General features: G+C 68.2%; 53 protein-coding genes and 2 tRNA genes (2 of these 55 cut by a window edge). 23 read left to right on the top strand and 32 right to left on the bottom strand.

Annotated features, from left to right (window positions below; all coding sequences use genetic code 11):
• Positions 1 to 193 carry the final stretch of a Bax inhibitor-1 family protein gene (locus WG902_RS17910; RefSeq protein ID WP_340061501.1) on the top strand. Its footprint begins 506 nt before the window's first position, so only the last 193 of its 699 coding nucleotides appear in the window; its start codon lies beyond the left edge, outside the window; it ends in the stop codon at positions 191 to 193.
• A gap of 75 nt (positions 194 to 268) precedes the next feature.
• Here WG902_RS17910 and rlmD read toward each other — a convergent pair whose 3' ends face one another.
• Genes rlmD through surE form a run of 6 tightly spaced genes read right to left on the bottom strand, consistent with a single transcriptional unit; the run spans position 269 to position 6007 of the window.
• Positions 269 to 1714: a 23S rRNA (uracil(1939)-C(5))-methyltransferase RlmD gene (rlmD, locus tag WG902_RS17905; RefSeq protein ID WP_340061500.1), complete on the bottom strand. Its 1446-nt coding sequence runs from the start codon at positions 1712 to 1714 to the stop codon at positions 269 to 271.
• A 28-nt stretch (positions 1715 to 1742) separates the two neighbouring features.
• Positions 1743 to 2540, bottom strand: a complete 798-nt coding sequence (locus WG902_RS17900) for a 3'-5' exonuclease (RefSeq protein ID WP_340061499.1) — start codon at positions 2538 to 2540, stop codon at positions 1743 to 1745.
• Positions 2541 to 2553: 13 nt separating this feature from the next.
• Positions 2554 to 3561 (bottom strand): sigma-70 family RNA polymerase sigma factor, encoded by a 1008-nt coding sequence (locus WG902_RS17895; protein ID WP_340061498.1) that lies wholly within the window; start codon positions 3559 to 3561, stop codon positions 2554 to 2556.
• Between the two features lie 3 nt (positions 3562 to 3564).
• A complete protein-coding gene (locus WG902_RS17890) occupies positions 3565 to 4467 on the bottom strand; it encodes a peptidoglycan DD-metalloendopeptidase family protein (protein ID WP_340061624.1) in 903 nt (300 codons plus the stop codon).
• Positions 4468 to 4478: 11 nt separating this feature from the next.
• Complete coding sequence (locus WG902_RS17885) at positions 4479 to 5237, bottom strand: protein-L-isoaspartate(D-aspartate) O-methyltransferase (protein WP_340061497.1); 759 nt, start codon at positions 5235 to 5237, stop codon at positions 4479 to 4481.
• Positions 5234 to 6007 (bottom strand): 5'/3'-nucleotidase SurE, encoded by a 774-nt coding sequence (gene surE / locus WG902_RS17880; RefSeq protein WP_340061496.1) that lies wholly within the window; start codon positions 6005 to 6007, stop codon positions 5234 to 5236. The genes WG902_RS17885 and surE overlap by 4 nt, the downstream gene beginning before the upstream one ends.
• 88 nt (positions 6008 to 6095) lie before the next feature.
• On the opposite strand from surE, the gene WG902_RS17875 reads away from it, so the two are divergent.
• The 4 genes from WG902_RS17875 (at position 6096) to WG902_RS17860 (ending at position 8702) form a co-directional block, all read left to right on the top strand.
• Positions 6096 to 7082, top strand: a complete 987-nt coding sequence (locus tag WG902_RS17875; RefSeq protein WP_340061495.1) for an NADPH:quinone oxidoreductase family protein — start codon at positions 6096 to 6098, stop codon at positions 7080 to 7082.
• Between the two features lie 141 nt (positions 7083 to 7223).
• Positions 7224 to 7299, top strand: a tRNA-His gene (locus WG902_RS17870).
• Between the two features lie 122 nt (positions 7300 to 7421).
• Complete coding sequence (locus tag WG902_RS17865) at positions 7422 to 8075, top strand: class I SAM-dependent methyltransferase (RefSeq protein WP_340061494.1); 654 nt, start codon at positions 7422 to 7424, stop codon at positions 8073 to 8075.
• A 153-nt stretch (positions 8076 to 8228) separates the two neighbouring features.
• Positions 8229 to 8702 (top strand): hypothetical protein, encoded by a 474-nt coding sequence (locus WG902_RS17860; protein ID WP_340061493.1) that lies wholly within the window; start codon positions 8229 to 8231, stop codon positions 8700 to 8702.
• Positions 8703 to 8738: 36 nt separating this feature from the next.
• Here the strand turns inward: WG902_RS17860 and WG902_RS17855 are convergent, their stop codons facing one another.
• The 5 genes from WG902_RS17855 to WG902_RS17835 all read right to left on the bottom strand — a co-directional run bounded on the left by WG902_RS17855 (position 8739) and on the right by WG902_RS17835 (position 13296).
• On the bottom strand, positions 8739 to 10661 hold the full coding sequence (locus WG902_RS17855) for a SurA N-terminal domain-containing protein (RefSeq protein ID WP_340061492.1): 1923 nt from the start codon (positions 10659 to 10661) through the stop codon (positions 8739 to 8741).
• A 62-nt stretch (positions 10662 to 10723) separates the two neighbouring features.
• Positions 10724 to 10799, bottom strand: a tRNA-Val gene (locus WG902_RS17850).
• 17 nt (positions 10800 to 10816) lie between these two features.
• The gene (locus WG902_RS17845; RefSeq protein ID WP_332824381.1) at positions 10817 to 11104 is read right to left on the bottom strand and encodes an HU family DNA-binding protein; all 288 of its coding nucleotides are present in this window, start codon (positions 11102 to 11104) and stop codon (positions 10817 to 10819) included.
• Positions 11105 to 11329: 225 nt separating this feature from the next.
• A complete protein-coding gene (locus WG902_RS17840; protein WP_340061491.1) occupies positions 11330 to 12415 on the bottom strand; it encodes a tartrate dehydrogenase in 1086 nt (361 codons plus the stop codon).
• Complete coding sequence (locus tag WG902_RS17835) at positions 12412 to 13296, bottom strand: alpha/beta fold hydrolase (RefSeq protein ID WP_340061490.1); 885 nt, start codon at positions 13294 to 13296, stop codon at positions 12412 to 12414. Before WG902_RS17835 ends, WG902_RS17840 begins: the two co-directional genes overlap by 4 nt.
• A 74-nt stretch (positions 13297 to 13370) precedes the next feature.
• Between WG902_RS17835 and WG902_RS17830 the strand changes: the two genes are divergently transcribed.
• Positions 13371 to 14333: a LysR family transcriptional regulator gene (locus WG902_RS17830; RefSeq protein WP_340061623.1), complete on the top strand. Its 963-nt coding sequence runs from the start codon at positions 13371 to 13373 to the stop codon at positions 14331 to 14333.
• Here the strand turns inward: WG902_RS17830 and WG902_RS17825 are convergent.
• Genes WG902_RS17825 through uvrC form a run of 3 tightly spaced genes read right to left on the bottom strand, consistent with a single transcriptional unit; the run spans position 14290 to position 17896 of the window.
• Complete coding sequence (locus tag WG902_RS17825; protein WP_340061489.1) at positions 14290 to 15189, bottom strand: DMT family transporter; 900 nt, start codon at positions 15187 to 15189, stop codon at positions 14290 to 14292. The two genes, WG902_RS17830 and WG902_RS17825, sit on opposite strands and share 44 nt — an antisense overlap.
• Complete coding sequence (pgsA, locus tag WG902_RS17820; protein WP_340061488.1) at positions 15190 to 15759, bottom strand: CDP-diacylglycerol--glycerol-3-phosphate 3-phosphatidyltransferase; 570 nt, start codon at positions 15757 to 15759, stop codon at positions 15190 to 15192. It abuts the gene before it with no gap.
• A 40-nt stretch (positions 15760 to 15799) separates the two neighbouring features.
• Positions 15800 to 17896: an excinuclease ABC subunit UvrC gene (uvrC, locus tag WG902_RS17815; RefSeq protein WP_340061487.1), complete on the bottom strand. Its 2097-nt coding sequence runs from the start codon at positions 17894 to 17896 to the stop codon at positions 15800 to 15802.
• Positions 17897 to 17916: 20 nt separating this feature from the next.
• Here uvrC and earP point away from each other — a divergent pair, with 20 nt between their 5' ends.
• The 4 genes from earP to WG902_RS17795 all read left to right on the top strand — a co-directional run bounded on the left by earP (position 17917) and on the right by WG902_RS17795 (position 21335).
• A complete protein-coding gene (gene earP, locus WG902_RS17810; protein ID WP_340061486.1) occupies positions 17917 to 18957 on the top strand; it encodes an elongation factor P maturation arginine rhamnosyltransferase EarP in 1041 nt (346 codons plus the stop codon).
• Positions 18958 to 19052: 95 nt separating this feature from the next.
• On the top strand, positions 19053 to 19607 hold the full coding sequence (gene efp, locus WG902_RS17805) for an elongation factor P (RefSeq protein WP_340061485.1): 555 nt from the start codon (positions 19053 to 19055) through the stop codon (positions 19605 to 19607).
• 55 nt (positions 19608 to 19662) lie between these two features.
• A complete protein-coding gene (locus WG902_RS17800) occupies positions 19663 to 20457 on the top strand; it encodes a heme-dependent oxidative N-demethylase subunit alpha family protein (RefSeq protein WP_340061484.1) in 795 nt (264 codons plus the stop codon).
• Positions 20457 to 21335 (top strand): AEC family transporter, encoded by an 879-nt coding sequence (locus tag WG902_RS17795; RefSeq protein ID WP_340061483.1) that lies wholly within the window; start codon positions 20457 to 20459, stop codon positions 21333 to 21335. The genes WG902_RS17800 and WG902_RS17795 overlap by 1 nt, the downstream gene beginning before the upstream one ends.
• Before the next feature lie 85 nt (positions 21336 to 21420).
• On the opposite strand, the gene WG902_RS17790 is transcribed toward WG902_RS17795, so the two are convergent.
• A complete protein-coding gene (locus WG902_RS17790) occupies positions 21421 to 22110 on the bottom strand; it encodes a hypothetical protein (RefSeq protein ID WP_340061482.1) in 690 nt (229 codons plus the stop codon).
• A gap of 97 nt (positions 22111 to 22207) precedes the next feature.
• On the opposite strand from WG902_RS17790, the gene WG902_RS17785 reads away from it, so the two are divergent.
• Positions 22208 to 23122, top strand: a complete 915-nt coding sequence (locus WG902_RS17785) for an LOG family protein (protein WP_340061481.1) — start codon at positions 22208 to 22210, stop codon at positions 23120 to 23122.
• Here WG902_RS17785 and WG902_RS17780 read toward each other — a convergent pair.
• Genes WG902_RS17780 through WG902_RS17765 form a run of 4 tightly spaced genes read right to left on the bottom strand, consistent with a single transcriptional unit; the run spans position 23100 to position 28027 of the window.
• Positions 23100 to 24248, bottom strand: coding sequence for an MFS transporter (locus WG902_RS17780; protein WP_340061621.1), 1149 nt, complete (start codon positions 24246 to 24248; stop codon positions 23100 to 23102). The two genes, WG902_RS17785 and WG902_RS17780, sit on opposite strands and share 23 nt — an antisense overlap.
• 10 nt (positions 24249 to 24258) lie before the next feature.
• Positions 24259 to 25581, bottom strand: coding sequence for a DNA recombination protein RmuC (locus tag WG902_RS17775; RefSeq protein ID WP_445263708.1), 1323 nt, complete (start codon positions 25579 to 25581; stop codon positions 24259 to 24261).
• Positions 25582 to 25598: 17 nt separating this feature from the next.
• On the bottom strand, positions 25599 to 26579 hold the full coding sequence (locus WG902_RS17770; RefSeq protein ID WP_340061479.1) for a 2-hydroxyacid dehydrogenase: 981 nt from the start codon (positions 26577 to 26579) through the stop codon (positions 25599 to 25601).
• Positions 26580 to 26617: 38 nt separating this feature from the next.
• Positions 26618 to 28027: a sodium:proton antiporter gene (locus WG902_RS17765; protein WP_340061478.1), complete on the bottom strand. Its 1410-nt coding sequence runs from the start codon at positions 28025 to 28027 to the stop codon at positions 26618 to 26620.
• Positions 28028 to 28195: 168 nt separating this feature from the next.
• Here WG902_RS17765 and WG902_RS17760 point away from each other — a divergent pair, with 168 nt between their 5' ends.
• The gene (locus tag WG902_RS17760; protein WP_340061477.1) at positions 28196 to 28429 is read left to right on the top strand and encodes a CsbD family protein; all 234 of its coding nucleotides are present in this window, start codon (positions 28196 to 28198) and stop codon (positions 28427 to 28429) included.
• Between the two features lie 10 nt (positions 28430 to 28439).
• On the opposite strand, the gene WG902_RS17755 is transcribed toward WG902_RS17760, so the two are convergent.
• The 3 genes from WG902_RS17755 to WG902_RS17745 are packed head-to-tail and all read right to left on the bottom strand — an operon-like array spanning position 28440 to position 30546.
• Positions 28440 to 29168 carry a nitroreductase gene (locus WG902_RS17755; protein ID WP_340061476.1) on the bottom strand — a complete coding sequence of 243 codons (729 nt, stop codon included), beginning with the start codon at positions 29166 to 29168 and terminating at the stop codon, positions 28440 to 28442.
• The gene (locus tag WG902_RS17750; RefSeq protein WP_340061475.1) at positions 29165 to 29608 is read right to left on the bottom strand and encodes an acyl-CoA thioesterase; all 444 of its coding nucleotides are present in this window, start codon (positions 29606 to 29608) and stop codon (positions 29165 to 29167) included. The genes WG902_RS17755 and WG902_RS17750 overlap by 4 nt, the downstream gene beginning before the upstream one ends.
• Positions 29605 to 30546 (bottom strand): histone deacetylase family protein, encoded by a 942-nt coding sequence (locus tag WG902_RS17745; RefSeq protein WP_340061474.1) that lies wholly within the window; start codon positions 30544 to 30546, stop codon positions 29605 to 29607. Before WG902_RS17745 ends, WG902_RS17750 begins: the two co-directional genes overlap by 4 nt.
• A gap of 200 nt (positions 30547 to 30746) precedes the next feature.
• On the opposite strand from WG902_RS17745, the gene WG902_RS17740 reads away from it, so the two are divergent.
• On the top strand, positions 30747 to 31298 hold the full coding sequence (locus tag WG902_RS17740) for a phasin family protein (protein WP_340061473.1): 552 nt from the start codon (positions 30747 to 30749) through the stop codon (positions 31296 to 31298).
• A gap of 124 nt (positions 31299 to 31422) precedes the next feature.
• On the opposite strand, the gene WG902_RS17735 is transcribed toward WG902_RS17740, so the two are convergent.
• Positions 31423 to 32355, bottom strand: a complete 933-nt coding sequence (locus WG902_RS17735) for a patatin-like phospholipase family protein (protein ID WP_445263705.1) — start codon at positions 32353 to 32355, stop codon at positions 31423 to 31425.
• Positions 32356 to 32395: 40 nt separating this feature from the next.
• Here WG902_RS17735 and WG902_RS17730 point away from each other — a divergent pair, with 40 nt between their 5' ends.
• The 3 genes from WG902_RS17730 to ggt all read left to right on the top strand — a co-directional run bounded on the left by WG902_RS17730 (position 32396) and on the right by ggt (position 36246).
• On the top strand, positions 32396 to 33439 hold the full coding sequence (locus WG902_RS17730) for an extracellular solute-binding protein (protein WP_340061471.1): 1044 nt from the start codon (positions 32396 to 32398) through the stop codon (positions 33437 to 33439).
• A 196-nt stretch (positions 33440 to 33635) separates the two neighbouring features.
• Positions 33636 to 34394, top strand: coding sequence for a 3-hydroxyacyl-CoA dehydrogenase (locus WG902_RS17725; RefSeq protein ID WP_340061470.1), 759 nt, complete (start codon positions 33636 to 33638; stop codon positions 34392 to 34394).
• A gap of 67 nt (positions 34395 to 34461) precedes the next feature.
• Positions 34462 to 36246, top strand: a complete 1785-nt coding sequence (gene ggt, locus WG902_RS17720) for a gamma-glutamyltransferase (protein WP_340061469.1) — start codon at positions 34462 to 34464, stop codon at positions 36244 to 36246.
• On the opposite strand, the gene WG902_RS17715 is transcribed toward ggt, so the two are convergent.
• On the bottom strand, positions 36243 to 37148 hold the full coding sequence (locus tag WG902_RS17715) for a YihY/virulence factor BrkB family protein (RefSeq protein ID WP_340061468.1): 906 nt from the start codon (positions 37146 to 37148) through the stop codon (positions 36243 to 36245). The genes ggt and WG902_RS17715 overlap by 4 nt on opposite strands.
• Before the next feature lie 110 nt (positions 37149 to 37258).
• Between WG902_RS17715 and WG902_RS17710 the strand changes: the two genes are divergently transcribed.
• The gene (locus WG902_RS17710; protein WP_340061467.1) at positions 37259 to 38242 is read left to right on the top strand and encodes a tripartite tricarboxylate transporter substrate binding protein; all 984 of its coding nucleotides are present in this window, start codon (positions 37259 to 37261) and stop codon (positions 38240 to 38242) included.
• 142 nt (positions 38243 to 38384) lie between these two features.
• Here the strand turns inward: WG902_RS17710 and WG902_RS17705 are convergent, their stop codons facing one another.
• A complete protein-coding gene (locus WG902_RS17705; RefSeq protein ID WP_340061466.1) occupies positions 38385 to 40031 on the bottom strand; it encodes an acyl-CoA synthetase in 1647 nt (548 codons plus the stop codon).
• A gap of 81 nt (positions 40032 to 40112) precedes the next feature.
• On the opposite strand from WG902_RS17705, the gene dnaG reads away from it, so the two are divergent.
• Both dnaG and rpoD read left to right on the top strand, forming a co-directional pair.
• Positions 40113 to 41915, top strand: a complete 1803-nt coding sequence (gene dnaG / locus WG902_RS17700) for a DNA primase (protein WP_340061465.1) — start codon at positions 40113 to 40115, stop codon at positions 41913 to 41915.
• Between the two features lie 243 nt (positions 41916 to 42158).
• Entirely contained in the window at positions 42159 to 44540 is a 2382-nt protein-coding gene (rpoD, locus tag WG902_RS17695) for an RNA polymerase sigma factor RpoD (protein ID WP_340061464.1), read from the top strand.
• A gap of 151 nt (positions 44541 to 44691) precedes the next feature.
• On the opposite strand, the gene WG902_RS17690 is transcribed toward rpoD, so the two are convergent.
• The gene (locus tag WG902_RS17690) at positions 44692 to 46011 is read right to left on the bottom strand and encodes a M20/M25/M40 family metallo-hydrolase (protein ID WP_340061463.1); all 1320 of its coding nucleotides are present in this window, start codon (positions 46009 to 46011) and stop codon (positions 44692 to 44694) included.
• 32 nt (positions 46012 to 46043) lie between these two features.
• Positions 46044 to 46532: a DUF3299 domain-containing protein gene (locus WG902_RS17685; protein WP_340061462.1), complete on the bottom strand. Its 489-nt coding sequence runs from the start codon at positions 46530 to 46532 to the stop codon at positions 46044 to 46046.
• A 28-nt stretch (positions 46533 to 46560) separates the two neighbouring features.
• On the opposite strand from WG902_RS17685, the gene WG902_RS17680 reads away from it, so the two are divergent.
• Positions 46561 to 47697, top strand: a complete 1137-nt coding sequence (locus tag WG902_RS17680; RefSeq protein WP_340061461.1) for an NAD(P)/FAD-dependent oxidoreductase — start codon at positions 46561 to 46563, stop codon at positions 47695 to 47697.
• Here WG902_RS17680 and WG902_RS17675 read toward each other — a convergent pair.
• On the bottom strand, positions 47694 to 47939 hold the full coding sequence (locus WG902_RS17675) for a hypothetical protein (protein ID WP_340061460.1): 246 nt from the start codon (positions 47937 to 47939) through the stop codon (positions 47694 to 47696). The two genes, WG902_RS17680 and WG902_RS17675, sit on opposite strands and share 4 nt — an antisense overlap.
• A 116-nt stretch (positions 47940 to 48055) precedes the next feature.
• On the opposite strand from WG902_RS17675, the gene WG902_RS17670 reads away from it, so the two are divergent.
• A complete protein-coding gene (locus WG902_RS17670) occupies positions 48056 to 48967 on the top strand; it encodes a DMT family transporter (RefSeq protein ID WP_340061459.1) in 912 nt (303 codons plus the stop codon).
• Between the two features lie 84 nt (positions 48968 to 49051).
• On the opposite strand, the gene WG902_RS17665 is transcribed toward WG902_RS17670, so the two are convergent.
• A complete protein-coding gene (locus WG902_RS17665) occupies positions 49052 to 50053 on the bottom strand; it encodes an aldo/keto reductase (RefSeq protein WP_340061458.1) in 1002 nt (333 codons plus the stop codon).
• A 78-nt stretch (positions 50054 to 50131) separates the two neighbouring features.
• Between WG902_RS17665 and WG902_RS17660 the strand changes: the two genes are divergently transcribed.
• Entirely contained in the window at positions 50132 to 50560 is a 429-nt protein-coding gene (locus tag WG902_RS17660) for a VOC family protein (protein ID WP_340061457.1), read from the top strand.
• On the opposite strand, the gene WG902_RS17655 is transcribed toward WG902_RS17660, so the two are convergent.
• On the bottom strand, positions 50557 to 50934 hold the full coding sequence (locus tag WG902_RS17655; protein WP_340061456.1) for a PH domain-containing protein: 378 nt from the start codon (positions 50932 to 50934) through the stop codon (positions 50557 to 50559). The genes WG902_RS17660 and WG902_RS17655 overlap by 4 nt on opposite strands.
• 22 nt (positions 50935 to 50956) lie before the next feature.
• The gene (locus tag WG902_RS17650) at positions 50957 to 52075 is read right to left on the bottom strand and encodes an MFS transporter (protein WP_340061619.1); all 1119 of its coding nucleotides are present in this window, start codon (positions 52073 to 52075) and stop codon (positions 50957 to 50959) included.
• A gap of 464 nt (positions 52076 to 52539) precedes the next feature.
• On the opposite strand from WG902_RS17650, the gene WG902_RS17645 reads away from it, so the two are divergent.
• Complete coding sequence (locus WG902_RS17645) at positions 52540 to 54186, top strand: hypothetical protein (RefSeq protein ID WP_340061455.1); 1647 nt, start codon at positions 52540 to 52542, stop codon at positions 54184 to 54186.
• A gap of 88 nt (positions 54187 to 54274) precedes the next feature.
• On the opposite strand, the gene WG902_RS17640 is transcribed toward WG902_RS17645, so the two are convergent.
• A protein-coding gene (locus tag WG902_RS17640) for an enolase C-terminal domain-like protein (RefSeq protein ID WP_340061454.1) crosses the window boundary here: on the bottom strand, positions 54275 to 55016 show its 3' portion. The gene runs 371 nt beyond the window's last position; 742 of the gene's 1113 nt are visible here — the last part of the coding sequence; its start codon lies off the right edge, out of view; its stop codon occupies positions 54275 to 54277.

Raw genomic sequence — 55016 nt, 5'->3', positions numbered from 1 at the left:
CACCATGGGCATGCTGGTGATCTCCACCCTGGCCATTGGTGTCTTCAGCCTGTTCATCCTGTACGACCTGAAGCGCATCATCGACGGCGGCGAAACCAACTACATCACTGCGACGCTGGGGGTGTACCTGAGCGTCTTCAACGTGTTCCAGAGCCTGCTGATGATCCTGGGCATCACGTCCGGGGACGATTGAGGCTTCGCGCTCCACGAAAAGGGCCCTGCGGGGCCCTTTCTCGTTGTCGGGGTGCGGCTGCGCGCGCAACCCGACCTACTCGTCGTCGACAGGCCGGGTTCGCGCAGCGACCCCGGCGGCGCCCTCCAGATCGAACACCGCGATCGACTCCACGTGCGCCGTGTGCGGGAACATGTTCACCACGCCCGCGCTGGTGCAGGCATAGCCTGCCTGGTGCACCAGCAGGCCCGCATCGCGCGCCAGCGTCGCCGGGTTGCAGCTGACGTAGACGATGCGCCGCGGCGGCGTCCAGGCGCCGCGCAACGACGGATCCTGGTGCAGGTCGGCGACGGCCTTGGCGAGCGCGAAGGCGCCTTCGCGCGGAGGATCGACCAGCCAGCGGTCGGCGGCGCCGTCGGCCACCAGCAGCTGCGGCGTCATCTCGAACAGGTTGCGCGCCACGAAGCGCGCGGGGCCGAGCGGCTGCGCGCGCCCCGCCTGGTTGAGCGCATAGTTCTCGCGGGATCGAGCCACCAGCGCGTCGCTGCCTTCGATGCCGAGCACCTCTCCCGCGCGCGTGGCCAGCGGCAGCGTGAAGTTGCCCAGGCCGCAGAACCAGTCGATCACGCGTTCCTGCCGTTGCGGATCCAGCAGGCGCACGGCCCGCTCGACCAGCACGCGATTGATGTGCGGGTTGACCTGGGTGAAGTCGGTCGGCCGGAACGGCATGGTGATGCCGAATTCGTGCAGCCGGTAATCCAGTGCCTCGCCGCCTTCATCCAGCAGCCGCACCGTGTCCGGCCCCTTGGCCTGCAGCCACCACTGCACGCCCGCGTTCGCATGCTCCTGCGCGAATGCACGCAGCCTGGCCAGGTCGCCCTCGCTCAGCGGCTCCAGGTGCCGCAGCACCAGCGCCGTCACGCGGTCGCCGCAGGCCAGTTCGATCTGCGGACAGGTTTCGATGGCGTCCATGGAACCGATCAGCGCGCGCAGCGGCAGCAGCAGGTCGCTGACGTGCTTCGGCACGACGTGGCATTCGCGGATGTCCGCCACATAGCGGCTCTTGCGCTCGTGGAAGCCCACCAGCACCGCCCCCTTCTTGCGCACGTGCCGCACGCTGAACCGGGCGCGCCAGCGGTAGCCCCAGTCCGGGCCGTGGATGGCGGGCAGCATGGTTTCCGCGCGGACCTTGCCCAGGTGCCAGAGGTTGTCTTCCAGCACCCGCTGCTTGATGGCCACCTGCGCGCCGACGTGCAGGTGCTGCATCTTGCAGCCGCCACAGGCGCCCTCGTGCAGGCCGAAGTGCGGGCAGCGCGGACGCACGCGCTGCGCGGACTCGCGGTGCACCGCCACCAGCGAGGCAGCCTCCCAATTGTTCTTCTTGCGGTGGACGTTGGCCGTCACCCATTCGCCCGGCAGCGCGCCGTCGATGAAGACCACCTTGCCGTCGTGCCGGCGCGCCACGCCCTGGGCCTCGATGTCGAGCGATTCGATTTCCAGCCAGCCCTCGGGATGCGGGGGCGGCAACTCTTTCTCTGTCATGCCTGGATTGTCTCAGGCGGTGGGCAGCCTACTTCCAGGCCTCCAGGTATTCCCGCCAATGCGGCTCGGCGTGCGAGAGCTCACCCAGCGTGTGCTTGACGAACTCGATCTCCTGCGCGTACTCGGCTTCGGTGAAGCCGCAGCGCATCTTCTGGAAGCGGCAGTACAGCAGGTAGGTATTGAGCACGTCGGTCTCGCAATAGCGCCGGATGTCCTCGAGCTTGCCGTCGAGAAACGCCGAATACACCTGGGATCCATCCATGCCCAGCTTGCCCGGAAAGCCGCACAGCTTGGCCAGCGCATCCAGCGGCGCATTGGCGCGCGGCTGGTACATCGCCATCAGGTCCATCAGGTCCAGGTGGCGCATGTGGTAGCGGCCGATGTAGTTGTTCCACTTGAACTCGCGGTCGTCCGGGCCGCCGCCCTCGCCCATGCACCAGAAGCGGTCGGCGTTGATGCCGTGCCGCAGCCCGCGGTAGTTCAGCACCGGCAGGTCGAAGCCGCCGCCGTTCCAGCTCACCAGCTGCGGCACGTGCTTGTCCACCGCACTGAAGAAGCTCTGGATCACCTTGCCTTCGCTGGCGTTGTCGCGGTCCACGAACGAGTGCACGCGCAGGCCTTCGGCATTGCGGAACACGCAGCTGATGACCAGCACGCGCTGCAGGTAATGCGGCATGAAGTCGCTCTGGCCGTTGTCCTTTCGCTCCTGCGCCCATTGCGCGTAGACCTGCGCGTCGGTCGCGTCGGCGGGAGCGTTGCGCAGCGCGCGCAGCCCGGCGACGTCGGGGATGGACTCGATATCGAAGACAAGTACGGGCCACGGCATGCGCGGCATCGTACTAGAACAGCGCTTCGCGATCGACGCCGCTGCGCGCCATCTGCCGCTTCAGCTTGGTGATGGCCTCGTTCTGGATCTGGCGCACGCGCTCGCGGGTGAGCCCCAGGCGGTCGCTCAGCACCTCCAGGGTCTCGGGGTCGCGATGATGCAGGCCGAAGCGCCCTTCGAGCACCTCGCGCTCGCGGTGGGTCAGCGTTTCGATCCAGCCGTCCAGCAGGCGCTCCACCTCGTGGTCCTGCGTCACGCCAGTGGGGTCGGGCGCCAGCGCGTCGGCCACGAAGTCGCCCAGCGTGTGCTCGTCATCGGACCGCTCCACCAGCGCATCCAGCGAGCGCGGCGCCTCCGCCATCGCCAGCAGCTGCGCCACCTCGTGCGGCTCCCGCCCCAGCAGCGCCGCGACGTCCTCGACGCGCACGCCCTCGGGGTCGCCGTTGCGGCGGACCAGGAAGGCCGGATCGTTCTCCAGCGTGCGGCGGGCCCGCAGCACCTGCTGCAGTTCCCGCACCACGTGCACCGGCAGCCGGATCACCCGGCCCTGGTTCATCACGGCACGCTCCACCGACTGGCGGATCCACCAGGTGGCGTAAGTGGAAAAGCGGAAGCCGCGTTCCGGCTCGAACTTGTCGATGGCATGCATCAGTCCGAGGTTGCCTTCCTCGATCAGGTCGGACAGCGGCACGCCGCGCCCCAGGTAGGCCTTGGCGATGCTCACCACCAGCCGCAGGTTGTGCTCGATCATCGACTGGCGGGCCGCAAAATCTCCTGCGCGCGCGCGGGTGGCGGTCTCGAATTCTTCCTGGGGGGAGAACAGCGTGGTGCGGCGCACATCGCGCAGGTACAGCGTGAGCGTGTCGGTGCTCTCGCCCGCCAGGTCGGTGGAGATCTCGCGCAGTGTCGTCTCGGGGGCGATCTCGGGTGCCGCCAGCACCGGCTCATCCGTGGCGGGCCGGTCCAAGCCGGGGCCGGCGCCCTCGGGCGTCGGGGATCCGGTCCCGTTGCGGCGCTTCATGCACTACCTCGGTGGCAGGTACCTTGCTGGGTCGACCGGCTTGCCCTGCCGGCGGATTTCGAAATGCAGCTTCACCCTGTCGCTGTCGGTGGAGCCCATTTCGGCGATCTTCTGGCCCTTGCGGACCGTCTGGTCCTCTTTCACCAACAGCGTCTGGTTGTGAGCATACGCCGTCAGGAAGGTGTTGTTGTGCTTCAGGATGATCAGGTTGCCGTAGCCGCGCAGCCCCGCGCCCGCGTAGACCACCTTGCCGTCCGCCGACGCCAGCACCGGCTCGCCGGCGCGGCCGCCGATGTCGAGGCCCTTGTTCTTCTGCTCGTCGAAGCCGGCGAGCACCGCTCCCGCGCCGATCGGCCAGGCCCAGGCGATGTCGTCTTCGCCGGCCGAGGCGGGCGCAGGTGACGGCGACGGTGCCACGGGGGCAGACGCCGCCGAGGCCGGCCGCGCGGCCATGCTGGCGGCGCTGGCGGGCGGCAGCGCCGCGGAAGCCGGCGCTACAGCGGGTGCCGGCGCCGCCGATGCCGGCGGCATGGCGCGCACGGCGAACCCGGGGTCCGTCGCCAGCGTGCCGGGTGGCGCCACGCGCAGCACCTGGCCCACTTCGATGACGTTGGGATTCTCGATGTTGTTCCAGCGGGCCACGTCGCGCCAGTTCTGTCCGGTTTCCAGCGCGATGCGAATCAGCGTGTCGCCCGGCCGCACGGTGAAGAAGCCCGACCGGCCCGCGTTCTCCGCGCCGGGCAGGGCCACGGCCGGCGCTGCCGGCGCCGGCGCGATGGCGCCCGGCCGCGCCATGCCCCGGTCTTCCACGGGAGCCGGCACGCGGCGCGGCGAAGCACAGCCTGCCAGCAACGCGCCGGCGAGCAACAGCCACAACCACGACCCGGCGCGCGTGCGCAACACCATTGTTTTCATCCTCATGCAGTGCCGGATTTTAGGGGGACAAAGTGAACGCCCTCAAGCGTCGCCTGGCTCAGCCGTCCCGCGGTCCTGTCCACGATCACCAGCGCCTGCCGCCCGTTCGGCATCACCATCGGCGCCACGATGCGCCCACCCTCGGCAAGCTGGTCGGTCCACTGCGTAGGCACGGCCTCGCCGCCCGCTGCCGCAATGATGCCGGCGTAAGGCGCGCCCTTGGCGAAACCTGCCATGCCGTCGCCGAACAGCAGGTGCACGTTGGCCAGGCGGAACGCGCGCAGGTTTTCGCGGGCACGCTCATGCAGGCCGCGCAGGCGCTCGATGCTGTAAACCTCGGATGCCACGTGGCTCAGCAGTGCGGCCTGGTAGCCGCAGCCGGTGCCGACTTCCAGCACGCGGCCCAGGCGTCCACCCGCGGCGCCCGGCGCGCCCAGCAGCAACTCGATCATGCGCGCCACCACGTTCGGCTTGGAGATCGTCTGGCCCAGGCCGATGGGCAGGCTGGTGTCTTCGTAGGCCTGGTTGGCCAACGCGCTGTCGACGAACCGGTGGCGTTCCACGGCGTTCATGGCGGCCAACACGCGCGCGTCGGTCACGCCTTGCGCCGCGAGCTTCTGCACCATGCGCGCACGCACCGCTTGCGAATCGAGGCCGACGCCGGTGGGAGCGGCTGCGCGCGCGGGCGCGTCGACCGACGTGAAACGGCGCGCCGCCGGCGCCGGGCCCAGCCGCGCCGGGAAGCCGGGGCGGCGTGTCATGCGTTGTTCCCCTTGCCGGGGAACTGCGCGGCCGACTGCGCCCAGTAGCGCAGCGCATCGTGGTCCGTCAGGTCCACCTTCAGCGGCGTGATGGTGGGATGTCCCTGCAGCGAGGCGTGGAAGTCCGTGCCGTCCGCATCGTCCTTGGCCGCGCCGGCGCCGCCGATCCAGTACATGGTGTCGCCATGCGGGCTGGTCTGCGAGATCACCTTCTCGGCGGCGTGCCTGCGGCCGAGCCGGCACACCTTGAACGCCTTGAGCTCCTCCAGCCGGCGGTTCGGGATGTTGACATTCAGCAGCCAGTGCGCGCCGTCGGTGCGATGGTGTGCGATCAGGTATTCCACCAGCTCGCGCGCCTTGCGCGCGGCGGCATCGAGGTGGCCCCAGCCCTTCTCGACCTGCGAGAAGGCGATGGCGGGAATGCCGAACAGGTAGCCCTCCATCGCGGCGCCGACCGTGCCGGAATAGATGGTGTCGTCGCCCATGTTGGCGCCGTTGTTGATGCCGCTCACCACCAGGTCGGGTCGATATCCGAGCAGCCCGGTCAACGCGATGTGCACGCAGTCCGCCGGCGTGCCGTTCACGTAGCGAAAACCGTTGCTGGCTTCGGTGACGTACAGCGGCGCATTCAGCGTCAGCGCGTTCGACTTGGCGCTGTTGTTGTGCTCCGGCGCCACCACCTCGACGTCACCCAGGTCGCGGATGGCTTCGTACAGCGCCACGATGCCGGGCGCCTGGTAGCCGTCGTCGTTGGAGAGCAGGATCTTCATCTTGCGGCCATTGTAGGGTGGCGTCGCCGCAGGGACATCGCGCGCCCGGCAGCTTTGCATATCATCTGCCACCCGAAGGAGACCCGACATGCATGCCTGGCTTTGCGAGAACCCCACCGGCGTCGACGCGCTGCAATGGAAGGAGCTGCCCACGCCGCAGCCGCAGGCCGGCGAGGTGCTGGTGGAGATCAAGGCGGCGAGCCTGAACTTCCCCGACCTGCTGATCGTGCAGAACAAGTACCAGCACAAGCCGCCGCTGCCTTTCGTGCCCGGTTCCGAATACGCCGGCGTCGTCGCAGCGGTGGGCGAAGGCGTCACGCAGCTGAATGTGGGCCAGAACGTGGCCTGCCTGTCCGGCACCGGCGGATTCGGCACGCATGCGATCGCGCCGGCCAAGCTGTGCATGCCCCTCCCCGCCGGCTTCCCGTTCGTCGACGCGGCAGCGTTCATCATGATCTACGCCACCTCCCATCACGCATTGATCGACCGCGCGCAGTTGAAGGCGGGCGAGACGGTGCTGGTGCTCGGCGCGGCAGGCGGCGTCGGCACCGCGGCGATCCAGATCGCCAAGGCGGCGGGCGCCCGCGTGATCGCGGCTGCGTCCACCGACGAGAAGTGCGAGCTGTGCCGCTCCATCGGCGCGGACGCCACCATCAACTACACGCAGCACCCCGTGCCCACCGCGTTTCGCGACGCGGTCAAGGCGGCCACCGACGGCAAGGGTCCCGACGTCATCTACGACCCGGTCGGCGGCGACTTTGCCGAGCCGGCGTTCCGCTCGATCGCCTGGCGCGGCCGCTACCTCGTCGTCGGCTTCGCCGCCGGCCCGATCCCCAGCCTGCCGTTGAACCTGGCGCTGTTGAAGGGTGCGTCCATCGTCGGCGTGTTCTGGGGCGACTACTCGCGCCGCGAGCCCAAGGCCAATGCCGCGATGGTGGGCGAGCTGGCGCAGTGGTACGCGCGGGGCTTGGTCAAGCCGGTGATCGACCGCACGATGCCGATGGCCGACCTGAAAGCGGCGTACGCACGCATGGGATCGCGGGCGGTGCAGGGCAAGCTGGTTCTGGTGAATTAGGCCCCCTCTCCCCTCCGGGGAGAGGGCTGGGGGTGAGGGGCGCTGGAGGTGAGGGGCGCTGGAGGTGAGGGGCGCTGGAGGTGAGCGGCGCTGGAGGTGAGAGGCGCTGGAGGTGAGGGGCGCTATAATCGCCGGCTCGCGGTGGCTGTAGCTCAGTTGGTAGAGTCCAGGATTGTGATTCCTGTTGTCGTGGGTTCGAGTCCCATCAGCCACCCCACCGAATGTTCAGGCCCTTTGTAAGGGCCTGATGCAATTTGGGGCCGAAGGAGCCATTGCGCGAATCCTTCGAGCGACGCGACACTGTCGCGCATGCACGCCATACAAGAACAGATAGGGCGCTTGTCCAGGGCAGCTCAGCGCCTGGGAACCCGGCTCACCTCCACCTTCGGACCGCAACCTGACTGGATCAGGAAGAAGCAGGCCGTCGACTCCGACTTCGACTCCGCGCATGGCGTCGATACCGGCGGCATCACCGAGCTCAAGCGGCTGGACGTCACCGGCGATGCGCAGGACAGCGTGCCGCACATCGCGTCGGACCCGGACGAATTCCACAGCGCCATGAGCGCGCTCGGCATCGATTTCAAGCGATTCACCTTCGTCGACGTCGGGGCCGGCAAGGGCCGCGCCCTCCTGCTTGCAGCCGGCTACGGCTTCCAGCGCATCATCGGCGTGGAATTCGCGCGCGAGCTGGTGGAAGTCGCGCAGCGCAACATCCGGGCCGCAGGAATCTCGGCGACCACCGACATCGTCCATGCCGATGCCACCAAATACGAGCTGCCGGATGAGCCGATCGTGCAGTTCATGTACAACCCGTTCGGCGGCAAGACGATGGAGGCGGTCGCCCGCCGCACCCGCGACTCGTTCGACCGGAATCCCCGCCCGCTGCACGTGGTGTACGTGGTGCCCAAGGAGCTGGACACGTGGGTCCAGGCGGGGTTCGTCGCCGAACAGCGCGACCACTACGCCATCCTGCGTCCGGCCCCATCGGCCTAGTTGCTGCCGCTGCACGCAGCGCAGCCGCTCATCGCCTCCGGCCTGCCGCACGGCTGCCGTGCCGATACAACCGGCATTCTGACGGCAGCCACTGTCCAGCACCTGCTTACATTTGGCGTGACCGCTCGCCTGCAGCGGACCTGGGGAGACGCCATGAGCAGTGCCAGCAAGACGGTGAAGACCACGCGGATCCAGCCTGCGAATGGCGTCGAGGTCCTGGAGAAGAACACCGAGACGAGCTGGGCCCTGTTCCAGTCGCTCGTCGAACAGCAGGAGCGCGGTTTCGACAAGACCGCTCCCGCGGGCCCGGAGACGCCGGTCGCCGCGCCACGCGCGGCATCGGCGGAAGTCAGCCTCGACGAAGCGGTGGCCGAGATCCGCAAGAACAATCGCGTCTGCCCGCTGCCCTCCATCTGGAAGAAGCTGTACGACGCGCTGCCGAACAAGACGCCTGAACTGGCAGCGGCGCCGGTGACGGCGGAGGAATGGAAGCAGACGCCGGCGCTGGAGAAGCGCACCCGCATGCGCCAGCACATCGAGTGGGCCGCCACGCAAGGCGTGCTCAAGCAGGTCTACAAGGCCCTGCACGCCCTGCCCGAGAACAAGTGGCACCACATGGGCGAGTGAGCGCGGGAGCAGCCCCGCCGCGCCACGCCCTCCGCGCTACTGCGCAGCGCCTTCCTTCGGCTTGGCGACCAGGACCTGGACCTTGAAGCGGTCCTTCAACAGTTCGTAATACGCCTGCGCCTCCGCGGCCGCCCACGCGCGCGTGTACTGTTGCTGCTCCTGCTGCGCCTGGGCGGCGGCAGGCGCCTCGCGCGGCAGCACCCGATTGACCTTCACCACCGCATAGCCGTTCGCACCCAGGTCCACGCCGAGCAGCGCGGGCAGCTGGCCGGGGTCGGCGCGCAGCGCAGCCTCCACGACCTCGGGCGGCTGGCGCCCCCGGTCCATGCGGGTGACCGACTCGGGGCCGGGCAGCGTTGCGCTGGCAGGCGTCGCCTTCCACGCGGCCAGTTTTTCGGCGCCGTCCTTGCGCGCCAGTTCCGCGGCCTTGGCATTGACGACCAGCTCGCGCACCTGCGCCTTCACTTCCTCGAACGGGCGGGCACGCGCCGGCTGGTGCTGGACCACGCGGCCGGACACCATCTGGTTGGCGCCGATCTCGATCGCCTCCGTGTTCCGCTTGCGCTCGAGCGCATCGGCGGAAAACAGCGCCTGCAGGAACTTCGGGTTCGCCAAGGGGCCCGTGGCACCGGGCTGCGGCGTACGGCCCACGGCCTGTGCCGTGCGGATCTCCAGCTTCAGCTTGTCGGCCACCGGCTTGAGCGAATCGGACTGCTCGTAGACGCCGTTGCTGAAAGCCTCGGCGGCCTCCGCGTACTTCTTCTGCGCCTGCTCCTTGCGCATCTGCGCTTCCAGCTCCGGCTTCATCTCCTCGAAGGTGCGCCGCTGCGGAGCCTTCAAGTCCGTGAGTTTCACGACGTGGTAGCCGTATTCGGACTCCACGGGGCCGGCGATCTCGCCCTTGGCCTTGAGCGCGAAGGCCGCGTCCTCCAGCGGCTTGGCCGCCAGCGTGCCGGCGCGGAACCAGTCGAGGTCGCCACCCTGGGCAGCGGACCCCGTGTCCTGCGAGTTCTTCTTCGCCACCTCCGCGAAGCTGTCGGGGGCCTTCTTCACCTGCGCCAGCAACTCCTCGGCCCGGGCCCTGGCCTTCTGCTTGACGTCGGCCGGCGCGCCCTTGGGCACCTCCACCAGGATGTGGCTGGCGCGGCGCTCTTCCTGGTCGCCCACGCGCGAGGCGTTCTGTTCGTAATAGGTCTTGAGATCCGCCTCGTTGATCGCCAGGCCCTTCTGCGCGGCGGACAGGTCCAGCACCACGTATTCGATGCTCGCCTGCTCGGGGGCCTGGAACATCTCCGGGTGGTCCTTGTAGTACGCCTGCAGCTCCGCGTCGGTCGCCTCCACCCTGGCGCGGTATTCCTGCGTCGGGAAACGCACGACCTGCACCTCGCGCTTCTCGAAATAGCTGGCCAGCGCCACGTTCGCCTGGGCGGGGGGCGTGAACCCGGATTGCGTGACGCCGGTGATCACCTGGCGCACGGCCAGGTCGTTGCGCACCTGGTTCTCGAACTGCTCAGGCGTCATGCCGCGCGCGGCCAGCAGCTGCCGGTAGCGCTCGATGTCCAGCTTGCCGTCGGCGCCGCGCAGCGAGGCGATCGTCTCGTTGTTCTGCAGCTCGCGCGCGACCCGCTGGTCACCGACCAGCAGGTTCGACTTCAGCACGGCGGATTGCATCACGCGATCGCGCACCAGGCGCTCGAGCGTGCCGTAGCGGGCCTCGGGCGAATCGAGCAGCTTGGCGTCCAGGTTGGGCATCTGCTGGCGCAGGCGGTCCACCTCGGCGCGGTGGGCTTCGTCCCAGTCGCCCTGCATGATCTCGTGGCCGTCCACCTTGGCGACCGCGTCGCCTTTCTGGCGCATGCTGTCGTATCCCTGCACGCCGAACAGCACGAAGGACGGCACGATCAGCAGGAACAGCACGAACTGCATGATCTTCATGTGCTTGCGGACGAATTCGAACATGGTCTCTTGGGTCTCGGGTCAGGGCAAACAAAAAGGCGAACCTCGGTTCGCCTTTTCTCTTTTGGTGGGTGCTGACGGGTTCGAACCGCCGACCTACGCCTTGTAAGGGCGCCGCTCTACCAGCTGAGCTAAGCACCCCACCGGGGGACTCCGTTTCAGTTCAGCGCATCCTTGAGCGCCTTGCCTGGACGGAACTTGGGCACCTTGGCAGCCTTGATTTTAATCTGTGCGCCGGTCCGGGGATTCCGGCCGCTCCGGGCGGCCCTCTTGCCCACCGCGAAAGTGCCGAATCCGACGAGCGAAACCGAGCCGCCTTTCTTCAGCGTGGTCTTCACCGCGCCGATCATCGATTCCAGCGCGCGCGTGGCGGCGGCCTTGGAGATGTCGGCATGCTTGGCGATGTGCTCGATCAATTCGGTCTTGTTCACAGGGGCCCCTCGAATCAGGTTGAGTTCTTGACGTTGTCGTCCAAAAATTTGTCTCCCGTTCCCGGCTGCTTGCGCACGCGCGCTACTGGCGGGAAGGGAGACAGTGTCTGCGGCCTGCGGCCACTGCGTCCGATTAGAGAGCAGCCCCGCAAGGAGTGTCAATACGCCATGCGGCAATACAACACGCGGACCGGGATTCTAGAGGGAAACCGCCATGGTGCAGTGCGATGCAATAGGCCGTTACAGGGCCTCGGCGATGGCCTTGCCGACATCCGTCGTGCTGGCCTTGCCGCCGATGTCTCCCGTGCGAGGTGCGCCCGATTTCGGGTCCAGCACCTTCTCGATGGCGCGCAGGATCGCATCGTGCGCCTCCTTGTGGCCCAGGAACTCCAGCATCATGGCACCGCACCAGATCTGCCCGATCGGATTGGCGATGTTCTTGCCGTAGATGTCCGGGGCGGAGCCGTGCACCGGCTCGAACAGCGAGGGGAACTTGCGGTCCGGGTTCAGGTTGGCGCTGGGGGCGATGCCGATGGTGCCGGTGCAGGCCGGCCCCAGGTCCGAGAGGATGTCGCCGAACAGGTTGCTGGCCACCACCACGTCGAAGAAGTCAGGCCGCTGCACGAAGTGCGCGGTCAGGATGTCGATGTGGAACTTGTCCTGCTTCACGTCCGGGTACTTCTTCGCCATCTCGGCCACGCGCTCGTCCCAGTACGGCATGGTGATCGCAATGCCGTTGGACTTGGTGGCGCTGGTCAGGTGCTTCTTGGGGCGCGACTTCGCCAGCTCGAAGGCGAACTTGAGCACGCGGTCGACGCCGACGCGCGACATGATCGTTTCCTGCATCACGATCTCGCGCTCGGTGCCCGGGTACATGCGGCCGCCGACGGCGGAGTACTCGCCCTCGGTGTTCTCGCGCACGATGTACATGTCGATCTCGCCGGGCAGGCGCGGGCTGCCGTCCTTGCGCACCACGGGGGCGATGATGCCGGGCATCAGCCGCGCCGGCCGCAGGTTGACGTACTGGTCGAACTCGCGGCGGAACAGCAGCAGCGATTGCCACAGCGACTCGTGGTCGGGGATCTTCTCGGGCCAGCCGACCGCGCCGAAGAAGATGGCGTCGTGGCCGCCGACCTGGTCCTTCCAGTTGTCGGGCATGTACTTGCCGTGCTTTTCGCAATAGTCCCAGCTGGAGAAATCGAAGGTGTCGAACTGCAGGTCGATGCCGAACTTGCGCGCCGCGGCGTCCACCACGCGCACGCCCTCGGGCATGACTTCCTTGCCGATACCGTCGCCGGCGATGACTGCGATTCTTTTCTTGCTCACGGGTTGCTCCTTAGGAATGCGAAGGTTTCGTCGAGGAGAAGCTGCGGCGCTTCCTCGGCGATGTAGTGGCCGCAAGGCAGGCTGCGGCCGGTGAAATCGTCGGCGGCCGCGCGCCACAGCGCCGGCACGTCGAAGCAGCGGGCCACCACGCCTTGCTCGCCCCACAGCACGCGCAGCGGCAGCGCCAGCTTGCGGCCGGCGTCGGCGTCCTGCTGGTCGTGCTGCAGGTCGATGCCGGCGCCAGCGCGATAGTCGGCGCACATGGACGCCGCCGAGCCGGCGATGGCGGCGCAGCGCTCGTACTCGGCCAGCGCCTCGGGTGCGAATGCGGACAAGCCTGCATGCCGCGCGCCCATCACGCTGCGCACGTAGCGCGCCGGGCCGGACTCGATCAACGCCTCGGGCAGCGGCGGCGGCTGGATCAGGAAGAACCAGTGCCAGTAGGCGCGGGCGAATGCCTCATTGGTGGCGCGATACATCGGCAACGTCGGCGCGATGTCCAGCAGCAGCATGCGCTGCACCGCATCGGGATGGTCCAGAGCGAGCCGGTGCGCCACGCGCGCCCCGCGGTCGTGGGCCAGCACCTGGAAGCGCTCGTGACCCAGCGCGCGCATGGCGTGCAGCGCATCCAGCGCCATCTCGCGCTTGGAATAGGCGACGGACGCTTCGCCGGCCGCGGGCCGGCCGGAGTCGCCGTAGCCGCGCAAGTCCATCAGCACGACACGGAAGTGCTGCGCCAGTTGCGGCGCCACCCGATGCCACATCGCGTGGGTCTGCGGATGCCCGTGCAGCAGCAGCAACGGCGCGCCCTGCCCCGCGCAGCGCACACGCAGCGCCACGCCGTCTCGCGCCATCTCCCGGGTTTCGAAGCCTTCCAGCATGCCGCGATTCTGGCACCGCCCGCAGCCGCGAAACAGCAATAATCGGGCAAGTGATTCTTTCCAAGACGGCAACGATGAAGGCACAACTCGACCGCGCGGACCTGGAGCTGCTGCTGGCGATTCGCGCCCACGGCAGCCTGGCGGGCGCGGCTGCGGCGGCGGACGTCGTGCCATCGGTGATCACCAAGCGGCTGGCTGCGCTGGAAGCGCGGCTGGGGCTGAAGCTCTTCCAGCGCACCACCCGCCGCGTCGTGCCCACGGCCGAGGGCGAGGCCATTTGCGAGCGCGCGCAAGGCCTGCTCGCCGGCTTCCACGCGATGGAAGCCGAGCTGCGGGAGCGCCAGCGCGAGCCGGTCGGCCGCATCCGCCTGGCCGCGACCTTCGGCTTCGGCCGCGCCTGGCTGGGCCCGGTGCTGGCAGAGTTCCAGGCCCGCCATCCGCAACTCGAGGTGCAGTTGCAGCTGACCGAGCAATTGCCCGACCTGGCGGTGGAAGGTTTCGACGGCGCCGTGTGGCTGTGGGCCGTGCGCGGCCAGCGCGCCAGCGAATGGACGGGCCGGCGCCTCGCGCGCAACCAGCGCGTGCTGGCCGCGTCGCCCGAATACCTGCAGCGCCGCGGCACACCGGGGTCCTTGGAGGAACTGGCCGCGCACGACTGCCTGGTGGTGCGCGAGAACGAACAGTTCGACATCTGGCGCCTGCAGCGCGAGCGGGACCGAAGCGAGCTGCGGGTGCGCGTCGGCGGCCCGCTCTCCAGCAATTCCGGCGAGCTGGTGCGCGACTGGTGCCTGGCCGGCCACGGCATCATGCTGCGCAGCCTGTGGGACATCGCGGCGCCGCTGGCCGCGGGCAAGCTGGTGCGCGTGCTGCCCGGCTACGCGATGGTGGACGCCGACATCCACTGGCTGGCCCCGCACAGCGCCAGCACGCCCAAGCGCATCCGGCTGCTGGTGGACTTCCTGGCCGAACGCTTCCGGGCCGAGCCCTGGAAGGTCAGGCCTTCTGCCGCACGACCAGGCTCACGCCCACGGCGGTGAGCGCCATGCCGGCCACGATCAGCAGCGTGATCGGTTCGCCGAACAGCAGCCAGGCCATCAGCGCCGTCGCCGGCGGCACCAGGTACATCAGGCTGGTGACGCTGGTCGCGGCGCCGCGCTGGATCAGCAGGTACAGCAGCGAGCTGCCACCCAGCGTGAGCCCGAACACCGACCAGGCCATCGCCCCGGCGAGCTGGCCGTTGACGCTGCCATCGGGCAGCACCCAGCGCATCGCCTCCGTTTCGAGCAAGGCCAGCGGCAGGGTGACCAGGGAGGCGGCGGCCAGCTGCACGAGGTTTGCGGTGCGCACGTCGCACGGCGCCACGAAGCGCTTCTGGTACAGCGTGCCCGCGGTGATCGAAAGCAGCGCGACCCCGGCGAACCCCAGGTTCAACGGACCGACTTCACCGAGTCCCAGCTTCTGCCACACCACCAGCACCAGGCCGGCCAGCCCGAAACCAAGGCCCGCCCACTGCCGGCTCGCAACCTCGCCCCCGCGGCTGGACACCCACACGGCAGTGAGCACCGGCTGCAGGCCGACCAGCAGCGCCGCGAGGCCTGCCCCCATGCCCATCTTGACGGCAGCCCAGACGCCGCCCAGGTAGCCCGCATGCATCAGCACGCCGGTCGCGGCCAGGTGCCACAGCTGCGTGCGGTCGCGCGGCCAGGCGGCACGCGCGGCCAGCGCCCAGAACAGGAACGCGGTGACGGACAGGACGTAGCGCAGGGCCAGGAACTTGAACGGCGGGGCGTGCGGCATGCCGTAACGCGCGACGATGAACCCGGTGGCCCAGATCACCACGAACACGGCGGGCATGGCCCGGATCCACGGGCCGGGCCGGGCAGCATCGGCCATCTACTTCTTCACGCGGCTGCGGATTTCCGGCAGCGCCTTGCGCAGGTAGTAGATCATCGACCACACCGTGAGGATGGCGGACAGCCAGATCAGCCATCGGCCCCAGCGATTGGTATCGATCACGCCGAACAGGTGGCCGTGGAACAGCAGGAACGGGATGGCGATCATCTGCACCGTGGTCTTGACCTTGCCCAGCATGTGGACCGCGACGCTCTTGGCGGCGCCGAGCTGCGCCATCCACTCGCGCAGCGCGGAGATCGCGATCTCGCGGCCGATGATGATCAGCGCAACGAACACGTCGACGCGCTGCAGGTTGACCAGCACCAGCAGCGAGGCGCACACGAGGAACTTGTCGGCCACCGGGTCGAGGAACGCGCCGAACGAGGAGGTCTGGTTCAACTTGCGCGCCAGGTAGCCGTCCAGCCAGTCGGTGGCCGCGAACACCACGAACATCACGGTGGCCACCAGGTTCTGCAGGCGCTGCTCCAGTCCCAGCTCGAACACGCCCACCAGCAGGGGAATGGCGATGATGCGCGTCCAGGTAAGCAGCGTCGGGACCGTCAGGAACATGGGGCGATTGTGCATGAGAGCCCCGTCGTGCCGGCGAACGCTAATGCAGCGCCCGGTAGATCTGCTCCGCCAGGTCGCGCGAGATGCCTTCGACGGTGGCGATGTCCTCCACGCTCGCCGCCGCGACACCGCGCACGCCGCCGAAGCGCTGCAGCAGCCGGGCGCGCTTCTTGGCGCCGATGCCGGGGATGTCCTCCAGCTGGCTGCCGCCCACGCGCACCCGGGCGCGGCGCGCACGCATGCCGGTGATGGCGAAGCGGTGCGCCTCGTCGCGGATCTGGGCGATCAGCATCAGGGCCGCGGACTCGCGCCCCAGGGTCACCTTGTCGCGGCCATCGGCGAACACCAGCTCCTCCAGGCCGACCTTGCGGCCCTCGCCCTTTTCCACGCCGACGATCACCGACAGGTCCAGCCCCAGCTCCGCGAACACCTCGCGCGCCATGGTCACCTGCCCGCGGCCGCCGTCCACCAGCACCAGGTCCGGCAGGCGCAGCGCGCTGCCGCCCCCGCCTGCCTTTTCCCGCTTGGGCCTGGCGTCGGCTGCCGCTTCCACGACGGCTTCGGCCACCACCGCCGGGGCCGCCTCGGCAGCGATGTCCACTTCCACCGGCCCCGTGCCCTCCACCACCGGCTCTTCCGCCGGCGTCGCATCCGGCGTGTCGCGGCCTGCCGTCGCCAGCCTGGCGTAGCGGCGCGTCAGCACCTGGCGCATGGCCGCATAGTCGTCGCCGGGCGTGATGTCGTCGATGTTGTAGCGGCGGTATTCGCGGTTCTGCATCTGGTGGTGGTGGAACACCACGCAGCTGGCCTGCGTCGCCTCGCCCGCGGTGTGCGAGATGTCGAAGCATTCGACGCGGAAGGTGTCCAGGTGGTCCGGCGCGAGGTCCAGCGCATCGACCAACGCCCGGGTGCGGGCCTGCTGCGAGCCCTCTTCTGCCAGCAGCCGCGCCAGTTGCAGCTGCGCGTTCTTCTCCGCCATCTCCAGCCACAGCCGCCGCTGCCCGCGCGGGTTGTGCACGGCGGCGATGCGCACGCCGGCCTGCACGGCAAGCGCCTCGCACAATGCATCGGCCACCGGGTGGCTGGTGATCAAGGCCGAAGGCACCGGCACCCCGAGGTAGTGCTGGGCGATGAACGCCTCCAGCACCTGCACTTCCACCGGCTGCGCCGCCACCGCGTCGGCCGCGTCGTCGAACTCCTGCACCGCCGTCGCGTCCTCCACGTGGCTGGGGAAGTAGGCGCGGTCGCCCAGGTGCCGGCCGCCCCGGACCATCGCCAGGTTGACGCAGGCCTTGCCGCCCTGCACCTGCACGGCGAGGATGTCCACGTCCTTGTCGGAAGCCGTCTCCACCGACTGCTGGTGCAGCACCTTGGACAGGGCGCCCATCTGGTTGCGCAGCTCCGCGGCGTGCTCGAACTCGAGCTTCTCGGCGTGCGCCATCATCCGCTGCTCCAGCGCCTGCAGCACCGACTGCGTGTCGCCGCGCAGGAACGCCTCGGCGTGCAGCACGTCCAGGTGGTAGTCCTCGGGCGCGACCAGGTTCACGCAAGGGCCCGAGCAGCGCTTGATCTGGTACAGCAGGCAGGGCCGCGTGCGGTTGGCGAACACCGTGTCCTCGCAGGTGCGCAGCCGGAACACCTTCTGCAGCAGCTGGATCGACTCCTTCACCGCCCACGCGCTGGGGTAGGGGCCGAAGTAGCGGTGCTTGCGGTCCACGCTGCCCCGGTAGTACGCCACCCGCGGGAACACCGCCGCCGACGGTGCGCCGCCGCGCCCGCTGGCAAAGCCGGTCTTGTCCGGCGAGCCGGTGATCTTCAGGTAGGGATAGCTCTTGTCGTCGCGGAACAGGATGTTATAGCGCGGCGCCAGCGTCTTGATCAGGTTGTTCTCGAGCAGCAGCGCCTCGGCTTCGGAGCGCACGACCGTGGTGTCCAGCCGCACGATCTTGCCCACCATGTGGCCGATGCGCGTGCCGCCGTGGTTCTTCTGGAAATAGCTGGAGACGCGCTTCTTCAGGTTGCGCGCCTTGCCGACGTACAGCACGCCGCCGTCGGCGTCGTAGTAGCGGTACACGCCGGGCATGGACGGCAGGCCGGCGACCTGGGCCAGGAGTTCGTCGGAATGCTGCTGCACCATGGCCACTATTATCCGGGCGCATGCGCTGGGATCTTTTCTGCCAGGTGATCGACAACCACGGCGACGCGGGCGTCTGCTGGCGCTTGGCCGCGGCGCTGGGTGCGCGCGGCCACGCGGTGCGGTTGTGGATCGACGATCCGGCGATGCTGCGGTGGATGGCGCCGGCGGGGGCGCCGGGCGTGGAAGTCGTCCACTGGCACGCGCGAGCGCCGGTTCCCGGGCCCGGTGACGTGGTGGTGGAATGCTTCGGCTGCGATCCGCCGCTGGCCTTCGTCGCCAGGATGGCGGCCGCCGACCCGGCGCCCGCCTGGCTGAACCTGGAGTACCTCTCGGCAGAAGGCTACGTGGAACGCAGCCACGGCCTGCCGTCCCCGGTGATGCAGGGCCCCGGCAAGGGCCTGGTGAAGCGGTTCGTCTATCCCGGCTTCACGCCGCGCACCGGCGGCCTGTTGCGCGAGGCAGAGCTGCCCGCACGCCGGGCCGGCTTCCAGCGCGGCGCCTGGCTGCACCAGTGGGGCATCGAGGACCCGCAGGCCCAGGTCTTGAGCCTGTTCTGCTACGAGCCCGCTGCACTGCCTGAGCTGCTGGGGCAGTTGCGCTCCGGATCCCGGCCGACCGAGCTGCTGGTGACGGCGGGACGTGCCGCCGCGGCGGTCCGGGCCGCGGGTGTCGCGCCCGGCGGGAACCTGCGCCTGCGCTTCCTCCCCCTGCTCGACCAGCGGGACTACGACCACCTCCTGTGGTCCTGCGACCTCAATTTCGTGCGCGGCGAAGACTCGTTCGTGCGCGCCTTGCTCGCGGGCGTGCCTTCCGTGTGGCAGGCCTATCCGCAGCAGGACGGTGCCCACCACGCGAAGCTGCAGGCCTTCCTGCACTGGCTGCAACCGCCGCAACAGCTGCGTGACTTTTTCCTGGCGTGGAACGGGATCGCCGGGACGCCATTGCCCGCGATCGACGTCGCCGCATGGAGCGAAACGGCACGCCGCGCCCGCGAACGCGCCGGGGCCTTGCCCGAGCTGTCGGCCGAGCTGGAACGATTTGCTCGCGGCGCGCTAGAATAGGGAGCTTTGCGCCCCACGCCGTCCGGCCCCGGCGCGCGACCCGCCGCCTTTTCGCCTGACCAGCGCGCCGCGGCTCCCATCCGAAGACATCGACCATGAAAATCGCTCAAGAAATCCGCGCCGGCAACGTGATCATGAACAACGGCGCGCCGTGGGTCGTGCTCAAGACCGAATATTCGCGCGGCGGCCGCAACTCGGCCACCGTCCGCATGAAGCTCAAGTCGTTGCTGAACAACCAGGCCACCGAGACGGTGTTCAAGGCCGACGACAAGATGGACCAGATCGTGCTGGAGAAGAAGGACTGCACGTACTCCTATTTCGCCGACCCCATGTACGTGTGGATGGACTCCGAGTACAACCAGTACGAAGTGGAGAAGGAGAACATGGGCGACGCCATGAACTACCTCGAGGAGGGCATGCCCGCCGAAGTGGTGTTCTACGAAGGCAAGGCCATCTCCGTCGAGCTCGCCACCAGCGTCGAGCGCGAGATCACCTGGACGGAGCCGGCCGTCAAGGGCGACACCTCGGGCAAGGTGCTCAAGCCCGCCAAGCTGGCCACGGGCTACGAGATCGGCGTGCCGATCTTCGTCGCGCAAGGCGACAAGGTCGAGATCGACACGCGCACCGGCGAATACCGCCGCCGCGTCTGAGGCCCGCCCCCACCGGCGCCCTCACGCAAAAGGCTCCGCAAGGGGCCTTTTTCACATGTCCTTCGACCTTGCCCACGCCGCCGTCCCCTTTCGCATGCAGCCTGGCCTGCAGCGGCTGGACAGCGGCGCGCGGCACCTGACACCGCTGGCGCCAGGCAGCCCGCTGTGGCAGGAGAAGAACCGGGTGGTCGCCAGCGGCGCCAGCCGGCTCGCCGTGCCGGGCTTCGACCCGCAGGCGCCCATCAGTGCGATCCTGGCGCGGGCGCGCAGCGAGGGCTTCGCCGCGCACGACCCGATCGAGCTGGCGTTCGAGGAAGATTTCGCCCTGCTCGATGGCGCCAGCACCACCCTGCCCTGGCTGTGCGTCTCGGTGCCTTCGCACTGGGCGCCGGAAGACAAACTGGGCCTGGCGTTCCACAGCGTGCACGCGCCGGTGGCCGACAACCACGCGCTGGTGGCCGCCGGCCGCCAGCTGGTGCAGCTGGTCACGGGCGGCGGGCACTTCGAACGCTTCGTCTGGACCCTCACGCCCAGCGGCCGCTACGACCAGCACCCGCGCCGGCACGGCCGCGAGCCCTGGCCAGCAACGGCGGAGCCTGTAGGCTTCGCCGGCCAGTGCTGGTTGCGCTCGGAGCGGCAGACCTTCTTCCCGGTGCCCGGCGTGCCAGGGCAGGCGATCTTCACCATCCGGGTGATGCTCCAGCCGCTGCCCGACGCCGTGCGTTCGGCCGACGATGCGCGGCGGCTGCACGATTCGCTGGCGTCGATGAGCGACGCGGTGTTGGAGTACAAGGGCCTGGCGCCGGCGCGCGAACGGCTGCTCGCCTGGCTGGCGCACCGGGGCGCCTGATGGAGCTGGTCGCCCGCATCGCGCAGGTGATCGTGCCGGTGTTCCTGATCGTGGCGATCGGCTACGTGTACGCGCGCCGCGCGCGGCCCGAGATGACCGGCTTCAACCGGATCATGCTGGACGTGCTGTCGCCCGTCATCGTGTACACCGCGCTGGCCGGCAAGGAGTTCCAGCTGCGGGAACACCTGCCGCTGCTGCTGGGCGCCGCATTGCTGATCCTGCTGACCGGCCTGGTCGGCTGGGGCGTCGCGCGCGCCACGCGCATGCAGCCGCGCACCCTGGTGCCGGTGGTGATGTTCACCAACTGCGGCAACATGGGCCTGCCGCTGGCGCTGCTGGCCTTCGGTCCCCAGGGCTTCGGCGCTGCGGTGGCGCTGTTCTCGATCAGCAACGTCATCCACTTCTCGCTGGGCGCGCGCATCACCAGCGCTCATGCGAGCACCCGCGCGCTGCTGCTCAGCCCCCTGATGATCGCCAGCGCGCTCGGCTTCGCCAGTGCGGTCACCGGCGTGCGGCCGCCGGACATGCTGTTCAACGGGCTGAAGATGCTGGGCGAAGCGATGGTGCCGCTGATGCTGTTCGCGCTCGGCGTGCGGCTGACGCAGCTGCGGCGCAGCGACGTGCCGCTCGGCCTGATCGGCGCTTTCGCCAGGCCGCTGGTGGGCTTGGCGGTCGCGCTGCCACTGGCGTGGGCGCTCGGTCTCGAGGGGATGGCGCGAGCGCAGCTGATCCTGTTCGCGTCGCTGCCGCCGGCCGTCATGCAGTACCTGCTGGCGGAGCGCTACGAGCAGGAGCCGGAGCGGGTTGCCGCGATGATCCTGCTGGGAAATGCGCTGGCGATCGCTTTCGTGCCCGTGGGACTCGCGCTTGCCTTGTAACCGGGGTTCGGCTGCGCGCTCACCGCCGGCCTACGAAAGGCATCCCAAGGTAGGCCCGCGGTGAGCACGGAACCCCGGGTGGGAATCACCGCCGGCGCACCAGCACCCAGACCAGCACCATCGTCACGAAGAACGCCGCGCCCACCACCGCGGCCCAGAGCCACGGGTGCACCGCGGTTCCGCCCGAGGGAAGGGATGCCAGCGGCTCGCTGCCCGGGTACGGCACCGAGTGGGGCAGCGCGCCCGCCAATTCACCCGCGGCGTCGCGCGTGATCAGGTTGAACGCAACCCGCTGCATGCCGCCCTCCTCCGCCACGCGCACCCAGAGGTCCACCACCGTGCCTCGCAGCCGGGCATGCTGGATGTCCTGCAGGGGGAACTTGACGCGCTCCTCCTTCCATTCGCGGCCGTCGCGGTAGCGGCCGGCGACGCGCAACACCTTGTTCTGCACACGCAGCTCGACCTCGCCCCGGAAAGCGGGAATGGCGTAGCCGGGGCCCTCGACCTCCATGAGCGTGGCGGGGTAGATCCCTTGCACCACGGAGTAGCTGCCGCCCACGCGCGCCGGCGTGAGGGTCTCGCCCTCCTGGCTCTGGGGCAGGGGTGCAAGGCCGCCATGCACGAGGTCGGCCACGGTCATCTGCGCGCCGTCCTGCGCCACCACCACCTGGTTGCTGGTCAAGGCCTTCTTGACCCGCATGCCGACGATGGTGCGGCGGTCGTACGGACCCATCCGTCGTCCCTCGTGCAGCACGTGATAAACAGCGTTATCCACCTGGTTGCCCCTCCGGCCCTGGTTTGGGGCGAGGATAGCCCCCTGCCCGGCCGCCGTGAAGCCTTTGGGTCCCGCGATTCCGGCCACAATGCCGGCTATGTCTTCGACCCGCAACATTCACGACCGGCGGCTGGCCGACGCCTGGGCCACCCTCAAGTCCCATTCCGATGCCGGCCTGCCCCTGGACCCCGACGCCAGCCGCCTCGCCTTCGTCGACCCCGAGTTCCTGCTGCGCCGCGAAACGCGCGGCATCCGCTTCCAGCTCGAGCTGCTCAAGCCGGACCTCGAGCAGGCCGCCCACGGGATCGAGAACACCATCGTCGTCTTCGGCAGCGCCCGTTTTCGCGACCAATCGGCCGCCGACGCGCTGGTGGAAAAAGCGGCGGCCCTCGGCACCGTCAGGCAGAAGTCGGCCGACACGGACGCCGGCGGTGAGACCGGCCCGGGGCCCGTCGACGAACGCCGCGCCCGGGCGCTCGCCCGGAATGCGCACTACTACGAGAAAGCCCGGGCGTTCGGCCGACTGGTGGCCGAATACAGCGCGACGAGGGAGTCGCACGACAAGCTGTTCATCTGCACCGGCGGCGGCCCGGGCATCATGCAAGCCGCCAACCGCGGCGCCCATGAGGCGGGCGGCGAGAGTGTCGGCCTGGCCATCGCGTTGCCGATGGAGGAAGCGGCCAACGAGTACGTCACCCCGGCGCTGTCCTTCAAGTTCCACTACTTCGCCCTGCGCAAGATGCATTTCATGATGCGGGCCAAGGCGCTGGTGGCCTTCCCGGGCGGCTTCGGCACGCTCGACGAGCTGTTCGAGGTGATCACGCTGGTGCAGACGCGCAAGGCGCGGCAGGTGCCCATCGTGCTGTTCGGCACCGACTACTGGAAGCGCCTGATCAACTTCGAGATGATGGTGGACGAAGGCGTCATTTCGGCGGCCGACCTGGACCTGTTCCAGTTCGCGGACGACGCCGAAGTCGCCTGGAACCTGATCAAGACTTTTTATCGTCTCTGAGGCCGAAGGCCAGGCGCGAGCCGACGCCGAGCCATGCGGACACGGTCCAGAACACGGCGCTGACGCCCACCACGGCGCCGGCCATGCCGAACAGCATCGGCATCGCCACGCTGGATGCGTTGATCACCATCAGCCGCATGCCCACGGCCTCGCCGTGGCGGTGGTGCGGCGTGATCTGGTGCAGCATGCTCATGATCATCGGCTGCACCGTCCCGAGCGCGATGCCGAGCAACACCGAGCAGATCCCCATCGAGAGGGCCGTGTGCATGAACGGGTACACGGCATAGATCAGCGCGGTCGCGATCATGGCTCCGGCCACCAGCGTCCACTCGCGCAGCCGCGCCGCGATGACCGGCAGCACCACCCGCACCAGCGCAGCCGCCATGGCGAACGCGCCGAGGATCGTGCCGATCACGGAGGCCGACATGCCACGTTCGTGCCCGAGCACCGGGACCACGAAGGTATGCACGTCCCAGGCCGAGGAGAGGAACCAGTTCACCAGCAGCAGGCGGCGAAACATCGGCTCGCGCACCAGGTCCCACGCCCGGCCCGGCTTCGCGCGCGCGGACGCCTCCGGCAGCGCCGCCTCGTGGGCGCCGCGGATGAACGCCCAGGCCAGCAGGGGCAGCACCGCCATCACGAAGAACGCCCAGCGGAAACCGGCGTGGTCGATCACCAGCCCGGCCACGAAGGGGCCGAGGAAGTTGGAGAAAGCCGGGCCGATGGCCAGCCAGGAAAAAACCTGCTTGAGCTGGGTAGGCGTCTGCGCGGCGCGGCCGACGTGCCGCTGCAGCGCGATCACCGCGGCGCCGGTGGCCCCGCCGGTGAGCAGCGCGCTGAAGCACAACACCGGAAACACCGGAAAGGCCACCGCAGCGCCCGCACCGAGCGTGGCCGCGCCGACGCTCCACGCCACCGGGCGCTTCAGGCCGTGCCGGTCGGCGTAACGGCCGGCGGGCAGCGCGAGGAACACCTGCGTGAGCGCATAGAGAGCCAGCAGCACGCCCACCGCGGCGGCGCTGTAGCCCTCGCGCAGGGCCAGCAGCGGCGCAGCCATGCGCATGCCGGCCATGCAGGCATGCAGGAACACGTGGCCGGTGATCAGGCGGACGAGCTCGCGCGACAGCCCGGAGCTGTCAGGTGTCGGTGTCGTCACCGTCGGGGTCGGCCATGGGCAGCAGCGCCTGCGCTTGCGTGTCGGGCAGCGCCTCGACGTCCTTGAGCGCGCGCCGCATCATCTTGGTTCGCGTCTCCGCCTTGTCGACTGTATCGGCGGCCTTCTGCACCTGCTCCTTGATGCGCGCCACCCATTCGCCGTAGCGGTCGAATTCGGTCTTGACGGCGCCGAGCACCTTCCAGACTTCCGACGCCTGCTGCTCCAGCGCCAGCGTGCGAAAGCCCATGTGCAGGCTGTTGAGCATCGCCAGCAAGGTGGTGGGGCCGGCCAGCGTGACGCGGTAGTCGCGCTGCAGCTTGTCCATCAGGCCGGGACGGCGCAGCACCTCCGCGTAGAGGCTTTCGATGGGCAGGAACAGGATCGCGAAGTCGGTCGTGTGCGGTGGCGCCAGGTAGTTCTCGCAGATGGATTTGGCCTCCTCGCGGATGCGGACTTCCAGGGCGCGGCCGGCGCTGTCCACGCCGGCCTGGTCGGCCCGGTCATGCGCGTCGAGCAGGCGCTCGTAGTCCTCGCGCGGGAACTTGGCGTCGATCGGCAGCCACACCGGCAAGCCGTCGGCGCTGCGGCCGGGGAACTTGATGGCGAAGTCCACCCGCTGGTTGCTGCGCGGCTTGGTTTCCACCTGCTTGCCGTACTGCTCCGGCGTCAGCACCTGTTCGAGCAGGTTCTCGAGTTGCACCTCGCCGAACATGCCGCGCGTCTTGACGTTGGTCAGCACCCGCTGCAGGTCGCCCACGCCTTGCGCCAGCGACTGCATCTGGCCCAGGCCCTTGTGCACCTGCTCCAGCCGCTCGGCGACCTGCTTGAAGCTTTCGCCGAGCCGGGTCTCCAGCGTGGTCTGCAGCTTCTCGTCGACCGTCTTGCGCATCTCCTCCAGCTTCGCCGCATTGGTCTGCTGCATGGCGTTCAGCTGCGTCTCCAGCGTTTCGCGCACTTCGGCCATGCGGCGTGAATTGGCTTCGCTCAGGGATTGCAACTGCACCGCCAGCGTGTCCGCCAGCGTTTTCTGCATCAGTGTCAGCTGCTGCGAGAAGGCGTCGATCTGGGCGTTCTGCGTGCGCGTGGTCTCCTGGGCCTGGCGCGTCAGCGTCTCCTGGAAGGTGGCCAGCGTCTGCGTCAGCTCGCCGCGCAGGCCGCGCGAGGATTCGCTGATCTCGCGCCGCAGTTCGCGCTCCAGGCGCTCGTTGGCCGCCAGCAGTTCCGCGCGGCCGGTATCGATGGTGGGTGGCTTGCGCATCAGCACGGCCACCAGGAGGACGACGCTGGCCAGGCCCAGCGCCATGACGATCCAGATTTCCACTAGGTCAGCACTTCCGGATTCAGGGGGTTCAAGGGCTTGCCGTTCACCAGGAAGCCGATCAGGTTGTCGGCGGCGAGATCGGCCATCGCGCGGCGCGTGGGCACCGTGGCGCTGGCGATGTGCGGCGTGAGCACCACGTTGGGCACCGTCAGCAGGTCGGGGTGGACCTTGGGTTCGCCTTCGAAGACATCCAGGCCGGCCGCGGCGATGCGCCTGTCGCGCAGGGCTTGCGCCAGCGCCGCGTCATCGACGATGCCGCCACGCGCGATGTTGACGAGGGTCGCCGAGGGCTTCATCTTGGCCAGTTCGGCCGCGCCGATGGTGTGGTGCGACTCGGCCGAATAAGGCAGCACCAGCACCACGTGGTCGGCCGTCCTGAGCAGTTCTTCCTTCGACACGTAGCGCGCCTTGCACGCTGCCTCGAGGTCGGGCGAGAGCCGCGAGCGGTTGTGATAGATCACCTTCATGCCGAAGCCATGGGCGCCGCGCCGGGCGATGCCCTGGCCGATGCGGCCCATGCCGAGGATGCCCAGGGTGCTGCCGTGCACCTCGGCGCCGGCGAACATGTCGTAGCTCCACTTGGTCCACTTGCCCGCGCGCAGGTAATGCTCGCTCTCTGCGACGCGGCGGGCCGTGGCCATCAGGAGCGCGAAGCCGAAGTCGGCCGTCGTCTCGGTCAGGACGTCGGGCGTGTTGGTCGCCAGCACGCCCCTGGCCGTCATGGCCGGCACGTCGAAATTGTTGTAGCCCACGGCCATGTTGGCGCAGACCTTCAGGTCCGGGCAGGCGGCCAGCACCTCGGCGTCGATGCGCTCCGTGCCGGTGGTGAAGGCGCCAGCCTTGTTGCGCAAGCGGGCGATGAGGTCGGGCTTGCTCCAGACCTGGTCGGCCTGGTTGTGTTCCACCTCGAAGTGCTGCTCCAGGTGGGCGATGGTTTCCGGGAACACGGCCCGGGCGACGAGGATGCGGGGTTTGGACATGGATGACTTTGAAAAAACCGCCTTCGCTCGGTGAAGAATCAGCGGAACCAGATGAAGGTCATGACCCCGAACAGCGGGACCAGGATGCCCACCGACCACAGCATGTAGCCGAAGAAGCTGGGCATTTTGACACCGCGCTCCTCGGCGATGGCCTTGACCATGAGGTTCGGCGCGTTGCCGATGTAGCTGTTGGCGCCCATGAACACCGAACCCGCGGAGATGGCCGCAAGCACCGGCGCGAACTCGGTCATGAGCACCTTGGCGTCGCCGCCGGCGGTGTTGAAGAACACCAGGTAGGTCGGCGCGTTGTCGAGGAAGGAACTCAGCACGCCGCTGGCCCAGAAATACATGGCGGGGTCGGGCGTGCCGTCGGGCCGCGTGACCGCGGCGACCACGCCGCCGAACGGCCCATCGATTCCGGCGCGCAGCATCGCGATCACCGGGATGATGGTGATGAAGATGCCGGCGAACAGCTTGGCGACTTCCTTCATCGGCGCCCACGAAAACTGGTTGTCCTTGTGCACCTTGGCCGGCGTGATGCGGATCGAGACGAGGGTCACGATGACCAGGCCGATGTCACGCAACAGGCCCGGCAACCCGACCTCGGTCCCGGCGAGATGGAAGACCACGGGGGACTTCCACAGGCCGCTCATCAGGACCAGCGCGATCACCACACCCAGCAGCCAGAAGTTGCGCGCGCCATCAAAGCCCAGGCGCCCGGTGTCTGGGGTCGGGTCGGCAGGCTGGAGCTCGTCGCGACGGCGATAGAAAAAGGAGTCCAGCGCGTAGAAGATCAGCAGCAGGGAGCCGACCAGGAACAGCGTCTCGGGAAAGATGTGGCGCACCGTCCAGAAGAACTCCACGCCCTTCAGGAAACCCAGGAACAGCGGCGGGTCGCCCAGGGGGGTCAGCGAGCCGCCGGCGTTCGAGACGATGAAGATGAAGAAGATGACCGTATGGGCGGTGTGCTTGCGGTTGTCGTTGGCGCGGATCAGGGGGCGGATCAGCAGCATCGAGGCACCGGTGGTGCCCATGAAGCTGGCCAGCACCGCACCGATGGCCAGAATCGCGGTGTTCAGCGCCGGGCTGCCGTGCAGGTTGCCGCGGATGAAAATTCCGCCCGCCACCGTGAACAGCGCCGTGAGCAAGATGACGAACGGCAGGTACTCCCCCACGGCGGCGTGGACGATCGCCGACCCCGCCGCGGAAGCATTGAACACCAGCGCAAACGGCACGAGGAGGGCCAGCGACCAGGCGGCCGCAACCTTGCCGAAGTGGTGATGCCAGAAGGACGGCGCCAACAGGGGCAGGAGGGCGATCGACAGCAGGAGGCCCGCGAACGGCACGCCCCACAGCGGCGAGACCCGGCTGGCGTCGATCTCGGCGGCAGCGGCCCAATGCGGCCACAGCAAGGCGCAGGCCAGCAGCAGCGGCCGGATGGTTTTCATGGCAGGTCTCCTCTTGGGCGCCGAGCATACCAACCGAATCGGTGACCGGAGGACGGCGCAGTAGGCAAGCGCCTACCCGGCCAGCCGCGCGCTTCCTACCTGATGAGCCAGGGACGGGGGCGAGCATCCGGCGTGGAGCGCCCGGGGGCGCGCGAGCGGAGCAGCACGATGAACCAGGATCGCATCCAGGGCCGCTGGAAGCAGTTGAAGGGCAAGGTCAAGGAGCAATGGGGCCGCCTCACCGAGGACGACCTCGATGTCATCGCGGGTCGTCGCGACCAGCTGCTCGGGCGCATCCAGCAACGCCATGGGGTGGCCAGGGAAGACGCCGTCCGCGAGGTGACCGACTGGGAAAAGCGCAACCCCGACTTCCGCCTCGACCCCACCGACAAGAGCCAGTGAGCTCGCCCGTCTAGTCGACCCAGCGCGTGAACGACGCCGCGGTGTCACGCGGCGTGTGGAACCTGTTGACCGGCGCATGCAGGTCGGCATACCCCATCGACATCCCGCACACGAGCATCTCGCCTGCGCCCGCGCCAATGTGCGGCAGGATGATGCGCGAAAAGCCGTTCCAGGCCGCCTGCGGACAGGTATGCAGGCCGCGCGCGCGGGCCGCGACCATCACGTTTTCCAGGAACATGCCGTAGTCCATGAGCGAGCCGCGGCCGAGGATGCGGTCGATGGTGAACATCAGGCCGACCGGCGCGTCGAAGAAGCGGAAGTTGCGCTGGTGCTGCGCGTGCATCTTGTCCTTCTCGCCCTTGGCGATGCCCAGCAGCCCGTAGAGGCCCCAGCCGTTCTCGCGCCGGCGGTCGATGTAGGGCGACACCCACTTGGTCGGGTAGTAGTCGTATTCCTCGGTGTACTGCGCGGCCAGCGCGGGGTCGGCGTAGATCGCGTCGTGGGCGGCGCAGACCTTGTCGGCCAGCGCGTCGCGGCTCGCTCCCTGCAGCACGTACACCCGCCACGGCTGGGTGTTGGTGCCCGAGGGCGCGCGCACCGCCACGTCGAGCAACTCCATGATGGTCGCGCGGGGCACCTCCCGGTCGCGCAGGAACGCACGGCAGGAGAACCGGCTGGTGATGGCAGCGTCGACGCTGCCGGGATCCGCCACGACCGTGGCCACTTGGGTGGGGTTCACTGCAGGGACTCCAGCACTTTCTTCAATGGGGCGGGCACGGCCGTCGGCCGGCGCGTGGCGCGGTCCACGTACACATGCACGAAGTAGCCCTTGGCGACGGTGAGCGGTTCGCCCTGCACGAACAGGCCGATCTCGTAGCGCACGCTGCTGTGGCCGACGCGCGCCACGCGCAGCCCGGCTTCCACGGTCTGCGGAAATTGCACCGGCGCGAAGTAGTTGCACTGGGTCTCGATCACCAGGCCGATGGTTTCGCCGCTGTGGATGTCCAGGACGCCCTGGTCGATGAGGTGGGCATTGACCACGGTGTCGAACCAGCTGTAGTAGACGACGTTGTTGACGTGGCCGTAGGCGTCGTTGTCCATCCAGCGCGTGCCGATCGTGCGGAAGGCCTTGTAGCCGGCGCGGCCTTCGGGCTGCGGCTTGTCGGTGGGAGCGCTCATCGCGAGGGATTGTGCCAGCGCGTGTCGCCGCGACCCGCATACTGCAGCGCCGCGCCGAAGGTGTTGATCTGCACCTGCACCGTGTCTTCCATGCGGTGGCCGTAGCCGCCCGCCATCGCGAAGGCCAGCGGCACGCCGCGTTGCCACGCCCAGTCGAACACGCGCCGGTCGCGCGCCTCCAGGCCGTCCCACGTGAGCTTCAGGCGGCCGAGGCGGTCGCCCTCGTGCGGGTCGGCGCCGGCCAGGTAGATCACCAGCGCGGGCTCGAAGCGGTGGGCCAACTCCTCCAGCGCGCGCTCCAGCGCGTGCAGGTAGGCGTCATCGCCGGTTCCATCCGGCAGGTCGACGTCCAGGTCGCCGGCCTCCTTGCGGAAGGGGAAGTTCTTCTGCCCGTGCAGCGACAGCGTGAAGACGCTGGCATCGTTGCGGAAGATGCGGGCCGTGCCGTTGCCCTGGTGGACGTCCAGGTCGATGATCGCCACCGGCAACTGCGTGCGGCTGCGCCGCGCATGTTCCGCCTGCATCAGCCGCGTCGCGACGGCGGCATCGTTGAACACGCAGAAGCCGCCGCCCTTGTCCGCATAGGCATGGTGGGTGCCGCCGGCGATGTTGGCCGCCAGGCCTTCGCGGAACGCCGCGCGGCAGGCCGCGATGGTCGCGCCCACCGAGCGCCGGGCGCGCTCCGCCATCGCCGTGCTCCAGGGAAACCCGATCTCTCGCATCACCTTGGGATCCACCGATCCGTCGCTGATGGCCTGGATGTAGCCGGGGGTGTGGACCAGCGCGAGTTCACCGTCCGTCGCCGGCTCGGCCTGCATCAGGCGGATGGCGGGGAGCTCGGCAGCCAGCCGGTCGCGCAGCAGCTGGTACTTGCCCATGGGAAAGCGATGCCCCGCCGGCAGTGGCAGCACGAACTGGGTGGCGTAGAACACCTGCATGCGGCCATTCTCCGATGACTGCCGGGAGGGCCGGTTTTAGGGAGGCATCACCAGATTGCTGCGCCGCAACAAAAAGTGCTTGCAATCGTGCGGCACGCCCGTATACTTCCACCCATGCTGCACTGCAACATGGCGAGACCGGGTTGAAGCGCAGGCGAAGAAGAGATCCTTTCACCCCCAACCTGATCTGGAGATTCCATATGCTGACCGCTGAACAAGTCCTGGCTGCCCAAAAGGCCAACATCGAAACCCTGTTTGGCCTGACCTCCAAGGCCTTCGAAGGCGTCGAGAAGCTCATCGAGCTGAACGTCACCGCCTCCAAGCTGGCCCTGCAGGAAGCCGCCGAAACCACCCAGTCCGCCCTGGCCGTCAAGGACGCCCAGGAACTGCTGGCCCTGCAAGCCGCGATGTTCCAGCCCCTGGCCGAGAAGACCGCCGCCTACAGCCGCCACCTGTACGACATCAGCACCTCCACCGGTGCCGAGTTCTCCAAGCAGTTCGAAGGCCAAGTCTCCGACGTGCAGAAGAAGTTCCTGGCTGTCGTGGACAACGCCGCCAAGAACGCCCCGGCCGGTTCCGAGACCGCCGTCGCCGTGTTCAAGAGCGCCGTTGCCGCCGGCAACAACGCCCTGGAGTCCGTGCAGAAGGCCGTCAAGCAAGCCACCGATGTGGCCGAAGCCAACTTCAACGCAGTGGCCAACACCGCGGTGAACGCTTCCAAGACGACCGGCAAGGCCAAGCGCACCGCCTAAGCAGCGAGCCTCCTGCCCGCGCGGCGGGAGACTGAACAAGTTGTCTCCTCGGGTCCTTGCGAACCTTCGGGTTCCGGGATCCAGTTCAGCCGCCAGTGGCAACACTGGCGGCTTTTTTCATGGCTCAATGCGACCTGGCCTCGATCAGCTGCTGCAGCCGCGGCAGGGCTGCGAGCATCGCCGCCCGCCCCGCCTCGATGGCCCGGCGCTTCGCGGTGAAGTCGCCGCTGCCCACGCCGCGCAGCGCAGGGCGCACCACGACGTCCGCCTCCTTGAGCTCCCAGCTGTTGATGCTCTTGCCCATGATGGCGAAGGTCTGCAGCAGGATCTGCAACGCGTCGCCCGACGGGTTGCCCTCGGGCGCGGTGGAGATGTCCACCGCCACGATCAGCTCCGCCCCCATCTCGCGTGCGTACCGCACCGGCACCGGCGAGACGAGCCCGCCATCCACGTATTCGTGGCCCGCGATGCGCACCGGCAGGAACACGGCCGGCACGGCGCTCGAGGCGCGCACGGCCGTGCCCGTGTCGCCACGGCGAAACAGCACGCCCTGCCCCGACTGCAGGTCGGTGGCGACGATGCCCAGCGGCACCGCCATGTTCTCGATCAGCCGGTTGCCGACCTGGGTGTTCACGTAGCGCGCCAGCGCCTCCCCGCGCAGCACGCCGCGATTGAAGATCGGCAGGGTCCAGTCGGCAAACCCCGCCTCGTCCATGTCGATCGCCACGGACTGCAACTGGATCCCGTTGCGGCCGCTGGCATAGAGCGCGGCGACCAGGCTGCCGGCGGAGGTGCCGACCACCAGCGCCGGCTTGATGCCGGCCTCCTCCAGCACCTGGATCACGCCGACGTGGGCAAAGCCGCGTGCGGCGCCGCCGCCCAGGGCCAGGCCGACACGGGGCAGCACCTTGGGCACCGCGATCAGCGCGGGTGACGGTTCGGGTTCGGGTTTCGGCGCACTGGCGCAGGCCGCGAGGAGCAACGGCAGCGCCCAGAGCCCCGCCCGTCCAGCCCGTCGCCGGAACTTAGTGAGAATGATTCGTGTTTGGATTATCATTGAGTCCATCTTGCAACCAGTTTCCCCGAAAGGACCCCCGATGATCGCCAAGGCCGCTGGCATCGCGACGCTGCTGTTCGCCGTCGCCACCTCCGTCGCCGCGCAGGAGCAGGTGCTGAACCTCTACTCCGCCCGCCACTATTCCACGGATGAGGCGCTGTACAGCAACTTCACCAAGGCCACCGGCATCCGCATCCAGCGCGTGGACGCGGACGACGCCGGCATCCTGGCCCGCCTGAAGGCCGAAGGCTCCGCGTCGCCCGCCGACGTGATCCTGCTGGTCGATGCGGCCCGACTGTACAAGGGGGACGTCGATGGCCTGTTCCGTCCGGTCAAGTCCAGGGTGCTGGACGACGCAATCCCCGCGCAGTACCGCTCCGCGCCCAGCGCGGAAGGCACCACGTGGTTCGGTTTCTCGACCCGGGCCCGCGTCGTCGTGTACGACAAGGTGAAGGTCAAGCGCGAGGACGTGGACACCTACGAAGAACTGGCGGACCCCAAGAACAAGGGCAAGGTCTGCCTGCGTTCGGGTTCGCACCCGTACAACCTGTCGTTGTTCGGCGCCGTCATGGAGCACACGGGCGAGCAGCAGGCCGAGGCGTGGCTGAAGGGCATCGTCGCCAACATGGCGCGCGACCCGAAGGGCGGCGACACGGACCAGATCAAGGCCGTCGGTTCCGGCGAGTGCCAGATCGCCGTGTCCAACACCTACTACATCGCCCGCCTGCTGCGCAGCACCGCGCCGGAAGACAAGGCGCTGATGGAGCGTGTGGGCGTCGTGTTCCCCAACCAGCAGACCTGGGGCACGCACCTCAACATCGCCGGCGGCGCGGTGGCGAAGAACAGCAAGAACCCGGCCAACGCGGTCAAGTTCCTGGAGTACCTGGCCAGCCCCGAGGCGCAGAACTACTTCGCCAACGGCAACAACGAGTGGCCCACGGCCAGGGGCGTGAAGGTCAACAACCCGGCGCTGCAGGCCATGAGCGGCGGCGGCGACTTCAAGGCAGAGACGATCCCGCTGGCGGCGGTCGGTGCCAACACCGTGAAGGTGCAGCAGATGCTGGATCGGGTCGGGTTCAAGTAAGGCGCGGAGCCGACGCCTGCGGCGCGGCCGCGCGCTGCTCGCGGTCGAGGCCGACCTGACGGCGGCTCACCGCTCACACGAAAAAGCCCGGCGATGCCGGGCTTTTTCGCTTCTCCGTAGGTCGGGTTTGCGGCAGCGACCCCGCCATCCCCGTGCGAGATAATTGACGTTCACGTCAAAAGCACCAGGAGCAGAGATGGACATCAAGGGCAAAGTCTTCATCGTCACCGGCGGCGCCTCGGGCCTCGGCGAAGGCACGGCGCGCATGCTGGCGGCCAACGGCGGCAAGGTGGTCGTGGCCGACATGCAGGTGGAAAAAGGCGAGCAGGTCGCCAAGGACATCGGCGGCAGCTTCGTGAAGTGCGACGTGAGCCAGGAGGCCGACGGCCAGGCCGTCGTCGCCAAGGCGGTTTCGCTCGGCAAGCTGATGGGCCTGGTCAATTGCGCCGGCATCGCACCGGCGGAAAAGACGGTCGGCAAGAACGGCGCGCACAACCTGGCGCTGTACACCAAGACCATCATGGTCAACCTCGTCGGCTCGTTCAACATGATCCGCCTGGCCGCGGAAGCCATGGGCAAGAACGAACCGGAGTCCACCGGCGAGCGCGGCTGCATGATCTCCACCGCTTCTGTCGCCGCCTACGACGGCCAGATCGGCCAGGCCGCGTACAGCGCCTCCAAGGGAGGCGTGGTCGGCATGACGCTGCCGATCGCACGCGACCTCGCGCGCAACGGCATCCGCAACATGACCATCGCCCCCGGCATCTTCGGCACGCCCATGCTGTTCGGCATGCCCAAGGAAGTGCAGGACGCGCTGGCCGCCAGCGTGCCCTTCCCTTCGCGCCTGGGCACGCCCGACGACTACGCCAAGCTGGCCAAGCACATCTTCGAGAACGACATGCTCAATGGCGAGGTGATCCGCCTCGACGGCGCGATCCGGCTGGCGCCGCGCTGATTCGCACGCAGGCGGGCGGCGACGGCCTATAGTTCCGGGCTCCATCCCAGGGTCCAGGAGAACAACGATGCGTCGCCCCGTCCTCACCTGGCTGGCTGCCGCCAGCCTGCTGGCCGCATGCGCCAGCACACCTTCCAGCTTCACCTATTCGGTACCGCAGCAGCCCGAGGCCGCCTCCGGCTTCACGGCCAAGCCGGGCTGGGCGACATCGAAGTTCGCGGTGGCCGCTGCCAACCCGCTCGCGACCGATGCCGGCTACCAAGTGCTGCGCGCCGGCGGCTCCGCGGTGGACGCGGCGATCGCCGTGCAGATGGTGCTGACGCTGGTGGAGCCGCAGTCCAGCGGCATCGGCGGCGGCGCCTTCCTGCTGCACTCGAACGGCCGCAACGTCGAAGCCTTCGATGGCCGCGAGACCGCGCCGGCTGCGGCGGACGAGCGCCTCTTCCTCGCCGCTGACGGCAAGCCCCTTGCTTTCTATGAAGGCGTCGTCGGCGGCCGCTCGGTCGGCGTGCCCGGCACGGTGCGCGTGCTCGAGATGGCGCATCGCGAGCACGGCCGGCTGCCGTGGGCGGCGCTCTTCCAGCCCGCGATCACGCTGGCCGAGAACGGCTTCCGCGTGAGCCCGCGCCTGAACACGCTGGCCAGGGCCGACGCGCACCTGAAGAAGGACCCGACGGCGGCGGCCTACTTCTTCCAGCCGAACGGCGAGCCGCTGGCGGTCGGCACGACGCTGCGCAATCCGGAGCTGGCCGCCGTGCTGCGCCGCATCTCGCGCGAAGGCTCGGCGGCGTTCTACCAGGGTGACGTCGCGCAGGCGATCGTCGACAAGGTGCAGAAGCATCCGACCAATCCCGGCCGGCTCACCATGGCCGACCTCGCCGGCTACCAGCCGAAGAAGCGCACGCCCATCTGCCACGACTATCGCGCGCAGTCACGCGACTACCGCATCTGCGGCTTCCCGCCACCGAGCTCCGGCGCCATCGCGGTAGGCCAGATCCTCGGCATCCTGAACAACACGAACGCCGCCGCCCTGCCGCTGGAAAACGGGCTGCCGTCCGCCGAGTGGCTGCACCTGTACACCGAAGCGGCGCGCATGGCCTTCGCGGACCGCGGCCAGTACCTCGGCGACCCGGACTTCGTGCAGGCGCCCGCCGGCAACTGGATGTCGTTGCTGGATCCCGCGTACCTCGCCTCGCGCGCCCGCCTGATCGGTGCCCAGAGCATGAAGACGGCGCAGCCGGGCACGCCGGGACAGGTGGCAAGCCGCTACGCGCCCAGCCCCGAGCAGGTGGAGTACGGCACTTCGCACATCAGCATCGTCGACGGGTACGGCAACGCGATCGCGATGACCACCACCATCGAGGACCAGTTCGGCGCGCGCCAGATGGTGCGCGGCTTCCTCCTGAACAACGAACTCACCGACTTCAGCTTCGCCCCGGCCGATGCGCAGGGCCGCCCGATCGCCAACCGCGTGCAGCCCGGCAAGCGGCCGCGCTCGTCCATGGCGCCCACGCTGGTGTTCGACAAGGGCACGGGCGAGCTGGTCATGAGTGGCGGCAGCCCTGGTGGCGCGCTGATCATCCACTACACGGCCAAGACGCTGTACGGCGTGCTGAACTGGGGCCTGGATGCGCAGCGGGCCATCGACCTGCCGAACTTCGGCTCGAACAACGGCCCGACCACCCTGGAGCAGAACCGCTTCCCCCCGGCCGTCGTGCAGTCGCTGCAGGCGCGCGGGCACGAGGTGCGCGAGACCGACATGACCAGCGGCCTGCAGGCCATCCAGCGCACCCGCGGCGGCCTCTTCGGCGGCGCCGACCCGCGCCGCGAAGGCGTGGTGATGGGCGACTAGGTCTTCAGGACTTTCGTCCCGGGTGGCTCGGCCTCGGGCCCCTTGCGGTCGATCCGCTCGTACTCGCTGATCACCTGCGCACCCAGCAGCAGCAGGGTGGCGGCGATCTCCAGCGTGAACAGCACGATGATCGCGGTGGTGAGCGAGCCGTAGACCACGCTCACCTGCGACAGCGTGCCGAAGTACCACACCAGCACGCGGCGCGTCAGCTCCCACAGCAAGGCGGCCGTGATGCCGCCGATCAGGGCGTGGCGCCATGACAGGCGCCCGACGGGCATCACCATGTAGATCGACGTGAGCAGGAAAACCTCGCCGACCAGCCCCATCAGGTACAGGAGCACCCCGGACACGCCCGACAGCGACCATTCCCAGCCGAGGAAGTGGATGCTGTTCTCCCCCATCGCCTGCAGGCCGCCGGCGACGAAGGTCATCATGAGCAGCCCCACGCCCACCGACAGGATGTAGATGTAGGGCAGCAGCGCGGAGACCATGAAGTGGCGGCGCTTGATGGCGAACCGGTGCAGGAAGATCACGGCCATGGCCTTCTCCAGCACGGTGAAGGCCAGCGAGCTGAAGAACAGCATCGTGATGAGCAGCACCCACCCGATCACGTCGCGGTGCTGCACGAAGTTGGCGAGCTCCTGCACGATCGCCTTGGACTGGCCGGGGATGATCCATTCCAGGTAGGTCCCCAGGGTCGACAGCAGTTCGGCCTGGTCGACCCAGTGCGACAGCGCGATCACCACCAGGATGAGCAGCGGCACCACCGACAGCAGCGCGTAGTACGCAACCGCGCCCGCCAGCAGCAACCCCTGGTTGGTCTGGAAGCCCTTCAGGACGCGCTTGGCGAAGGTGCCGGGATGGGCGAGGACGTAGGCCCCTGCGGGGCTCAGCACATGCATGAAGGGCAGTATGCCGTCCCGGAGTCGCCCCGGGGACGCACGGTTACAGGCTTACCCTGATGGGCCGGCGGCGTGGCCCAGCTAGATTGGGCCACCCCCAGGAGACCACCATGCAGCGTCCCGATCGTTCCCGCCGCCAGGTCGTCCAGGCCGCGGTGGCTGCCGCCGCCGGCCTCGCCCTGCCCTCGCTCGCGCGGGCGCAGGCCTTTCCGGCGCGGCCCATCCGCCTGATTTGCCCATGGCCGGCGGGCGGCGCGACGGACGCGGTGATGCGTGCCATCGCCGAGAGTGCCGGCAGGGCGCTGGGCGGCCAGATGATCGTGGAGAACAAGGCGGGCGCCAGCGGCATGCTGGGTCCGAACGAACTGGTCTCGGCCAAGCCCGATGGCTACACCCTGTCGCAGCTCACCATCGGGGTGGCGCGGCTGCCGCACATGCAGAAGATGCTGTTCGACCCGCTCAAGGACTTCACCTACATCCTGAACATGACGGGCTACACCTTCGGCATCGTCGTCAAGGCCGACTCGCCGATCAAGTCGGTCAAGGACCTGGTGGACTACGCCAAGGCCAACCCCGGCAAGTTCACCTACGGCTCGCCCGGCCAGGGCACCACGCCGCACCTGGCCGTGGAGGAGTTTGCCGACAAGGCGGGCATCAAGCTGCAGCACGTGCCCTTCAAGGGGTTCGCCGACGGCATGCAGGCGCTGCTGGGCGGCCACATCATGGCGCACAGTGATTCCACCGGCTGGTCCTCGCACGTCGATGGCGGCACCGCGCTCCTGCTGGCGACGTATGGCTCCAAGCGCACCAGGAAGTGGGCGAGCGTGCCGACGCTCAACGAGCTGGGCTTCGACACGATCTCCGAGTCGCCTTTCGGCATCGGCGCGTCCAAGGGCATGGATCCCGCGGTGACGCGGCGCCTGCACGACGCTTTCCGCAAGACGCTGGAGGACCCGGCGGTGCTGGCGATGTTCGAAAAGTACGACCAGTCGGTGATCTACATGAACACCGCCGACTACGAGAAGTTCATCCGCGAGCAGTACGTCAAGGAGAAGGCGATGGTGGAGAAGCTGGGGTTGGGGCTGAAGACCTGAAAGCGGGGGCAGGACTTCCGGACGCAGAAGGCGCGGAAGTTACGCAGAAGACGCAAAAGGAACCCAAACCCCGTTCCTGGTTTTTTCTGCGCCTTCTGCGTAACTTCCGCGCCTTCTGCGTCCGGCTGTTGGGTTTGGCCTCTCAAACGTCGATGGCGGTAGAAGACCCCGCCTTCTTGCGCAGTTCGAACTTCTGGATCTTCCCCGTCGACGTCTTCGGCAGCTCGCCGAACACCACCGCCCGCGGCACCTTGAAGCCGGCCAGGTGCTTCTTGCAGTGCGCCACCACCTCCTCCGGCGTGAGCTTGGAGCCGGCCTTGAGCTCCACGAAGGCGCACGGCGTCTCGCCCCACTTCGCGTCGGGCTTGGCCACCACCGCCGCCGCCAGCACGTCGGGGTGGCGGTACAGCACGTCCTCCACCTCGATCGACGAGATGTTCTCGCCGCCCGAAATGATGATGTCCTTGCTGCGGTCCTTGATCTTGATGTAGCCGTCGGGGTACTGCACCGCCAGGTCGCCCGTGTGGTACCAGCCACCGGCAAAAGCTTCCTGCGTCGCCTTCGCGTTCTTCAGGTAGCCCTTCATCGTGATGTTGCCGCGGAACATGATCTCGCCCATCGTCTCGCCGTCGCGCGGCACCGGCTGCATGGTCTCCGGGTCAAGCACCTCGGCGCTGCGCTGCAGGTGGTAGCGCACACCCTGGCGCGCATTCAGCCGGGCGCGGTCGCCGATGTCCAGCCCGTCCCACTCCGCGTGCTTCGCGCAGGCCGTGGCGGGGCCGTACACCTCGGTCAGGCCATAGACGTGCGTCAGGTCGAAGCCCATCTTCTCCATGCCTTCGATCAGCGACGCCGGTGGCGCCGCGCCTGCCACCATCGCCTTCACGCCGGCGGGCAAGCCCTGCTTCAGTTCGTCCGGCGCGTTCACCAGCATGGCGTGCACGATCGGCGCGCCGCAGTAATGGGTGACGCCGTGCTCGCGGATCGCGTCCGCCATGGCGCGGGCTTCCACCTTGCGCAGGCAGACGTTCACGCCGGCGCGCGCCGCCACGGTCCACGGAAAGCACCAGCCGTTGCAATGGAACATGGGCAGCGTCCACAGATACACCGGATGCTTGGGCATGTCCCACTCGAGGATGTTCGAGATGGCGTTGATGGCGGCGCCGCGGTGGTGGTAGACCACCCCCTTCGGGTTGCCGGTGGTGCCGCTGGTGTAGTTCAGGGCGATCGCGTCCCATTCGTCCGCGGGCAGGTCCCAGGCGAACCCGGGGTCGCCGCCGGCCAGGAACGCCTCGTAGGTCGTGCTGCCGATGCGCTGCGTGGCGCCGGTGAAGAGCGCGTCCTCGACGTCGATCACCAGCAGCGGTCGCGACCCCTTGCGCATCGCGATCGCCTTTTGCATCACGCCCGCGAACTCCGGATCGACGATGACGGCCCGGGCCTCACCGTGGTCCAGCATGAAGGCGATGGCTTCCGGGTCCAGCCGGGTGTTCATCGCGTTCAACACCGCGCCGGCCATGGGCACGCCGAAGTGCGCTTCCACCATCGGCGGCGTGTTGGGCAGGATCGCCGCCACGGTGTCGCCCTTGCCGAGGCCGGCCCGCTGCAGCGCGCTGGCGAGGCGCCGGCAACGCTCGTAGGTCTGCGCCCAGGTGCGCCGCAGCGACCCGTGGACCACGGCGGTCTTGTCCGGGTACACCTGCGCCGCCCGCTCCAGGAAGGACAGGGGCGAGATCGGTGTGAAATTGGCCGCGTTGCGCGGCAGGTCCTGGTCGAAGATGCTGGCCACGGCTTGTCTCCTGGCTGTTGTTGCCCGAGAGTAGCCCCTTTCCGACCAGTGCAGAATCCGGTAGGAATACGTAGACCCACCGTGGCCATCCCCCAGAACTTCATCCAGGAACTGCTCGCGCGGGCCGACGTCGTCGAGATCGTCGGCCGCTACGTGCAGTTGAAGAAGACCGGGGCCAACTTCTCCGGGCTGTGCCCGTTCCATTCCGAGAAGTCGCCGTCCTTCACGGTCAGCCCCTCCAAGCAGTTCTTCCACTGCTTCGGCTGCGGCAAGAACGGCAACGCCATCGGCTTCCTGATCGACTATGCCGGCATGAACTTCGTCGAGGCCGTCAAGGACCTGGCCGGCAAGTACGGCATGCAGGTGCCCGAGGAGGACCTCTCCCCGGCCGACCGCGCGCGGCAGGCCGAACAGCGGCACAAGCAGGCCACGCTGACCGACGTGCTGGAAAAGGCCGGCGCCGCCTACCGCAAGAACCTGAAGAACTCGCCCCGCGCGGTCGACTACTTCAAGCAGCGTGGCGTGTCCGGCGAAGTCGCGAAGGAGTTCGGCCTGGGCTATGCGCCGGAAGGCTGGCGCTCCCTGGCGAGTGTCTTTCCCGACTACGACGATCCGCTCCTGGCGGAAAGCGGCCTGGTGATCGTCAACGAGGACGACGACAAGCGCTACGACCGCTTCCGTGACCGCGTGATGTTCCCGATCCGCAACGTCAAGGGCGAATGCATCGGTTTCGGCGGCCGGGTGCTGGGCGACGAGAAACCCAAGTACCTGAACTCGCCGGAAACGCCGATCTTCAGCAAGGGCCGCGAGCTCTATGGGCTGTGGGAGGCGCGCACCGCGCTGCGCGAGCAGGGCTTCGTGCTGGTCACCGAGGGCTACATGGACGTGGTCGCCCTGGCGCAAATGGGTTTCCCCAATGCCGTGGCGACGCTCGGCACCGCCTGCACCCCGGACCACGTGCAAAAGCTGTTCCGCTTCACCGACAGCGTGGTCTTCAGCTTCGACGGCGACGCCGCCGGCCGGCGCGCAGCGCGCAAGGCCCTGGACGGCGCCCTGCCCTATGCCACCGACGTGCGGACGGTGAAGTTCCTGTTCCTGCCGCCGGAGCACGACCCGGACAGCTACATCCGCGAGCACGGGAAGGACGCCTTTGCCCGCTGCATCGGCGACGCCGTGCCGCTGTCGCGCTTTCTCATCGAGGCGTCGCGCGAGGGCTGCGACCTGAACACCGCGGAAGGCCGCGCGCACCTGGCGGCCAACGCCAGGCCGCTCTGGACGCAGCTGCCCGAGGGCGCCTTGAAGCGCCAGCTGCTGGCGGAGATCGCCGACCTGGTGCAACTGGAGTCGCGCGAGCTCGGCGAGCTGTGGGAGGGCAAGCGCCCCGGCTCGCAACGCCGCGACGACGGCGAACGGCGGGCGTGGAGGCGCCCGGAAAGCAACCCGGCGCCGGTGCGAAGGTCCGTGCGCACCCCGCCGATGAACCGCGGCACCCGCGCCCTGCAGATCCTCTTTTCGTTGCCGCAGGCCTGGGAACGGCTCAGCCACGACGAACACCACCTGCTGGTCGAGATGCCGGCGCCGTATGGCCCCCTGTTCGCCTGGCTGGACAGCCAGCACCACGACCATGGACCCCAGCCCTGGGAAGCCTTGCGCGAGGCGCTCAAGGGCCATGCGCACGAGGAGTTTGCCGTGGGGGAGATGGCGAAGGTGCCGCCGGAAATCGAGGCCGACGCCGCCGAGCTGAGCGACATCCTGGCCAAGGAAAAGCAGCGCCGCCGGGACGAGGAGATGAAGCGCCTGGCCGCCGCCGCGCCCTCGGATCCGGAGGCCTTCGAGCGCTACCGGGCGCTGCTGGAAGCGCAAAAACCCGGGACCAAGGCTTGAAATCCGGCCATGTCGATATAATGTAGGGTTTGCTGGCGGCAAGAGCGACAGCAGCACCTCCGGACCGGCCCATCCGCGCAACGCGCGGCGCCCAGCACAGGGCACAGGCCAAACTTTCCGCAAGGGCTGCACCCCAAATGTTCGCCCATCCATCTTGCCCCTGAAGGCCACTGTCGGCCTCTCCTTCACCCGCGCCCGGGTTCGAGGCGCTATTGTGTTTTCGCTGTTCTTGCCCGAGGTCCTATGCCCGCACAGAAAAAGCTGCCTGCCGCCGCGAAACCGACGGCGCGCAAGCCAGTCAAACCGCCAGCGCCCGCCGCGAAAAACGCCAAAGCCCAGTTGAAGGTCGTGAAGAACGCCGACAGGCCTGCTTCCAAATCCGCCGCAGCCACGAAAGTAAACAAGCCCGTGCCCACGAAGTCGCCCGCCAAGCCCGAAAAGGCCTCCGCCAAGGAAGAACCCAGGAAAACCGCGAAAGCCGCCGCGGTCGTCGCCGAAGCAACGAAGAAAAAGCTGGGCCGACCGCCCAAGGCAGCAGCCGAGGTGGAGGCACCGGCGAAAGCCGGCGCCAAGCGCGGCCGCAAACCCAAGGAGACCGCGGGCGGCAAGCCGCCCCTGGCCGAGGGTGAAGTCGACCTGGGCGACATCGAAGCCGAATTCGCCGACTCCGAACCGGTGGTGGTGGAGGCGGTCGCCGAAAAGGCCAAGCCCCTGCGCATGAAGATCAGCAAGGCGAAGGAACGCGCCTTGATGAAGGAATTCGGCCTGGACGAAACCGTCCTGTCCGAAGAGGAAATGGCCAAGCGCCGCCAGCGCCTGAAGACGCTGATCACGCTGGGCAAGACCCGCGGCTACCTGACGCACTCCGAGATCACCGACCACCTGCCGGAAAAGCTGGTCGATGCCGAGACGCTGGAAGTCGTGGTCGCGATGCTGAACGACCTGGGCGTGGCGGTGTACGAGCAGACGCCCGACGCCGAGATGCTGCTGCTGAACAACACCACGCCGACGACGGCGACGGTGGAGGAAGCGGAAGAGGAAGCCGAAGCCGCACTGTCCACCGTCGACAGCGAGTTCGGCCGCACCACCGACCCCGTGCGCATGTACATGCGCGAGATGGGCACCGTGGAACTGCTGACGCGCGAGGGCGAAATCGAAATCGCCAAGCGCATCGAAGGCGGCCTGATGGCGATGATGGAGGCGATCTCCGCCTCGCCCGCCACCATCGCCGAAATCCTGCGGCTGGCCAACGAGATCCGCGAAGGCCGGATCGTCATCTCCACGGTGGTGGACGGCTTCTCCAACCCGAACGAAGCCGACGACTACGTCGCCGAAGAAGACTTCGACGAGTTCGACGCGGACGACGACGACGACGGCTCGGGCGGCAGCAAGGCGCTGACCCGCAAGCTGGAAGAACTGAAGGCGCAGGCGCTCGAGCGCTTCGAGCGCATCCACTCCCTGTTCGAGAAGGTCCACAAGGTCTACGACAAGGAAGGCTGGGGCACGCCGGCGTACCACAAGGCGCAGAAGCTGCTGTCCGAAGAGCTGATGAGCATCCGCTTCACGGCCAAGACGATCGAGAAGCTGTGCGACATGGTGCGCGGCCAGGTCGACGACGTGCGCAAGAAGGAGCGCGAGCTGCGCCGCATCATCGTGGACAAGTGCGGCATGCCGCAGGAAACCTTCATCAAGGACTTCCCGCCCAACCTGTTGAACCAGAAGTGGGTGGAAAAGCAGGCCGCCGCCGGCAAGCCGTGGAGCGTGATCATCGCCCGCAACGTGCCCGCGATCCAGGAGCTGCAGCAGAAGCTGGCCGACCTGCAGTCGCGCGTGGTGGTGCCGCTGCACGAGCTCAAGGAAATCAACAAGCGCATGAACGAGGGCGAGGCCTCGTCGCGCCATGCCAAGCGGGAAATGATCGAGGCCAACCTGCGGCTCGTGATCTCCATCGCCAAGAAGTACACCAACCGCGGCCTGCAGTTCCTGGACCTGATCCAGGAGGGCAACATCGGCCTGATGAAGGCGGTGGACAAGTTCGAATACCGGCGCGGCTACAAGTTCTCGACCTATGCCACGTGGTGGATCCGGCAGGCGATCACCCGCTCCATCGCGGACCAGGCCCGCACGATCCGCATCCCGGTGCACATGATCGAGACCATCAACAAGATGAACCGCATCTCGCGGCAGCACTTGCAGGAGTTCGGCTTCGAGCCGGACGCCAGCATCCTGGCCGCCAAGATGGAGATCCCGGAAGACAAGATCCGCAAGATCATGAAGATCGCGAAAGAGCCGATCTCCATGGAAACGCCGATCGGCGACGACGACGATTCCCACCTGGGCGATTTCATCGAGGACACCGGCAACACCGCGCCGATCGAAGCCGCCATGCAGGCAGGCCTGCGCGACGTGGTCAAGGACATCCTCGACTCGCTCACGCCGCGCGAGGCGAAGGTGCTGCGCATGCGTTTCGGCATCGAGATGAGCACGGACCACACGCTGGAGGAAGTCGGCAAGCAGTTCGACGTCACCCGCGAGCGGATTCGCCAGATCGAAGCCAAGGCGCTGCGGAAGTTGAAGCATCCCAGCCGATCGGACAAGCTGCGGTCGTTCATCGACACGATCTAAAGACAAAGGGCCCCTCGGGGCCCTTCTTCTTGCTGCCGGGGTCCGCTGTCGCAGAACCCGGCCTACATGTCGTCCGCGTATCGGCGGGGGCCGGGTTCCGCGAACATTCCCCGTAGGCCGGGTTCCGCGAAGCGGACCCCGGCTCACCCTGTCAGCGCTTCGGCAACAGCGGCTGCGTCACGCCTTCCACGCCCACCAACGAAAGAATCGTCAGGAGCTGGCTCTGCGGGCCGAGCCACGCATTCACCGGCGAATACCACTCGCCCGGGCCATGCGAACCGCCGCCGACGCCACCGCTGCCCAGCGTCACCGCGGGGATGCCCAGGCTGATCGGCAGGTTGGAGTCGGTGCTCGACGCCATGATGGATTTCACCTCGGCGCCGACCGCGGCGACACCCTTGCGCGCGGCATGCAGCATCGGCGAATCGGGTGACGACCCGCCGGCCGGGCGATCGCCCACCAGCTTGAATTCCACCTTGATGGTGTCCGGCTTGCCCCAGCGCTTGTTCTCCTCGTCGGCGGCTTCGCGCGCCAGCGCCATGATCTGGTCTTCCACCTTCTTCAGTTCGACGGCGCTGTTGGAGCGCATGTCCAGCCCCAGTTCCGCTTCGGCGGCGATCGCGTTCACCGAGGTACCGCCCTTGAGCGTGCCAACGGTGAACGTGGTCTTGGGGTTGTCGACCGTGCGCACTTCGCTGATCTTGGCAATGGCCCGTCCCAGCGCATGCGTGGCGGACGGCAGGCCGAAGGCCGAGAAGCTGTGGCCACCGGGGCCGGTGTAGATGATGCGAAAGCGCCGGCTGCCGGTGGCCTGGTCGACGATGCGGCTGACGTCCACGCCGTCGAAGGAGATGAAGCCGTCGATGCCCTTGTTGTCGCGGAAGAAGGCCTTCACGCCACGCAGGTCGCCCAGTTCCTCTTCGCCCACGGTGCCGACGAAGACGATGTCGCCCACGGTCTTGAGCTTGCCATGGTCGAGCGCGCGCACCACGCTGAGCAGCGACGCCAGCCCGCGGCCGTCGTCATAGATGCCGGGCGCGGCGTAGCGGTTGTCCTTCACCTTCACCTTGACGTCGGTGCCCTCGGGGAACACGGTGTCCAAGTGCGCCGACACCACCAGCACGGGGCCGCGGCCCGTGCCCTTGCGCACGGCGATCACGTTGCCTTCGGCGTCGATGCGGGCGTCGGCCAGGCCGAGCGCTTTCATGCGCTTCTGGTATTCCGCGGCGCGCACCGATTCCTTGAAGGGGGGCGCCGGAATCTCGGTCAGCTCGATCTGTTCCTTCAGCGTGCGCTCGTCATCGGCCTTGATGAAGTCCAGTGCCTGCTTCACGGCCGGCAGCGCGCCCAGCTTGCCGAATGCAGCTTCCGTGGCGGCGTTGATCGGCGGCGGCGCGGACTGCGCCCAGGCGGAGGGGAATTGGGCAAGGAGCGCGACCGCGCACGCGGCAACGAGCTGTCTTCTCTTCATGGGTTCTCTCGGGGGTGGGGGATGGAATCGGATCAGAGGGTGCCGGGCTCGGCGTCGACGAGCCGGAAGAACATGCCGGAGGGGTCGTTGTCGAGCAGTTCGAACCGGCCTTGCACCACGACCGGGTCGAGCGAGTGCTTCACGTCCTTGCGGGCCTTGACCTCGACCATGGCTTCGGGGCCGGCAGTCAGGCAGAACGGGCAGCTGGGCGACCAGGCGGACAGCAGGAACCGCTTGTGCGTCTGCCCGGCTTCCAGCGGCAGGACGTAGCCTTGCAGCTTGACGGTCTTGCCGTTCAGGGGCTTCAGCGCCGCGGGGAAATCGGGGCCGAGCTTGCCGTCGATCTTGCGGATCGCGGTCTTGGACAGCAACGACCAGGGCACGGCGCCCCTCGCGTCGGGCAGCATCTGCGTCTGCGGGTCGTGCGGTGGCTGGGGCTGTGGCTGCGCCAGCGCAGAGCCGAGCGCAGCTGCCAGCGCGCACGCAGCTACCAGGCGGCCGGCGGAGACAATACGAATCATTGCCGCCAGTTTAACGGACTTAGTTAGCATGCCAACCTCTACGCCGTCCGCCGATTTCATCGTGATCGGTGCCGGCATCGCCGGCGCGTCGGTGGCCTTCTTCCTGGCGCCACACGCGCGCGTGACGGTGCTCGAACGCGAGTCGCAGCCGGGCTACCACTCCACCGGCCGCTCGGCCGCGCTGTTCCTGGAAAGCTACGGCACAGCGCAAGTGCGGGCGCTGACGCGCGCCAGCCGCGCCTTCTTCGACGCGCCCCCCGACGGCTTCACCGGGCACCCGCTGCTGGGCCCGCGCGGCTGCCTGCTGGTGGCCACGCACGGGCAGGAGGAGGAACTGCAGGCGCACCGCGAGGTGCTGCGCACCATGGCGCCCAACGCCCGCGACCTCACCGCCGAAGAAGCCGTCGCGCTGGTGCCCGTGCTGCGCAGGGAACGCGTGATCGGCGCTGCCCTGGAGCCCGACGCTTTCGACATGGACGTGCACGCCATCCACCAGGGCTACCTGCGCGGCGCGCGGCGCTCCGGCGGCAGCATCGTGTGCGATGCGGAGGTGCTGCAGATGCGGCGTGTCGACGCGGTGTGGGAAGTCACCACCCCTGCCGGTGTGTTCCGCGCGCCAGTGCTGATCGATGCCGCCGGCGCCTGGGCCGACGTGGTCGCGGGCCTGGCCGGCGTGCGTCCGATCGGCCTGCAACCGAAGCGGCGCTCGGCCTTCACGTTCGCGCCGCCCCCCGGCACGGAGTCGCGCCACTGGCCCTGCCTGGTGAGCGCCGACGAGACCTGGTACTTCAAGCACGACGCCGGCATGCTGCTCGGGTCGCCGGCCAACGCGGATCCGGTGCCGCCGCACGACGTGCAGCCGGAGGAACTGGACATCGCCCTGGCCATCGACCGCATCCAGCAGATGACCACGCTGGAAATCAGGCGGCCGTCGCGCACCTGGGCGGGGCTGCGCTCCTTCGTGGCCGATGGGGACCTGGTCGGGGGCTTCGACGCGCAGGCGCCCGGCTTCTTCTGGCTGGCCGCGCAAGGCGGCTACGGCATCCAGACCTCGGCGGCCATGGGCGAAGCCTGTGCCGCACTCGCGCGCGGCCTGCCGTTGCCGCAGCACATCGCGGCGTGCGGCGTGACGGCGCAGATGCTCAGTCCAGCGCGCCTGCGCTAGAACATCGTCTGCTGGTATTGGTCCGACTTGCCGTCGGTGCGCCGGCGCAGAAGTTGCACTTCAGGCTCCCCGGCGGCCTCGGTGCGGTAGGCCATGCCGCATTCCGGGCATCCGTATTCCTCGCGCTGCGCGTCGTGCGGGCCGCGCACCGCCAGCACCCGGAAGTGCGCGCCGCAATAGGCGCACGACTTCTCGAAGATGCTCAATCCCCCGATGACCTCGGGTTCCACGCCGTGTTTCATGTCGGTCCTCCTCTGTTGGAGACGACCCGCCCAGTATGCGCCGCACGAGGCGCGCCAGCAAGGCATCCGGCGTCACGTCGGCCCGGTGTGGACAGCCCGCTTAAGATCACGCCCGCATGACCCCATCCACACCGCAGGCGTTGCGCGCCGCCAACCGCCGCGGAGTGCTGGCCATGGCCGCCGGCATGGCCAGCTTCGTGGCCAACGACGCGATCGTGAAACACGTCAGCGAGCAGCTGCCGTCAGGGCAACTGATCTTCCTGCGCGGCGTCTTCGCCACCGTGCTGCTGCTCGGCGTGCTCGGGGCGATGGGACTGCTGCGCGACATTCCGCGCCTGTGGGAGCGGCGCGTGGTGCTGCGCGCCTTCCTGGACGCTTGCGCCACCCTCACTTATCTCACTTCCCTGTTCCACCTGCCGATCGGCAACGCGACGGCGATCAACATGGCGACGCCGCTGTTCATCACCTTGTTCGCCGTCATCGCGTTCAAGGAAAAGGTGGGCGGGGCCCGCTGGCTGGCCATCATCACCGGCTTTGCCGGCGTGCTGCTGGTGGTGCAGCCCAGCGGCGCGGCCTTCAACGCCTATGCCCTGCTCTGCCTCGGCGGGACCCTGCTGCACGCCAGCCGGGACCTGCTGACGCGCACGATCGACCGCAGCATCCCGTCCCTGCTCATCACCTTCAGCACGGCCGTGGCGGTCACGCTGCTGTCGGGGCTGTGGAGCCTGCAGCAGGACTGGCGCCCGGCGAGCTGGCAAAGCCTGGCCCTGTTGGCCACGGCCAGCGTGTTCCTGAGCATCGGCTACTTCCTGCTGACCATCGCCATGCGCGCCGGCGAGATGAGCGTGGTGGCGCCGTTCCGCTATGCGGGGCTGCTGTTCGCGTTGCTGCTGGGCTTCATCGTGTGGGGAGACGTCCCGAACGCGGTGGCCTGGGCGGGGATCGCGCTGCTGGTCGGTGCGGGGTTGTACGTGCTGCAAAGCGAGCGCAGCCGGGGGCGGGCGGAGCTGGAGCCGATCCCCGATTGATGCATGGCGGGGTCGCTGCGCGAACCCGCCCTGCGAATGCCGCGTCCCTGTAGGGCGGGTTCGCGAAAGCGACCCCGCCGTCCCTCAAAATTCCTCGGTATCCACCTCGCTGCGTGCCTGCGCGCTGTACCGGTGGCCATGCACGGTCCGCTGATTGATGTGCGCATCCAACCGTGCGAGCAGGTCACGAGACAGCCTCACGTCGGCGGCCCCCAGGTCCTCCCGCAGGTGTTCCACTTTCGTGGTTCCGGGTATGGGGATGATGTCCTCGCCCTGGTGCAGCAGCCAGGCCAGCGCCAGTTGCGCCGGCGTGCAACCGGCCTCCTCAGCCAACGCCTTGTAACCCGGCAGCAGTTTCAGGTTGGCCGCGTAATGCGCCGGCTCGAAGCGCGGCATCGACTTGCGGATGTCCTTGGCGTCGAAAGCAGCCACGTCGTGCACCGCGTCGCACAGGAAGCCACGGGCCAGCGGGCTGAAGGGCACGAACGCGATGCCCAGCTCGCGGCAGGCGCCCAGCACCGCGATCTCCGGATTGCGTGTCCACAGCGAATACTCCGTCTGCACCGCCGTCAGGGGATGCACCGCGTGCGCCTTGCGAATGGTGGCCGCCGACACCTCGGACAAGCCGAGCGTCCGCACCTTGCCTTGCTCGACCAGCCGGCTCATCGCGCCCATGCTCTCCTCCACCGGCACCTTCTTGTCCCAGCGGTGCAGGTAGTACAGGTCGATGACGTCGGTCTGCAGGCGGCGCAGGCTGTCCTCGCAGTCGCGGCGAATGGATTCCGGCCGGCCGTCGATCACCCTGCGCGTAACGCCATCGTTGTCCTTCACGCCCGCCATGCCGCCCTTGCTGCACAGGGTGATGCGGCCGCGGTCCGCCTTCAGCACGCGGCCCACCAGCGTCTCGTTGGCGCCGAAGCCGTACAGCGCGGCGGTGTCGAAGAGCGTGACGCCGGCGTCCAGCGCGGCACGCAAGACGTTCCCGCCCTGCTCGGCCGACGGCGGCGCGCCATAGGCATGGCTGAGGTTCATGCAGCCCAGGCCAAGGGCGGGGACGGTGAAGGGGCCGAGCGAGCGCGTTTGCATCCGCGCAAGCTTAGCGCAGGCGCGTGCCCTGGAGTACAACGCAGGCATCGCCACAACCCGAGCACAGAAAGGAACCACATGGAAACCCAGGAGCTACATCGCGGCAGGCTGATCGACCACGTGCAACTGGTCGTGCGCGACCTTCCCGCATCGCAGCGCTTCTACGCGGCGGTGTTCGAGGTCCTCAAGGTTCCGATGGGAGGCACGGGCGACGGCTACTTCTGGGCAGACGAACTGTTCGTCTCCACCGCGGACAGCCAGGCCGCGCAAGGCGTGCTGACAGGACGCCAGCACCTGGCCTTCCAGGCGCAGGACCGGGCCATGGTCGATGCCTTCCACAAAGCCGCGCTGGCCCATGGCGGCAAGGACAACGGCGCACCGGGAGAGCGGCCCTACCACCCGGGCTACTACGCAGCCTTCGTCCTGGACCCGGACGGCAACAACATCGAGGCTGTCTTTCACGGCGAGGCGCGGCGCAGCGCCGCCTCGGTGCGCATCAACTTCTAACGCAGCACGTAACTCGCCAGCACCGCCTGCACTTCGTAGATGCTCAACTTCTTGTTGAATTGCTTCTGGATCGGGGCCGCCGTGCCGGAAATCCAGATCTTGAGTTCCGCATCCAGGTCGAAGGTGCCGGCGGTCTCGATGCTGAAGTGCGTGATGCTCTTGTAGGGAATGGAGTGGTACTCCACCTTGCTGCCCGTCAGGCCCTGCTTGTCCACCAGCACGAAGCGCTTGTCCGTGAAGACGAAATAGTCCCGGATCAGCTGGTACGCGTGCTCGACGCGCTCGCCCGGAGCCAGGATCTGCGCAAATTCCTGCTGGATCTTGCCCGGGTCGATCTTCGATGCGTTGCCGAGCATTCCGTCGAACAGTCCCATGTCGTCTCCCGTGTTGACGCCTTTATACAGGCGCGTCCGGTGTCCCCAGCGCCTTGCGCGCAAACGCCGACACCACCACCGCGAACACGATCACCACCAGCAGTCCCACGGCGAGCGACCTCGCCTGCGCGATGAACCCGATCAAGGGCGGCCCCGCCATCAATCCGAAGTAGCCCACCGAAGAAACTGCCGCAATGCCGTGCGCCGGCGCGATGCCGGGCAGCCGTCCCGCCGCGCTGAACAGCACGGGCACGATGTTCGAGAAGCCCAGGCCGACCAGCGCGAACCCGACCAGCGCCGCGGCCGGATGCGGCACCGCAAGCGCCAGCGCCATGCCGACTGCGCCCAACGCGCCGCTCCAGCGCAAGAGCGTCACCGATCGCACGCGGGCCCTGACCCAATCTCCGCCGAAGCGACCGGCGGCCATCGCGCCACTGAAGCTGGCGTAACCCAGGCTGGCGATGCCGGCGGAAGAGCCCAGCTCCTGCCGCAGGTAAAGCACGCTCCAGTCGTACATGGCGCCCTCCGCCACCAGTCCCAGCGCCGCGAGCAAACCGAGCAGCGCCAGCGGGCCGCGCGGCAGGCTCAGCGGCGCCGAGCCTTCGCCGGCAGCGCGAACATCGCGCAGCATGAAAGGAGTCGCCGCCCACGCCAGCGCCCCGAGCGCAGCGGAGGCGGCAACGAGATGCACGATCGGTGAGACACCGGCGGGAGCGAGCATGCTCCACGCTCCCGCGCCCGCCATGCCGCCCAGGCTGAACATGCCGTGGAAGCCGCTCATGAGCGGGCGGCCGGCATGCCGCTCGATGGCCGTTGCCTCGTCATTGATCGCCACGTCGAAGATCGCCGCCGCCATGCCGTAGACGGCCATCAGCGCCAGCAGCCAGCCGTACTGCGACGGCAAGAGCAGGCTGCCGACCGCGGCCACGCAGACAAGGCCCGTGACAGGCACCACGCTGCGCGGGGCGTGCCGTGCCAGCACGCGACCGGCATAGAGCAACGCCACCACGGCGCCGGCTCCACCGGCCAGCATGGCGACGGCCAGGCTCTGCTCACTCAGGCCGTAGTGTGACTTGACGCTCGGGACGTGCACGCCCCAGGTGGCGAACAAAGCGCCCGTGACGAAGAACTGGGCGCGCAGCGCCCGGATGGAAGCCCGCAGGTCAGTGGATGTTGGTACTGGCGAGGGGCCTCCGATGTGCGTGAAGTTATCGCGAGTTTCGCCGGCCCACGGGCTTCGACGCGCGAGATGCGTGAATTTCGCACGCACGCAAGCTCATGCTTTCGGACGGTTACTTTCCAGTAGAGGTAAGGAAGTCTAAAGCGGTAATTCAGCCATTTACAGCCTGCCAACCTCAGCTGCAAACTCGTCGTGTCAGCCAACACCCGGGGTGAAACTTGCACTGCGACCTACACGACGACGGCGTATCTTCCTACAAGGATCCCGTACTGCACAGCTTCAGAAATCTTGCGACCGCGTTCGCGCTTGGCGTGGCGCTCCTGGCCAGCGGATGCGGTGGCGGGGGTGGAGAGGGTGACGGCGAAGCGAATGCCGTTGCGCGCGCAGCCGACGAAGAGGACGAAGCCTCGCCCCGGGACCCGCAAATGGCTGCCATCGCCTCGGCCAGCCTGCTCGCCACGGCGGATCGCGCGCCCCTCGGCGTCAACCTGGAAGGCCTGTCGGATTGGTCCCGGCTGCAACCCTACGTCGACCTGATGAAAAGTGCGCGCCCCTGGGGCACCGTGAATGCGCCCTGGGACGAAGCAGCGGCGGTGGACGCGCTGGGCTGGCCGACCGGCGACGCGGCCGTCATGGTCAACATCCGCACCGCGGAGCCTGGCGACGAGGGCAAGCCCTACGCGAGCATCAAGCCCGGTGTCTACAAGCTGCGATTCGTGGGACGGGCGACGGTGGATGCAAGCGTGTCCACCAACGTCGTGATCCGCAACGTCCAGTACGACCCGGTGACCAACCGATCCACGGGCGAAGTCGTGGTCGGCAGCGGCGCGAACCAGCTCGTGCTGGCATTCCGCGGCACCACGGGCGGCGTGCGCAACGTGTCGCTGCGGATGCCGGGCTACCGGGCGGCGCAGACGTACACGAATGAGTTCACGCGGGCACTGGCGCCGTTTCGCGTCGTGCGATTCATGGACTTCCTGCGGACGAACAACAACCCGGTGCGCACCTGGCGCGAGCGCACGGTCAAGGCGGCCGGATCGCAGGCCTCCGCCAAAGGCGCCGCGTATGAGCACGCGATCGACATGGGCAACGAGCTGGGCAAGGACATCTGGATCAACATTCCCGTGCACGCGACCGATGCCTACGTGCACTCGCTCGCCCAGCTCCTCAAGCGGCAGCTGTTGCCAGGGCGCGTGGTGTACGTGGAGTACAGCAATGAGTTGTGGAACTACATGTTCACGCAAACCGTCGACAACACGAACCTGGCGGTGGCCGAAGCGATTGCCGGGGACACGACGCTCACCAAGGGCCAGACTTGCACCCAGGCGCTCTTCACCGCGAACTCCGGCAATTGCAATCCCTACTGGGCCGGCTACTTCCGGGTCGGCAAGCGCACGGTGCGCATCGCCCAGATCTTCTCGGAGGTCTATGGCCCCGGCGCGCTGAACAACCAGGTGCGCGTGGTGTACGCGACGCAGTTCGCCAATCCCGGCATCGCCGAGCAGGTGCTGAAGAACATTGCCACTTACCGGGGGAACCCTTCGGACCTGATCTACGGGGTGGCCACTGCACCCTACTTCTATCTGGACGAGAACCTGGCGGCTTCGCCGACAGCGACGCCCGCGCAGATCCTCGACAGTCTCGGAACGTCCCTGGCCGTGGACAACGAAGCCTTCTTCGCCGCGGTCGTGCACGAGAACGGGGCCTATGTCCGCAAGCGTTACACGGGCGGGGATTTCACCGGCGCGTCGCACAAGGCGCTGGCCGACTACTACGGGATCAAGAGCCTCGCGTACGAGGGAGGCCCCGACCTGCGCCAGAACCCGGCCAACCAGGCCGCGAAGGTGGCCGCCAACCGGCATGTGCAGATGGGAGAGCTGGTGCGCCGGGAAGCGACGCGATGGTTCGGTTGCGGCAATGGCTTGTTCATGCACTACAGCCTGTCCTCGTCCTGGGACCGGTACGGCTACTGGGGTCTCACCAACGACCCGACCGACCTGGAGGGGGCGAAATACAAGGCCGCGCGCGCGGTCGCCGAAAGCGCCTCGTCGGCGTGGACCAGCTGCCCGTGAGGACAGCGCCTCACGGATTCATGATGTTGAACTCGATGAGACGGCCGAACCCTGGCTCCGCCAATGCGCGCTGCTTCTACCCGGGGTTTCACTCCAACCGGTAACGCGCCACCTTGTCGGGATCCCACGCGAGTCCCGTCCCCGGGCGCTCGCTGACGGGCCAGTGGCCGTCGACGATCTTCACCGGCTCCGCCGCGATCGCGTCTGTCCAGTCCACGTACTCCAGCCAATGGCACGTGGTCGTTGCGGCGAGCAGGTGCGCGCTGACCTCCGGCATGAGGTGCGAGCTCATGGGAATGCCATGCGCCTCCGCCACGCCCGCGGCCTGCATCCATCCCGTGACGCCGCCGATGCGTGCGACGTCGGGCATGACCAGGTCGCAGGCCTCGGCCCGGATCGCGCGCAGCAGGTCCTTGGGGCCGTCGAAGTTCTCGCCCAGTTGCAGCGGCAAAGTCAGCGAGCGTGCAACCTCCGCGTTGCCAGGCAAGTCGTCATGGCGGATCGGCTCCTCGAGCCACGCCACGCCTTCGGACTGCAACGCGAGCCCCCGCGCCAGCGCCTCGAAGCGCGAAAGCGCCTGGTTGTAGTCCACCATCAATTGCACCGTGTCGGGCAGGCGCGCTCGCACAGCACGGGTCACCGCCAGGTCCTCGGCCAGCGTGGCGTAGCCCAGGCGCAGCTTCACCGCCTGCATGCCGCCTTCCAGCAGCGCCTCTGCTTCGTCGGCGGCCGCCTGCGGACTCATGAGGCCGAGGCCGCATGAGTTGTACGCGCGCACGGGCCGCGGCGCCGCACCCAGCAAGGTGGCCAGCGGTATGCCGGCCGCGACG

This window comes from Ramlibacter sp. PS3R-8, from assembly GCF_037572435.1.
Taxonomy (GTDB): Bacteria; Pseudomonadota; Gammaproteobacteria; order Burkholderiales; family Burkholderiaceae_C; genus Ramlibacter.
This window is presented reverse-complemented; position numbering and strand designations above follow the sequence as displayed.

What these genes read in the sequence shown, in the direction of transcription:
- rlmD (WP_340061500.1), bottom strand. Translation starts at nt 1,714, where the DNA reads ATGACAGAGAAAGAGTTGCCGCCCCCGCATCCCGAGGGCTGGCTGGAA.
- WG902_RS17900 (WP_340061499.1), bottom strand. Translation starts at nt 2,540, where the DNA reads ATGCCGTGGCCCGTACTTGTCTTCGATATCGAGTCCATCCCCGACGTC.
- WG902_RS17895 (WP_340061498.1), bottom strand. Translation starts at nt 3,561, where the DNA reads ATGAAGCGCCGCAACGGGACCGGATCCCCGACGCCCGAGGGCGCCGGC.
- WG902_RS17890 (WP_340061624.1), bottom strand. Translation starts at nt 4,467, where the DNA reads ATGGTGTTGCGCACGCGCGCCGGGTCGTGGTTGTGGCTGTTGCTCGCC.
- WG902_RS17885 (WP_340061497.1), bottom strand. Translation starts at nt 5,237, where the DNA reads ATGACACGCCGCCCCGGCTTCCCGGCGCGGCTGGGCCCGGCGCCGGCG.
- surE (WP_340061496.1), bottom strand. Translation starts at nt 6,007, where the DNA reads ATGAAGATCCTGCTCTCCAACGACGACGGCTACCAGGCGCCCGGCATC.
- WG902_RS17875 (WP_340061495.1), top strand. Translation starts at nt 6,096, where the DNA reads ATGCATGCCTGGCTTTGCGAGAACCCCACCGGCGTCGACGCGCTGCAA.
- WG902_RS17860 (WP_340061493.1), top strand. Translation starts at nt 8,229, where the DNA reads ATGAGCAGTGCCAGCAAGACGGTGAAGACCACGCGGATCCAGCCTGCG.
- WG902_RS17855 (WP_340061492.1), bottom strand. Translation starts at nt 10,661, where the DNA reads ATGTTCGAATTCGTCCGCAAGCACATGAAGATCATGCAGTTCGTGCTG.
- WG902_RS17835 (WP_340061490.1), bottom strand. Translation starts at nt 13,296, where the DNA reads ATGCTGGAAGGCTTCGAAACCCGGGAGATGGCGCGAGACGGCGTGGCG.
- WG902_RS17830 (WP_340061623.1), top strand. Translation starts at nt 13,371, where the DNA reads ATGAAGGCACAACTCGACCGCGCGGACCTGGAGCTGCTGCTGGCGATT.
- WG902_RS17825 (WP_340061489.1), bottom strand. Translation starts at nt 15,189, where the DNA reads ATGGCCGATGCTGCCCGGCCCGGCCCGTGGATCCGGGCCATGCCCGCC.
- pgsA (WP_340061488.1), bottom strand. Translation starts at nt 15,759, where the DNA reads ATGTTCCTGACGGTCCCGACGCTGCTTACCTGGACGCGCATCATCGCC.
- uvrC (WP_340061487.1), bottom strand. Translation starts at nt 17,896, where the DNA reads ATGGTGCAGCAGCATTCCGACGAACTCCTGGCCCAGGTCGCCGGCCTG.
- earP (WP_340061486.1), top strand. Translation starts at nt 17,917, where the DNA reads ATGCGCTGGGATCTTTTCTGCCAGGTGATCGACAACCACGGCGACGCG.
- efp (WP_340061485.1), top strand. Translation starts at nt 19,053, where the DNA reads ATGAAAATCGCTCAAGAAATCCGCGCCGGCAACGTGATCATGAACAAC.
- WG902_RS17800 (WP_340061484.1), top strand. Translation starts at nt 19,663, where the DNA reads ATGTCCTTCGACCTTGCCCACGCCGCCGTCCCCTTTCGCATGCAGCCT.
- WG902_RS17795 (WP_340061483.1), top strand. Translation starts at nt 20,457, where the DNA reads ATGGAGCTGGTCGCCCGCATCGCGCAGGTGATCGTGCCGGTGTTCCTG.
- WG902_RS17785 (WP_340061481.1), top strand. Translation starts at nt 22,208, where the DNA reads ATGTCTTCGACCCGCAACATTCACGACCGGCGGCTGGCCGACGCCTGG.
- WG902_RS17775 (WP_445263708.1), bottom strand. Translation starts at nt 25,581, where the DNA reads ATGGCGCTGGGCCTGGCCAGCGTCGTCCTCCTGGTGGCCGTGCTGATG.
- WG902_RS17770 (WP_340061479.1), bottom strand. Translation starts at nt 26,579, where the DNA reads ATGTCCAAACCCCGCATCCTCGTCGCCCGGGCCGTGTTCCCGGAAACC.
- WG902_RS17765 (WP_340061478.1), bottom strand. Translation starts at nt 28,027, where the DNA reads ATGAAAACCATCCGGCCGCTGCTGCTGGCCTGCGCCTTGCTGTGGCCG.
- WG902_RS17760 (WP_340061477.1), top strand. Translation starts at nt 28,196, where the DNA reads ATGAACCAGGATCGCATCCAGGGCCGCTGGAAGCAGTTGAAGGGCAAG.
- WG902_RS17750 (WP_340061475.1), bottom strand. Translation starts at nt 29,608, where the DNA reads ATGAGCGCTCCCACCGACAAGCCGCAGCCCGAAGGCCGCGCCGGCTAC.
- WG902_RS17745 (WP_340061474.1), bottom strand. Translation starts at nt 30,546, where the DNA reads ATGCAGGTGTTCTACGCCACCCAGTTCGTGCTGCCACTGCCGGCGGGG.
- WG902_RS17740 (WP_340061473.1), top strand. Translation starts at nt 30,747, where the DNA reads ATGCTGACCGCTGAACAAGTCCTGGCTGCCCAAAAGGCCAACATCGAA.
- WG902_RS17735 (WP_445263705.1), bottom strand. Translation starts at nt 32,355, where the DNA reads ATGATAATCCAAACACGAATCATTCTCACTAAGTTCCGGCGACGGGCT.
- WG902_RS17730 (WP_340061471.1), top strand. Translation starts at nt 32,396, where the DNA reads ATGATCGCCAAGGCCGCTGGCATCGCGACGCTGCTGTTCGCCGTCGCC.
- WG902_RS17725 (WP_340061470.1), top strand. Translation starts at nt 33,636, where the DNA reads ATGGACATCAAGGGCAAAGTCTTCATCGTCACCGGCGGCGCCTCGGGC.
- ggt (WP_340061469.1), top strand. Translation starts at nt 34,462, where the DNA reads ATGCGTCGCCCCGTCCTCACCTGGCTGGCTGCCGCCAGCCTGCTGGCC.
- WG902_RS17715 (WP_340061468.1), bottom strand. Translation starts at nt 37,148, where the DNA reads ATGCATGTGCTGAGCCCCGCAGGGGCCTACGTCCTCGCCCATCCCGGC.
- WG902_RS17710 (WP_340061467.1), top strand. Translation starts at nt 37,259, where the DNA reads ATGCAGCGTCCCGATCGTTCCCGCCGCCAGGTCGTCCAGGCCGCGGTG.
- rpoD (WP_340061464.1), top strand. Translation starts at nt 42,159, where the DNA reads ATGCCCGCACAGAAAAAGCTGCCTGCCGCCGCGAAACCGACGGCGCGC.
- WG902_RS17690 (WP_340061463.1), bottom strand. Translation starts at nt 46,011, where the DNA reads ATGAAGAGAAGACAGCTCGTTGCCGCGTGCGCGGTCGCGCTCCTTGCC.
- WG902_RS17685 (WP_340061462.1), bottom strand. Translation starts at nt 46,532, where the DNA reads ATGATTCGTATTGTCTCCGCCGGCCGCCTGGTAGCTGCGTGCGCGCTG.
- WG902_RS17680 (WP_340061461.1), top strand. Translation starts at nt 46,561, where the DNA reads ATGCCAACCTCTACGCCGTCCGCCGATTTCATCGTGATCGGTGCCGGC.
- WG902_RS17675 (WP_340061460.1), bottom strand. Translation starts at nt 47,939, where the DNA reads ATGAAACACGGCGTGGAACCCGAGGTCATCGGGGGATTGAGCATCTTC.
- WG902_RS17670 (WP_340061459.1), top strand. Translation starts at nt 48,056, where the DNA reads ATGACCCCATCCACACCGCAGGCGTTGCGCGCCGCCAACCGCCGCGGA.
- WG902_RS17665 (WP_340061458.1), bottom strand. Translation starts at nt 50,053, where the DNA reads ATGCAAACGCGCTCGCTCGGCCCCTTCACCGTCCCCGCCCTTGGCCTG.
- WG902_RS17660 (WP_340061457.1), top strand. Translation starts at nt 50,132, where the DNA reads ATGGAAACCCAGGAGCTACATCGCGGCAGGCTGATCGACCACGTGCAA.
- WG902_RS17655 (WP_340061456.1), bottom strand. Translation starts at nt 50,934, where the DNA reads ATGGGACTGTTCGACGGAATGCTCGGCAACGCATCGAAGATCGACCCG.
- WG902_RS17645 (WP_340061455.1), top strand. Translation starts at nt 52,540, where the DNA reads ATGGCTGCCATCGCCTCGGCCAGCCTGCTCGCCACGGCGGATCGCGCG.